The organism is Nonomuraea helvata, from assembly GCF_039535785.1.
GTDB classification, from domain to species: Bacteria; Actinomycetota; Actinomycetes; order Streptosporangiales; family Streptosporangiaceae; genus Nonomuraea; species Nonomuraea helvata.
In genome coordinates this window covers 1,078,147-1,133,000 of the sequence record NZ_BAAAXV010000005.1, presented here as the reverse complement: position 1 = coordinate 1,133,000, position 54,854 = coordinate 1,078,147, and the positions used below count along the sequence as shown (strand labels likewise).

The 54,854-nt window shown below is 69.4% G+C and carries 56 protein-coding genes, 3 tRNA genes and 1 riboswitch (2 of these 60 only partly in view); of the genes, 34 read left to right on the top strand and 25 right to left on the bottom strand.

All coding sequences use genetic code 11. The annotated features are described in order from the left end of the window. Positions 1-29, bottom strand: a riboswitch (cyclic di-AMP (ydaO/yuaA leader) (it extends 115 nt beyond the left edge of the window). Between the two features lie 98 nt (positions 30-127). After that, a complete protein-coding gene (locus ABD830_RS24625) occupies positions 128-1,174 on the top strand; it encodes a 3-isopropylmalate dehydrogenase (protein ID WP_344991603.1) in 1,047 nt (348 codons plus the stop codon). A 214-nt stretch (positions 1,175-1,388) separates the two neighbouring features. Next, positions 1,389-2,486, top strand: a complete 1,098-nt coding sequence (locus ABD830_RS24620; RefSeq protein ID WP_344991600.1) for a branched-chain amino acid aminotransferase — start codon at positions 1,389-1,391, stop codon at positions 2,484-2,486. A 46-nt stretch (positions 2,487-2,532) separates the two neighbouring features. On the opposite strand, the gene ABD830_RS24615 is transcribed toward ABD830_RS24620, so the two are convergent. Further along, complete coding sequence (locus tag ABD830_RS24615; RefSeq protein WP_344991596.1) at positions 2,533-3,177, bottom strand: O-methyltransferase; 645 nt, start codon at positions 3,175-3,177, stop codon at positions 2,533-2,535. 59 nt (positions 3,178-3,236) lie between these two features. Here ABD830_RS24615 and ABD830_RS24610 point away from each other — a divergent pair, with 59 nt between their 5' ends. Both ABD830_RS24610 and cimA read left to right on the top strand, forming a co-directional pair. Then, complete coding sequence (locus ABD830_RS24610) at positions 3,237-3,881, top strand: DsbA family protein (RefSeq protein WP_344991593.1); 645 nt, start codon at positions 3,237-3,239, stop codon at positions 3,879-3,881. 226 nt (positions 3,882-4,107) lie between these two features. Further along, positions 4,108-5,685 carry a citramalate synthase gene (gene cimA / locus ABD830_RS24605; protein ID WP_344991590.1) on the top strand — a complete coding sequence of 526 codons (1,578 nt, stop codon included), beginning with the start codon at positions 4,108-4,110 and terminating at the stop codon, positions 5,683-5,685. A gap of 314 nt (positions 5,686-5,999) precedes the next feature. Here the strand turns inward: cimA and ABD830_RS24600 are convergent, their stop codons facing one another. Continuing rightward, positions 6,000-7,448, bottom strand: coding sequence for an MFS transporter (locus tag ABD830_RS24600; protein WP_344991588.1), 1,449 nt, complete (start codon positions 7,446-7,448; stop codon positions 6,000-6,002). A gap of 94 nt (positions 7,449-7,542) precedes the next feature. On the opposite strand from ABD830_RS24600, the gene ABD830_RS24595 reads away from it, so the two are divergent. After that, the gene (locus tag ABD830_RS24595) at positions 7,543-8,523 is read left to right on the top strand and encodes a helix-turn-helix transcriptional regulator (RefSeq protein ID WP_344991585.1); all 981 of its coding nucleotides are present in this window, start codon (positions 7,543-7,545) and stop codon (positions 8,521-8,523) included. Positions 8,524-8,566: 43 nt separating this feature from the next. On the opposite strand, the gene ABD830_RS24590 is transcribed toward ABD830_RS24595, so the two are convergent. Together ABD830_RS24590 and tnpA are read right to left on the bottom strand one after the other, a co-directional pair. Then, the gene (locus tag ABD830_RS24590; RefSeq protein ID WP_344991582.1) at positions 8,567-8,947 is read right to left on the bottom strand and encodes a nuclear transport factor 2 family protein; all 381 of its coding nucleotides are present in this window, start codon (positions 8,945-8,947) and stop codon (positions 8,567-8,569) included. A 212-nt stretch (positions 8,948-9,159) separates the two neighbouring features. Further along, positions 9,160-9,588 carry an IS200/IS605 family transposase gene (gene tnpA, locus ABD830_RS24585; RefSeq protein ID WP_344991579.1) on the bottom strand — a complete coding sequence of 143 codons (429 nt, stop codon included), beginning with the start codon at positions 9,586-9,588 and terminating at the stop codon, positions 9,160-9,162. 24 nt (positions 9,589-9,612) lie between these two features. Between tnpA and ABD830_RS24580 the strand changes: the two genes are divergently transcribed. The 3 genes from ABD830_RS24580 to ABD830_RS24570 all read left to right on the top strand — a co-directional run bounded on the left by ABD830_RS24580 (position 9,613) and on the right by ABD830_RS24570 (position 12,092). Next, positions 9,613-10,755, top strand: a complete 1,143-nt coding sequence (locus ABD830_RS24580; protein ID WP_344991576.1) for an RNA-guided endonuclease InsQ/TnpB family protein — start codon at positions 9,613-9,615, stop codon at positions 10,753-10,755. Positions 10,756-10,879: 124 nt separating this feature from the next. After that, positions 10,880-11,701 (top strand): helix-turn-helix domain-containing protein, encoded by an 822-nt coding sequence (locus ABD830_RS24575; protein WP_344991573.1) that lies wholly within the window; start codon positions 10,880-10,882, stop codon positions 11,699-11,701. A gap of 25 nt (positions 11,702-11,726) precedes the next feature. Beyond that, positions 11,727-12,092: a hypothetical protein gene (locus tag ABD830_RS24570; RefSeq protein ID WP_344991570.1), complete on the top strand. Its 366-nt coding sequence runs from the start codon at positions 11,727-11,729 to the stop codon at positions 12,090-12,092. Between the two features lie 90 nt (positions 12,093-12,182). Here ABD830_RS24570 and ABD830_RS24565 read toward each other — a convergent pair whose 3' ends face one another. From ABD830_RS24565 to ABD830_RS24550, 4 genes are all read right to left on the bottom strand, one after another. Beyond that, positions 12,183-13,205, bottom strand: coding sequence for an LLM class flavin-dependent oxidoreductase (locus ABD830_RS24565; RefSeq protein ID WP_344991567.1), 1,023 nt, complete (start codon positions 13,203-13,205; stop codon positions 12,183-12,185). Between the two features lie 336 nt (positions 13,206-13,541). Continuing rightward, positions 13,542-14,414 (bottom strand): aldo/keto reductase family oxidoreductase, encoded by an 873-nt coding sequence (locus ABD830_RS24560; RefSeq protein ID WP_344991564.1) that lies wholly within the window; start codon positions 14,412-14,414, stop codon positions 13,542-13,544. Positions 14,415-14,770: 356 nt separating this feature from the next. After that, entirely contained in the window at positions 14,771-16,486 is a 1,716-nt protein-coding gene (locus ABD830_RS24555; RefSeq protein ID WP_344991561.1) for an ATP-binding protein, read from the bottom strand. A gap of 178 nt (positions 16,487-16,664) precedes the next feature. After that, a complete protein-coding gene (locus ABD830_RS24550) occupies positions 16,665-17,903 on the bottom strand; it encodes an MFS transporter (RefSeq protein WP_344991558.1) in 1,239 nt (412 codons plus the stop codon). Positions 17,904-17,989: 86 nt separating this feature from the next. Here ABD830_RS24550 and ABD830_RS24545 point away from each other — a divergent pair, with 86 nt between their 5' ends. Genes ABD830_RS24545 through ABD830_RS24535 form a run of 3 tightly spaced genes read left to right on the top strand, consistent with a single transcriptional unit; the run spans position 17,990 to position 20,628 of the window. Beyond that, complete coding sequence (locus tag ABD830_RS24545; protein ID WP_344991555.1) at positions 17,990-19,129, top strand: helix-turn-helix domain-containing protein; 1,140 nt, start codon at positions 17,990-17,992, stop codon at positions 19,127-19,129. 54 nt (positions 19,130-19,183) lie between these two features. After that, positions 19,184-19,798: a hypothetical protein gene (locus ABD830_RS24540; RefSeq protein WP_344991552.1), complete on the top strand. Its 615-nt coding sequence runs from the start codon at positions 19,184-19,186 to the stop codon at positions 19,796-19,798. After that, positions 19,795-20,628: a class I SAM-dependent methyltransferase gene (locus ABD830_RS24535; RefSeq protein ID WP_344991550.1), complete on the top strand. Its 834-nt coding sequence runs from the start codon at positions 19,795-19,797 to the stop codon at positions 20,626-20,628. The genes ABD830_RS24540 and ABD830_RS24535 overlap by 4 nt, the downstream gene beginning before the upstream one ends. 51 nt (positions 20,629-20,679) lie before the next feature. Here ABD830_RS24535 and ABD830_RS24530 read toward each other — a convergent pair whose 3' ends face one another. Continuing rightward, complete coding sequence (locus ABD830_RS24530) at positions 20,680-22,281, bottom strand: heparinase II/III family protein (protein WP_344991547.1); 1,602 nt, start codon at positions 22,279-22,281, stop codon at positions 20,680-20,682. Positions 22,282-22,481: 200 nt separating this feature from the next. On the opposite strand from ABD830_RS24530, the gene ABD830_RS24525 reads away from it, so the two are divergent. Then, a complete protein-coding gene (locus ABD830_RS24525; RefSeq protein WP_344991544.1) occupies positions 22,482-23,078 on the top strand; it encodes an HD domain-containing protein in 597 nt (198 codons plus the stop codon). Here ABD830_RS24525 and ABD830_RS24520 read toward each other — a convergent pair. From ABD830_RS24520 to ABD830_RS24490, 7 genes are read right to left on the bottom strand one after another with little or no spacing between them, the layout of a single operon-like run. After that, positions 23,075-23,434, bottom strand: a complete 360-nt coding sequence (locus ABD830_RS24520) for an antibiotic biosynthesis monooxygenase family protein (protein WP_344991542.1) — start codon at positions 23,432-23,434, stop codon at positions 23,075-23,077. The genes ABD830_RS24525 and ABD830_RS24520 overlap by 4 nt on opposite strands. 16 nt (positions 23,435-23,450) lie before the next feature. Beyond that, positions 23,451-24,029, bottom strand: coding sequence for an Asp23/Gls24 family envelope stress response protein (locus tag ABD830_RS24515; protein WP_344991539.1), 579 nt, complete (start codon positions 24,027-24,029; stop codon positions 23,451-23,453). Next, entirely contained in the window at positions 24,026-24,640 is a 615-nt protein-coding gene (locus ABD830_RS24510; RefSeq protein ID WP_344991536.1) for a DUF6286 domain-containing protein, read from the bottom strand. Before ABD830_RS24510 ends, ABD830_RS24515 begins: the two co-directional genes overlap by 4 nt. After that, positions 24,637-25,014 (bottom strand): Asp23/Gls24 family envelope stress response protein, encoded by a 378-nt coding sequence (locus tag ABD830_RS24505; RefSeq protein ID WP_344991533.1) that lies wholly within the window; start codon positions 25,012-25,014, stop codon positions 24,637-24,639. The genes ABD830_RS24510 and ABD830_RS24505 overlap by 4 nt, the downstream gene beginning before the upstream one ends. Then, a complete protein-coding gene (locus ABD830_RS24500) occupies positions 25,011-25,190 on the bottom strand; it encodes a DUF2273 domain-containing protein (RefSeq protein ID WP_344991530.1) in 180 nt (59 codons plus the stop codon). The genes ABD830_RS24505 and ABD830_RS24500 overlap by 4 nt, the downstream gene beginning before the upstream one ends. Continuing rightward, the gene (locus tag ABD830_RS24495; protein ID WP_344991528.1) at positions 25,187-25,555 is read right to left on the bottom strand and encodes an Asp23/Gls24 family envelope stress response protein; all 369 of its coding nucleotides are present in this window, start codon (positions 25,553-25,555) and stop codon (positions 25,187-25,189) included. The genes ABD830_RS24500 and ABD830_RS24495 overlap by 4 nt, the downstream gene beginning before the upstream one ends. Continuing rightward, on the bottom strand, positions 25,552-26,088 hold the full coding sequence (locus ABD830_RS24490) for an Asp23/Gls24 family envelope stress response protein (RefSeq protein WP_344993005.1): 537 nt from the start codon (positions 26,086-26,088) through the stop codon (positions 25,552-25,554). Before ABD830_RS24490 ends, ABD830_RS24495 begins: the two co-directional genes overlap by 4 nt. Before the next feature lie 194 nt (positions 26,089-26,282). On the opposite strand from ABD830_RS24490, the gene ABD830_RS24485 reads away from it, so the two are divergent. Together ABD830_RS24485 and gltX are read left to right on the top strand one after the other, a co-directional pair. After that, positions 26,283-27,059 (top strand): fumarylacetoacetate hydrolase family protein, encoded by a 777-nt coding sequence (locus ABD830_RS24485; RefSeq protein ID WP_344991525.1) that lies wholly within the window; start codon positions 26,283-26,285, stop codon positions 27,057-27,059. Beyond that, on the top strand, positions 27,052-28,425 hold the full coding sequence (gene gltX, locus ABD830_RS24480) for a glutamate--tRNA ligase (protein WP_344991522.1): 1,374 nt from the start codon (positions 27,052-27,054) through the stop codon (positions 28,423-28,425). The genes ABD830_RS24485 and gltX overlap by 8 nt, the downstream gene beginning before the upstream one ends. A 234-nt stretch (positions 28,426-28,659) precedes the next feature. On the opposite strand, the gene ABD830_RS24475 is transcribed toward gltX, so the two are convergent. Then, positions 28,660-30,627, bottom strand: coding sequence for a M3 family metallopeptidase (locus ABD830_RS24475; RefSeq protein WP_344991519.1), 1,968 nt, complete (start codon positions 30,625-30,627; stop codon positions 28,660-28,662). A gap of 156 nt (positions 30,628-30,783) precedes the next feature. Between ABD830_RS24475 and ABD830_RS24470 the strand changes: the two genes are divergently transcribed. Continuing rightward, positions 30,784-30,855 (top strand) — tRNA-Gln (locus ABD830_RS24470). A gap of 6 nt (positions 30,856-30,861) precedes the next feature. Here the strand turns inward: ABD830_RS24470 and ABD830_RS24465 are convergent. Further along, complete coding sequence (locus ABD830_RS24465) at positions 30,862-31,821, bottom strand: alpha/beta fold hydrolase (protein ID WP_344991516.1); 960 nt, start codon at positions 31,819-31,821, stop codon at positions 30,862-30,864. A 110-nt stretch (positions 31,822-31,931) separates the two neighbouring features. On the opposite strand from ABD830_RS24465, the gene ABD830_RS24460 reads away from it, so the two are divergent. The 4 genes from ABD830_RS24460 to ABD830_RS24445 all read left to right on the top strand — a co-directional run bounded on the left by ABD830_RS24460 (position 31,932) and on the right by ABD830_RS24445 (position 34,249). Beyond that, entirely contained in the window at positions 31,932-33,293 is a 1,362-nt protein-coding gene (locus ABD830_RS24460; RefSeq protein WP_344991513.1) for a sensor histidine kinase, read from the top strand. 39 nt (positions 33,294-33,332) lie between these two features. Beyond that, positions 33,333-33,947, top strand: a complete 615-nt coding sequence (locus ABD830_RS24455; RefSeq protein WP_344991510.1) for a response regulator — start codon at positions 33,333-33,335, stop codon at positions 33,945-33,947. A gap of 134 nt (positions 33,948-34,081) precedes the next feature. Further along, positions 34,082-34,157, top strand: a tRNA-Glu gene (locus ABD830_RS24450). 19 nt (positions 34,158-34,176) lie between these two features. Continuing rightward, positions 34,177-34,249: transfer RNA gene (locus tag ABD830_RS24445), tRNA-Glu, on the top strand. A 232-nt stretch (positions 34,250-34,481) separates the two neighbouring features. On the opposite strand, the gene ABD830_RS24440 is transcribed toward ABD830_RS24445, so the two are convergent. After that, complete coding sequence (locus ABD830_RS24440; protein WP_344991507.1) at positions 34,482-36,191, bottom strand: hypothetical protein; 1,710 nt, start codon at positions 36,189-36,191, stop codon at positions 34,482-34,484. 58 nt (positions 36,192-36,249) lie between these two features. Next, complete coding sequence (locus ABD830_RS24435; protein ID WP_139632184.1) at positions 36,250-36,966, bottom strand: IclR family transcriptional regulator; 717 nt, start codon at positions 36,964-36,966, stop codon at positions 36,250-36,252. A 147-nt stretch (positions 36,967-37,113) separates the two neighbouring features. Here ABD830_RS24435 and leuC point away from each other — a divergent pair, with 147 nt between their 5' ends. From leuC to ABD830_RS24415, 4 genes are all read left to right on the top strand, one after another. Then, a complete protein-coding gene (leuC, locus tag ABD830_RS24430) occupies positions 37,114-38,499 on the top strand; it encodes a 3-isopropylmalate dehydratase large subunit (RefSeq protein ID WP_344991504.1) in 1,386 nt (461 codons plus the stop codon). A 14-nt stretch (positions 38,500-38,513) separates the two neighbouring features. Then, positions 38,514-39,101 carry a 3-isopropylmalate dehydratase small subunit gene (gene leuD / locus ABD830_RS24425; protein ID WP_344991501.1) on the top strand — a complete coding sequence of 196 codons (588 nt, stop codon included), beginning with the start codon at positions 38,514-38,516 and terminating at the stop codon, positions 39,099-39,101. Next, positions 39,080-39,307 carry an SCO5555 family protein gene (locus ABD830_RS24420; RefSeq protein ID WP_344991498.1) on the top strand — a complete coding sequence of 76 codons (228 nt, stop codon included), beginning with the start codon at positions 39,080-39,082 and terminating at the stop codon, positions 39,305-39,307. The genes leuD and ABD830_RS24420 overlap by 22 nt, the downstream gene beginning before the upstream one ends. Positions 39,308-39,406: 99 nt before the next feature. Further along, positions 39,407-39,706, top strand: coding sequence for an HU family DNA-binding protein (locus tag ABD830_RS24415; RefSeq protein WP_344991495.1), 300 nt, complete (start codon positions 39,407-39,409; stop codon positions 39,704-39,706). Positions 39,707-39,790: 84 nt separating this feature from the next. Here the strand turns inward: ABD830_RS24415 and ABD830_RS24410 are convergent, their stop codons facing one another. After that, positions 39,791-40,030, bottom strand: a complete 240-nt coding sequence (locus ABD830_RS24410) for a hypothetical protein (RefSeq protein WP_344991491.1) — start codon at positions 40,028-40,030, stop codon at positions 39,791-39,793. A 56-nt stretch (positions 40,031-40,086) separates the two neighbouring features. Here ABD830_RS24410 and ABD830_RS24405 point away from each other — a divergent pair, with 56 nt between their 5' ends. Further along, positions 40,087-41,298, top strand: coding sequence for an MFS transporter (locus tag ABD830_RS24405; RefSeq protein WP_344991489.1), 1,212 nt, complete (start codon positions 40,087-40,089; stop codon positions 41,296-41,298). 40 nt (positions 41,299-41,338) lie between these two features. Here the strand turns inward: ABD830_RS24405 and cofC are convergent, their stop codons facing one another. After that, positions 41,339-41,971 (bottom strand): 2-phospho-L-lactate guanylyltransferase, encoded by a 633-nt coding sequence (gene cofC / locus ABD830_RS24400; protein WP_344991486.1) that lies wholly within the window; start codon positions 41,969-41,971, stop codon positions 41,339-41,341. Positions 41,972-42,105: 134 nt separating this feature from the next. On the opposite strand from cofC, the gene ABD830_RS24395 reads away from it, so the two are divergent. The 3 genes from ABD830_RS24395 to ABD830_RS24385 all read left to right on the top strand — a co-directional run bounded on the left by ABD830_RS24395 (position 42,106) and on the right by ABD830_RS24385 (position 44,946). Continuing rightward, positions 42,106-42,762 carry a lysophospholipid acyltransferase family protein gene (locus ABD830_RS24395; RefSeq protein ID WP_344991483.1) on the top strand — a complete coding sequence of 219 codons (657 nt, stop codon included), beginning with the start codon at positions 42,106-42,108 and terminating at the stop codon, positions 42,760-42,762. Positions 42,763-42,766: 4 nt separating this feature from the next. Beyond that, positions 42,767-43,777: an NAD(P)H-dependent glycerol-3-phosphate dehydrogenase gene (locus tag ABD830_RS24390; protein WP_344991481.1), complete on the top strand. Its 1,011-nt coding sequence runs from the start codon at positions 42,767-42,769 to the stop codon at positions 43,775-43,777. 74 nt (positions 43,778-43,851) lie between these two features. Further along, the gene (locus tag ABD830_RS24385) at positions 43,852-44,946 is read left to right on the top strand and encodes a D-alanine--D-alanine ligase family protein (protein ID WP_344991479.1); all 1,095 of its coding nucleotides are present in this window, start codon (positions 43,852-43,854) and stop codon (positions 44,944-44,946) included. A gap of 37 nt (positions 44,947-44,983) precedes the next feature. Here ABD830_RS24385 and ABD830_RS24380 read toward each other — a convergent pair whose 3' ends face one another. Together ABD830_RS24380 and ABD830_RS24375 are read right to left on the bottom strand one after the other, a co-directional pair. Further along, a complete protein-coding gene (locus ABD830_RS24380) occupies positions 44,984-45,415 on the bottom strand; it encodes a DUF3515 family protein (RefSeq protein ID WP_344991477.1) in 432 nt (143 codons plus the stop codon). Positions 45,416-45,428: 13 nt separating this feature from the next. Next, entirely contained in the window at positions 45,429-45,662 is a 234-nt protein-coding gene (locus ABD830_RS24375) for an Lrp/AsnC family transcriptional regulator (protein ID WP_344991475.1), read from the bottom strand. A gap of 53 nt (positions 45,663-45,715) precedes the next feature. Here ABD830_RS24375 and ABD830_RS24370 point away from each other — a divergent pair, with 53 nt between their 5' ends. The 3 genes from ABD830_RS24370 to thiD all read left to right on the top strand — a co-directional run bounded on the left by ABD830_RS24370 (position 45,716) and on the right by thiD (position 49,331). Further along, complete coding sequence (locus tag ABD830_RS24370; protein ID WP_344993002.1) at positions 45,716-46,675, top strand: thiamine-phosphate kinase; 960 nt, start codon at positions 45,716-45,718, stop codon at positions 46,673-46,675. 269 nt (positions 46,676-46,944) lie between these two features. Further along, positions 46,945-48,528, top strand: a complete 1,584-nt coding sequence (locus tag ABD830_RS24365) for a hypothetical protein (RefSeq protein ID WP_344991472.1) — start codon at positions 46,945-46,947, stop codon at positions 48,526-48,528. 17 nt (positions 48,529-48,545) lie between these two features. Further along, positions 48,546-49,331 (top strand): bifunctional hydroxymethylpyrimidine kinase/phosphomethylpyrimidine kinase, encoded by a 786-nt coding sequence (thiD, locus tag ABD830_RS24360; RefSeq protein WP_344991469.1) that lies wholly within the window; start codon positions 48,546-48,548, stop codon positions 49,329-49,331. A gap of 166 nt (positions 49,332-49,497) precedes the next feature. On the opposite strand, the gene rpmB is transcribed toward thiD, so the two are convergent. Beyond that, positions 49,498-49,683, bottom strand: a complete 186-nt coding sequence (gene rpmB, locus ABD830_RS24355) for a 50S ribosomal protein L28 (protein WP_043618345.1) — start codon at positions 49,681-49,683, stop codon at positions 49,498-49,500. A 230-nt stretch (positions 49,684-49,913) separates the two neighbouring features. Here rpmB and ABD830_RS24350 point away from each other — a divergent pair, with 230 nt between their 5' ends. From ABD830_RS24350 to coaD, 4 genes are all read left to right on the top strand, one after another. Next, positions 49,914-51,461, top strand: coding sequence for a DAK2 domain-containing protein (locus ABD830_RS24350; RefSeq protein ID WP_344991466.1), 1,548 nt, complete (start codon positions 49,914-49,916; stop codon positions 51,459-51,461). 102 nt (positions 51,462-51,563) lie between these two features. Continuing rightward, the gene (gene recG, locus ABD830_RS24345) at positions 51,564-53,741 is read left to right on the top strand and encodes an ATP-dependent DNA helicase RecG (RefSeq protein ID WP_344991463.1); all 2,178 of its coding nucleotides are present in this window, start codon (positions 51,564-51,566) and stop codon (positions 53,739-53,741) included. Between the two features lie 261 nt (positions 53,742-54,002). Then, positions 54,003-54,569, top strand: coding sequence for a 16S rRNA (guanine(966)-N(2))-methyltransferase RsmD (gene rsmD / locus ABD830_RS24340; RefSeq protein ID WP_344991460.1), 567 nt, complete (start codon positions 54,003-54,005; stop codon positions 54,567-54,569). Between the two features lie 14 nt (positions 54,570-54,583). Further along, positions 54,584-54,854 carry the 5' portion of a pantetheine-phosphate adenylyltransferase gene (gene coaD, locus ABD830_RS24335; RefSeq protein WP_344991457.1) on the top strand. The gene runs 206 nt beyond the window's last position, so 271 of the gene's 477 nt are visible here — the first part of the coding sequence; the start codon lies at positions 54,584-54,586; its stop codon lies beyond the right edge, outside the window.

Sequence of the window (54,854 nt, the reverse complement as noted above, 5' to 3'; positions counted from 1 at the left end):
CCGCTGCGTGGATTAGGCCCGATGGACTCTAACGAAACGGTCAAAGAACCGCAATACGCACAAAACGGACGTCCGAGAAATGAGATGGAGTGTTCGTCAGTCGAGACGACGCGGTAAGGTACGGCCCATGGAGTCGCGTAACATCCGTCTGGCAGTCATCCCCGGCGATGGCATCGGCACCGAGGTCGTAGCCGAGGGCCTCAAGGTCCTGGAGGCAGTGGGCACGAAGATCGAGCCCACTCACTACGACCTGGGAGCCGCACGCTACCACCGCACCGGCGAGACCCTGCCCGACGCGGTGCTGGAGGAGCTGCGCGGCTACGACGCGATCCTGCTCGGCGCCGTGGGCGACCCCAGCGTCCCGCCGGGCATCCTCGAGCGCGACCTGCTGCTCAAGCTGCGCTTCGAGTTCGACCACTACGTCAACCTGCGCCCGGTCAAGCTGTTCCCCGGCGTGGATACCCCGCTGGCCGACACGCCCGCCGAGGACATCGACATGATCGTCGTCCGCGAGGGCACCGAGGGCCTCTACGCGGGCACCGGCGGCGCCATGCGGCGCGGCACGCCGTACGAGATCGCCACGCAGGAGTCGCTCAACACCGCCTACGGCGTCGAGCGCGTCGTGCGGTACGCGTTCGAGAAGGCCAGGTCGCGCCCCCGCAAGAAGCTCACGCTCGTCCACAAGACCAACGTGCTCACCTACGCCGGCGATCTGTGGCAGCGCACGGTCAACCGCGTGGCGGAGGAGTTCCCCGAGGTCACGACCGACTACTGCCACATCGACGCGGCCTCGATGTTCTTCGTGAGCCAGCCCGAGCGGTTCGACGTGATCGTCACCGACAACCTGTTCGGTGACATCATCACCGACCTCGGCGCGGCCATCGCCGGCGGCATCGGCCTGGCCGCCAGCGGCAACATCAACCCCGAGCGGACCGCGCCCAGCATGTTCGAGCCGGTGCACGGCAGCGCGCCCGACATCGCCGGTCAAGGCAAGGCTGACCCGACCGCGACCATCCTGTCCGTCGCCATGCTCCTCGACCACCTCGGCCGGCACGCCGAGGCGGCCAAGGTCGAGCAGGCGGTGGCCGAGGACATCGTCGAGCGGCTGGCCGGCTGGGCCGGCCGGACCACGCACGAGATCGGTGACGACATCACCGCGCGAGTATCCGGCTAGGACCGCCTAGCCCCGAGAGCGCCTGGTGGTCCGCGAAGGACCGCCGGGCGCTTTTTCGCGTCCAAACGGCCTAACCACCCCATTGGCCGCTTGCCATCCCATATAGCGAGACAATAAGAAGTACGGGGCTGCCCGCGGGCAGCGCCGACCACCGTCGCCTATCCGCAGATTTCTGTAGGTTTGGGCAGATTTCGCAGAGAGAAGGACCTCCGTCATGACCATCGCTCAGAAGCTCAGCTTCGACGTGCAGCTATCCGACCACGCTCGCACCGCGGCCGAGCGAGAGCAGGTACTGGCGAACCCCGGTTTCGGGCAGATCTTCACCGATCACATGATCTCGATCGACTACACCGAGGGGCAGGGCTGGCACGACGCCAGGCTCATGCCGTACGGCCCGCTCTCGCTCGACCCGGCCACCTCGGTCTTCCACTACGCGCAGGAGCTGTTCGAGGGGCTCAAGGCGTACCGCCAGACCAACGGCTCGATCGTGACGTTCCGCCCGTACGCCAACGCCGCCCGCTTCAACCAGTCGGCCCTCCGGATGGCCATGCCGGAGCTGCCCGAGGAGACGTTCGTCGAGTCGCTCGAGCTCCTCGTCGAGACCGACAAGGAGTGGGTGCCCACGACCGAGGGCCACAGCCTCTACCTGCGCCCCTTCATGATCGCCACCCAGGCGGGGCTGGGCGTCAACTACCCGTCGAAGATGTACAAGTACATGGTGATCGCCTCCCCGGCGGCCTCGTACTTCGCGGGTGGCATCAAGCCCGTCTCGGTGTGGCTGTCCACCGAGTACACGCGCGCCGCCCCCGGCGGCACGGGCTTCGCCAAGTGCGGCGGGAACTACGCGGCGGCCTTCGTGGCGCAGCGTCAGGCGGTGGAGAACGGCTGCGACCAGGTGGTGTGGCTGGACGCCCACGAGCACAAGTACGCCGAGGAGATGGGCGGGATGAACCTGTTCTTCGTCTTCGGCGACAAGCTCGTCACCCCCGCGCTGACCGGCACCCTGCTGCCCGGCATCACCAGGGACTCGATCCTGGAGCTCGCCGGCGACCTGGGCCTGGAGACCGAGGAGCGCCTCATCTCGGTCGACGAGTGGCAGGAGGGGTGCGCGTCCGGGGAGCTCACCGAGGTGTTCGCGTGCGGGACGGCGGCCGTCGTGACGCCGGTGGGCTCGGTGAGGGGCGCGGACCGCTCCTGGACGATCGGGGACGGCACGCCCGGTCCCGTGACGATGCGGGTGCGTGAGGACCTCGTGGGCATCCAGTACGGCGCCCGCCCCGACACCCACAACTGGATCCACAAGGTCGCCTAGCGTGAGGTGGCCGGGTCCTCTCGGGGCCCGGCCCGCACGTTCTCGGCTAGTTCTTCCTGATCATCGTCATCCCGTCCGCGACGGGCAGCATGAGCACGGTCACCCGCGGGTCCTCGATCACCAGGTCGTTGAACTGCCTGATCTCCACGGTCGTCGTCTCGTCGTGCGCCGGGTCCGCCACGTGCCCCCTGCGCAGCGTGTTGTCCGCCAGGATCAGCCCGCCGGGCCGCAGGCGCTCCATGACCAGCTCGTAGTAGCCGGGGTAGTTGCCCTTGTCGGCGTCGATGAAGGCCAGGTCGATGGGCTGGTCGAAGGCGGTGAGCGTCTCCAGCGCGGGCCCGAGCGTGAGCGTCACCCGGTCGGCCACGCCCGCCCGCTCCCAGTAGCGGCGGGCGACGGACGTCCACTCCTCGCTCACGTCGAAGCAGTGCAGATGACCACCGGACAGCCCTCTGGCGATGCACACGGACGAATAACCGGTGAACGTACCCACCTCCACGACGACCTGGGGCGCCACGAGCTGGGTAATCATGGTGAGGAAGGTGCCCTGATCGGGGGAGATCTGCATGCCGGCGGCGTCCCCCGTGGATTCGGCCGTCTCCTTGGCGAGTTCCTCCAGCAGGGGGTCGGGCGGGGTGGAGTGGGCGAAGACGTACTGGGCGACGGCGGGGTCAAGGAGATATGCCTTCATGTGGCCATTCTTCCGGTTTCAGGTAGGGGCTGCGCGATCAACGAGGTGAGAGTGGGCAGATGATGAAGCGGTTGCTGGCGGTGGCGCTCGCGTGCGTGGCCCTCGCCGTACTCGGGGCGCTGGCGTTCTCTGAGCCGGGCGAGTCGTCCGAAGGGGTGCGGCTGGCCCGGCAGGTGGACGGCTCGATGGTCCTGGCCGACCGGTCGGGCACCGCTCCCGTGCTCGACCTGTACGAGGACTTCGACTGTCCCATCTGCAAGGAACTTCACACCAGAGTAGACACGACCCTCAGGAAGCTCGCGATGGAGGGCAAGGTCAAGGTCGTCTTCCACCCCGTGACGATCTTCAGGGACGAGCCCATGCGCTCGAACTCCATCCGCGCCGCCGCTGCCGCCCGCTGTGTCCCCGAGGAGAGCTGGCTCGCCTTCAGGGACGAGCTGTACGCCATGCAGCCGGCGCCGCACGGCGAGGCGTCCGGGTTCGCCGTCGAGGACCTGGTCAAGGCGGCCAGGCAGGCGGGGGCCTCGGTGGACGAATGCGTCAGGGCGCAGTCGTACGCGAAGGCCCATCTGGAGGAGACCGCGAAGGTACGGCTGGAGGGCACGCCGACGGTGCTGCTCAACGGGCAGGCGCTGGGCAACGAGGCATTCGACGCGGCGACTCTGGAGCGCGTCATCACCGGTGGCAGCGGCGTCACCGTGTAGCGGACTGTCCCAGAGGGTGAGATCGGTGTGCCAGATGGTGAATCCATGTGGCAGACTGGGTGGCACCATGTTCTACGGTCTGCTCATTATCGGCAGGCGCGCTGGCTGAAAAGGGACACCGCCAGCGCGCAGACCTCTCACGTCCGTGAGGGGTCTTTTTGTTTTCCAGGAACTCTCCAGGGACCTTCCCAGAGAACTTTGCGAACTTTCGAGAGAAGAGAGACTGATGGCCGACGACCGGTTCCACGTCTACGACACGACGCTGCGTGACGGCGCCCAGCAGGAGGGGCTCAGCCTCACCGTCGCCGACAAGCTTGTCGTCGCGCGCCAGCTGGACGGCCTGGGCGTCGGATTCATCGAAGGGGGCTGGCCGGGCGCCAACCCCAAGGACACAGAGTTCTTCAGGCGCGCTCAAACAGAGCTCGACCTGAAGCACGCGCAACTCGCCGCGTTCGGTGCGACCCGCCGGGCCGGTGTGCAGGCAGCCGACGACCCATTGGTGGCCGCGTTGCGCGAATCCGGCGCGCCGGTCGTGACCCTTGTCGCCAAGAGTCACGACCGGCACGTGGAGCTGGCCCTGCGCACGACTCTCCAGGAGAACCTCGCGATGATCCGCGACACGGTCTCCCACCTCCGCGCGGAGGGCCAGCGAGTCTTTCTCGACGCCGAGCACTTCTTCGACGGCTACAGGTCCAACCCGGCGTACGCGCTCGAGGTCATCAGGACCGCCGCCGAGGCCGGGGCCGACGTCATCGCCCTGTGCGACACGAACGGCGGCATGCTCCCCGACGAACTCGCCGAGATCGTCCACGAGGCCGTACAGACCAGCGCCAGGGTCGGCATCCACTGCCACGACGACACCGGCTGCGCGGTCGCCAACACCCTGGCCGCCGTCAAGGCGGGCGCGACGCACGTCCAGGGCTGCGCCAACGGCTACGGTGAGCGCTCCGGCAACGCCAACCTCTTCACGGTCGTGGCGAACCTCCAGCTCAAGCGCGGCTTCGACCTCGTACCCCCGGCCGCCCTGGCCGACATGACCCGCGTCGCCCACGCGATCACCGAGGTCACGAACGTCACGCCCAACTCCCACGCCCCGTACGTCGGCACGTCCGCCTTCGCCCACAAGGCCGGCCTGCACGCCAGCGCCATCAAGGTCGACCCCAACCTCTACCAGCACATCGACCCGGCCGCGGTCGGCAACGACATGCGCATGCTCGTCTCCGACATGGCCGGCCGCGCCTCGGTGGAGCTCAAGGGCCGCGAGCTCGGCTACGAACTGACCCCGGACAACACCAAGACCCTGGTGGCACGGGTCAAGGACCTGGAGTCGCGGGGCTTCACCTTCGAGGCCGCGGACGCCTCGTTCGAGCTGCTGCTGCGCGACACCGTACACGGGGAGCGCAGGCGCCACTTCGAGGTCGAGTCGTGGCGCGTCATCGTGGAGCGCACGAAGGGCGGTGAGCTGGTCAGCGAGGCCACCGTCAAGCTCCACGCCAAGGGCGAGCGCATCGTCGCGACGGGCGAGGGCAACGGCCCCGTCAACGCCCTCGACAAGGCGGTACGCCTGGCGCTCGAGAAGCTCTACCCCGAGCTGGCGAAGCTCGAACTGGTGGACTACAAGGTCCGCATCCTGGAGGGCACCCACGGCACGGGCGCCATCACCCGGGTCCTCATCACGTCCAGCGACGACACAGCCGAGTGGGCGACGGTAGGGGTGGCGGAGAACATCATCGAGGCGTCGTGGCAGGCACTCGAGCAAGCGGTGACGTACGGCCTCCTCCGCGCCGGCCACAAACCCGCCTAGAGGAGGGGTACGGCGGTCCTCGCTGACGCTCGGGCCGCCTCATAGGAGCTCCGCTCCCTGCGAGGGGCCCGCCGGCCCCTCGCGCTCCCCGGTCCCTGGGCAAGAACCAAAGCGGAAACTGCCCACCCGGAGGCCACATCGCCTGGCAGGCCGCGTACGACTTCTGCATAGAGAACGAAACCCACGATTACACCCTGCTGGCATCTCACTACGGCTTCATGTTCGACCTGGCCACGATTCCCCGCCCGCCCGATGGCATGGACGGGCGTGAGATCAGGGTCGGCGGTTCGGGCGTTCGCCCCGGCATGGGTTCTCTACTCGGCGTGCTCGACTGCGGCTTTCGGGAGTGCGAGCATCACGAGTGCCGTGATCAGGTAGAGCGCGGCGGAGACGATCAGGACGATGCTGAGCGCGTGGCTGTAGTCGGGCAGCACCGGTGCTCCGGTGTCTGAACCGGTGACGGCGGTGAAGAAGATCGTGCCGAGCACGGTGATGCCGACGGCGCCGCCGATCTGGTTGACGGTGGAGAGCACCCCGCCTGCGGCGCCTGCGTTGCGTCCGGGGACGCCTGCCAGGACGACGTTGACGAGAATGGGTGCGGCGAGACCGAGCCCGAGGCCACCGATGAAGAGTGCGGGGGCGAGGAGCCAGTATCCGGGATCGTTGCCGTCCTTGACGATGAACCACAGGACGAGCTGAGATGCCGCGATGGTGAGCGAGCCGGTGATCAGGAGCGTTCTGCCCGCCTTGGCGGCGAGAGCGACGCCGAGGCCGGAGGTGATGATCGAGCCGAGCGCGTACGGGAGGATCACCAGGCCGGTCTCCCACGCGGTTCGGCCGGTTCCGTTCTGGAGGTAGATCGAGAGGGTGAGGAAGTACGACCCGATGCCGCCGAAGAAGAGCACCGAAGCGCTCAGGCCGACTGCGAAGGCGCGGACTCTCAGCAGAGCCGGGTCGAAGACAGGTTCGTTTCCGCGTCCGGTGAGGCGGCGCTCGTAGGCGAGGAAGATCGCGAGCACGATGATTCCGGCTGCGAGGAGGGCGTAGCCGGCCCAGGTCCATCCCCATGTCTCCGTCTGGATGATCGGCAGCAGGAGGAGAAGGATGCCCGTGGCCGCGAGGAGCGCGCCTGGGAGGTCCAGTCGCGCGGTCGAGGCGGAGCGGGACTCCGGCAGGACCTTCGCGCCGCTGACGAGCGCCAGGATCGAGACGGGCACGTTGATCCAGAAGATCGTGCGCCAGCCCAGGCCGAACAGGTTGGCGTCGACGAGCAGCCCGCCCAGCAGCGGGCCGGCGACCGAGGCGAGGCCCTGGACCGCTCCGTAGGCGCCGAAGGCCTTGGCACGCTCGCCCGGACCGAATGATGCCCGGATGATCCCGAACACCTGCGGGACCATGATGCCGGCGGTCAGTCCCTGTCCGGCCCGCATGCCGATGAGCATCCCCGGATCGACGGCCAGCGCGCACAGTGCCGAGGTGACCATGAACCCGGCCAGCCCGATGATGAACAGCCGTTTGCGGCCGTACTGATCACCGAGCCGTCCGCCGGTGATCAGGCCCGCCCCCAGGGCGAGGGTGTAGGCGGCGATCGTCCACTGGATCTGAGCGTCGCCGGCACCCAGGTCTTGGGCTATCGCCGGGGCCGCGACGGTGACGATCGTCGCGTCGAGAAGGTCCATGAAGGAACCGAAGAGCACCACCAACAGCGCCGTGGTCGCGCCGGCTCCGGCGACGAGTGCCGGGGAAGCCTCAGTTGTGCGCATGCTCGCTCGAGAGCTCGGTGAATCAGTCATGTCATCACCGTCGCGGGCATAGTTGCCGTCGAGTGACCGCTATCGGGGAGAGAATCGGAGAATCATGGCTGCTACCTCCGCGCGGACGCTCAAGCTGCTGTCGATCTTCGGGATCGGTGCGACCTTGACCGCCGAGGAACTCGCCACCCGGCTTGGAGCGTCGGTGAGAACCGTGCGTCGCGATATTGATACCCTCCGGGAGCTCGGGTACGAGGTCGAGGCCGTCCGCGGAGCAGGTGGGGGATATCGGCTCGGTCGCGCTTCCCGCTTGCCGCCGGTCGTATTCGATGAAGATCAGGCCGTCGCCACGGCCGTCGCGCTTCAGACCGTGCCGACTGTCCTCTCCGGCATCCGTGAGAACGCGGCCCGTGCTCTCGCCACGCTGCACCAGGCGATGCCCGCGCGCAGCCGCCTGCACGCGGAAGCGTTCACCGTCTCTTCGGCCCGCAACTACTGGGAGTTCCCCGCGCCACCGATCGATGCCGAGATCGTCCGCGCCGTTGGCAGCGCGATCAACCGGCAGCACCTCGTTCGCGTGGACTACACCGGTGACGGCGAACCCGTCACACTCACGCTGGAACCGCACGACCTCGTGGTTTGGGCCGCACGCTGGTACCTGGTCGCCTTCGACCTGGATGCGGACCGATGGCGCGCGATGCGCGTGGACCGCGTCAAACCACGCCTGCCCACGCACACCCCCTTCGACCGGCGCGACATCCCGCACGGCGATCCCGTCGCCTTCGTCATGACCGCACACGACCGCGGAGACGCCGCCGCCGAATGGCCATGCCGCGGCTCAGCCATCATCGCTCTGCCCGCCTCCACCGTCGCCCGGTTCGCCCCAGGCGGATCAACAGTCGGGTACGACACCGAAACCACATGCCGGCTCACACTCGGCGCATGGTCATGGCCAGGACTGGCAGGGCTGCTCCTCACCTTCGACGCCGACATCACAGACATCGAACCGGCCGAACTCAGGCAAGCCCTGCACTCCCTCCGCACCCGAATCAGCAAGGGACTCGGACCCGAACGACCTCACCGGTGACCTGTCGGCGATGGCAGCGCGGGCCTTGCGGGCACGTACTCGCTCAGAGCATCCCGTTCGGGATCTCCTCTGGCTCGGGCACCGGCTGCACCACATCCCAGTGCTCGACGATCTGCCCGTCCACCAGCCGCCACACGTCCACGACCGCGAGTCCGCGCTCGTTCCCCGGCGGGATCATGTGATAGTGCAGCACCACGTGGTCGTCCTCGGCGATCACTCGCTTGAGGTCGAGGCGGGACTCGGCGACCGGGGAGTCCGCGATGAACTCGATGAACGCGTCCCGCCCTGAGGGATTTCCCGGGCTGTGCTCGAAGAAGTCCTCCCGGATCAAGGTGCGCAGTATCTCGATGTTGCCTGCCGCGAACTCCGTGAAGCCGCGCAGGACGAGTTCCTTGTTGCGTTCGGTAACGCTGTTCTCCGTCATGCGGATCACCATCGCGGCAACGCGCTCGTGCTGTCGATTACACGGCATGTAATGGACAGACCGAGCCGAGAGGTCTAACGCAAGGCCGGGGCGCCGTGGCATTCAGCAGGATCTGGCGTGGAACCCCGGGCGATTGCGCCCGGGAGGAAACGACAGCGCGGGAGGGCCCCAGGCCCGAGCGGTGCCGTGACGGCTGGCTTCGCGTGAGTGGCTCAGCCTGGTCGCTTCTGATTCTCGATGTACTCCTTGATGATCGACAGGGGTGCGCCTCCGCAGGAGGCGGCGAAGTAGCTGGGCGACCAGAAGTGGCCGCCCCACAGATAGCGGCGGACATGAGCGCTGTACTCCTTGCGCAGCAGCCGGGCCGAGACGCCTTTGAGAGAGTTGACCAAGGTGGAGAGCGCGACCTTGGGCGGGTAGTGAACCAGCAAGTGGACATGGTCATGCTCGCCGTTGAACTCGACCAGTTCGGCGCCGAAGCTGTCGCATACCTCGATCATGATTTCTTCACAGCGGCGCAGAAGTTCGTCGGTGAACACTCCACGCCGATATTTGGGTGTGAAGACCAAATGGGCATGCAGGCTATAGACGACGGTGCGCCCACGCCGGATATCGGGATGGGGTTCCCATCGCGGTGACATAGGCCAAATGTTAGTGTGTTCGATATGAAGCTGGTGGTGCAGGTGCGACTCCTGCCGACGCCCGAGCAGGCGGCGGCGCTGGAGGCGACCCTGCGCGCGGTCAACGCAGCAGCCTGCCAGGTCTCCACGCTGGCCTACGATCATCGGGTCTTCCGCAACTACGACCTGCGCAAGCACGCCTACACGAGCATCAAAGACCACTACGGGCTGGCCGCCCAGGCCGCTCAGCACGTCATCAAAAAGGTCGCCGACGCCTACGCCGTCCTGCACGCCAACCTGCGGGCCGGGAACCTGGGCAAGCCGGGCTCAGCGCGACGCCTCAAAGCCGAATCCAAGCCGATCGTCTTCCGTTCCGAGGCCGCTCAGCCCTTCGATGACCGATGTTTGTCCTGGCAGATCGACGCGCGGACGGTGTCGATCTGGACGGTTGCCGGGAGGCTGAAAGACCTGACGTTCACTGCCTCCGCCGAGCAGCTCAAAACCCTGTCGGCCTACCGGAAGGGCGAGTCCGACCTGGTCTGCCGGGACGGCATGTGGTTCCTGATCGCGACCTGCGACCTTCCCGACCGGCCGGTGAGTCTGCCAGACGGCTTCCTGGGCGTGGACCTGGGCATCGCCAACATCGCCACCACCAGCACCGGCACCCGGCATTGCGGCAAGGCACTGAACGCAGTCCGCCACCGGCGGCGCGAGCTGCGACGCCGGTTGCAGGCCAAAGGCACCAAATCGGCCAAGCGGCTGCTGAAAAAGCGGCGCCGGGCCGAGGCGCGCTTCGCCGCCAACACCAATCATGTCATCGCCAAGCAGATCGTGACCGAGGCAGAACGCACCGGACAAGGGATCGCCCTGGAAGACCTCCAAGGCATCCGCGACCGGGTACGGCTTCGCAAGCCCCAGCGGGTCACGCTGCATGCGTGGAGCTTCCACCAACTCGGGAGCTTCATCTCCTACAAGGCGGCCCGGGCCGGGGTCGCCATCATCCACGTCGACCCGTCCTACACCAGCCAGCAGTGCTCGGCCTGCGGGCACGTGGACAAGAACAACCGGCCCGACCAAGAAACCTTCTCATGTACGTCGTGCGGCTTCGCTGAGCACGCCGACGTCAACGCAGCCCGCAACATCGCCTCACGCGGTGTGGCGGGCTGGGCAGTGAGTCACGCTGCCTGACGTGGACTTCGCCGTCGAAGCCATCGACGGCGAGGAGCTGCAAGCTCGGTCGTTTACGGCCGAGAAGCTGACATAACGGCCCGTCCGGATCATCACCAGTGTGGCGGGTGGATACAACTGGAGGATGCATCGGGATCGCACGGTCGGCGAGCTGCTGCGGGAGTGGCGGCATCGTCGCCGCCTGAGCCAGCTCGACCTGGCCATACAGGCGGACGTCTCCAGCCGGCACATCAGCTTCGTGGAGACGGGGCGTACGATGCCCAGCCGCGCCATGCTCCTGCACCTGGCCCAGCACCTGGACGTCCCGCTGCGGGAGCGCAACCGGCTTCTCGTCGCGGCCGGGTACGCCCCGGCCTATGAGCGTCGTCCGCTGGAGGATCCAGACCTGGCCAAGGCGTACGAGGCCGTGCAAGGAGTGCTCCGCGGGCACGAGCCGTTCCCCGCGGTCGCCGTGGACCGCCACTGGAACGTGCTGCTCGCCAACTCGGCCATGACGATCTTCCTGGACGGTGTCGATCCGGCCTTGCTGGAGCCGCCGGTCAACATGATGCGGTTGGGCCTGGACCCGCGCGGCTTCGCGCCCCGGTTGCGGAATCTGGGGCAGGTGCGGGCGTACCTGCTGCCTCGCCTCGCCCGCCAGGCGGCCCGCACGGGGGACCCCGAACTGAGCGAGTTGTACGAGGAGCTGCGGTCGTACGGCACCGAGGATGACCCGCCCACCGCGGGGCCCACTGACATCGCCATGCCCATCCGGCTCCGGCACGACGGGGTCGAACTCTGCTTCTTCAGCACGATCACGACGTTCGGCGCGGCTTTCGACATCACGCTCGATGAGATCGCCGTCGAGGCCCTCTTTCCCGCTGACGCCGAGACCGCCGATTACCTGCGGCGGTCGGCGGCAGGGCACTGGCTGCCGACGGGTTCAGCTCTTCCGCGAGGGTTGTGATCAAACCCGCGATAACGTGGCGAACATGAGCGTCTGGCTGGCCGAGGCGCCGAACTTCGGCGTCGTAGAGCTCCTCGTCATCCTTGTCGTGCTGGCCGTCGTCGTAGGCGGCGTCGCAGCACTCATCATCGTCATCGTCAAAGCCACCCGACCGAGCAGGCCGATCCACCCCGTGGCGCCACCGCCCAACGGTTTCGCGTCCGGACCGGTGCCGCAGCGGCCCCCGTTCGCCGCACCCCCCGCTGCCCAGCCTGGGCGATCCCAGGAGGATCTCGCCACCCGCGTACGACGTCTCAAGCAGGAGGGGCGCACCGACCAGGCCATCCACCTCGTCATCGGTGAGACCGGCATGGGACACAGCGAAGCGACACAGTTCGTCAACGCTTTATGACGTTCCTGCCGAGCGCCGCTGGCTTGGATGGATGCCGACTGCACGACATCCCAGCGCTCGGCGAGCTGTCCAACCGACGGATCCCGCCGATCAACGCCAGCCGAGCGCGGGAGCGACGTGGTTCAGGACCGATGCGAGGAGATGGGCGTTGTAGTCCACGCCGAGCTGGCTGGGAACCGTCAGCAGCAGCGTGTCGGCCGCCGCGATCGCCTCGTCGGCGGCCAGTTCCTTGACGAGTACGTCGGGCTCGGCGGCGTACGTGCGCCCGAAGATGGCCCTGGTGGTGGCGTCGATGAAGCCGATCTGGTCAGAGCTCGCCCTTTCCTGACCGAAGTACGCGCGGTCCGTGTCGGTGACGATCGGCATGATCGAGCGGCTCACCGAAACCCGTGGCTCGCCCTCGTGACCGGCCTCTTTCCAGGCCTGCCGGTAGGCCGCGATCTGCTCGGCCTGCTGCACATGAAACGGCTTGCCGTTCTCGTCGTCCTTCAGGGTGGAGCTCATCAGGTGCATGCCCAGCCCGGCAGCCCACTTCGCGGTCGCGTTCGAGCTGGAACCCCACCAGATCCGGTCCCGCAGCCCTTCCGAATGCGGCTCGACACGCAGAAGCCCGGGCGGGTTGGGGAACATCGGCCGCGGGTTGGGCTGGGCGAAACCCTCACCGTCGAGCACCTTGAGGAAGACTTCCGCGTGCCTGCGCGCCATGTCCGCCTCGGTTTCACCCTCGGCCGGCTCGTAGCCGAAGTAGCGCCAGCCGTCGATCACCTGCTCCGGTGACCCGCGGCTGATGCCGAGCTGCAGCCGGCCGCCCGCGATGAGGTCGGCCGCACCGGCGTCCTCGGCCATGTAGAGGGGGTTCTCGTACCGCATGTCGATGACGCCTGTGCCGATCTCGATCCGGCTCGTTCTCGCGCCGACGGCCGCCAGCAGCGGGAACGGGCTCCCGAGCTGGTGGGCGAAGTGGTGGACCCGGAAGTAGGCGCCGTCGGCGCCGAGTTCCTCGGCGGCCACGGCCAACTCGATCGCCTGCAGCAGGCTGTCGGACGCGCTGCGCACTTCCGAGTACGGCGAAGACATCCAGTGCCCGAAGCTGAGGAACCCGATCTTTTTCACACGTGCTTCAACCCGCTCCAGGCCAGGGACATTCCGGACGGCCCGCAGGCGCTCCAGCCCGCTCCGCCGGCACGCCATCAACGGGCAGTCTCGTGCCCGCGCTCGCGACAACGACGTCCCGGTCACCCGAACCGGTCCCGACGAACTGTTCGTTCCCTCCAACGCCGCGCTGGGCGTCGCGATCATCTTCCGTCAGGACGGTCGAGGCTCGCCCCCTCGCGCTGTGCACCGACGTCGACAGTTCTTGACGCCGTCGCCATCGCCCGCCCGTCACCCGGTTACCGGGCCTGCTGGATGCTTCGGCCGTGACTTGTGGACCGTTCAGCTCTGGGGCATTCAGCGGCTGATGTCGTCCAGCTCGGTCAAGTCCTCATGAGCGAGGGAGAGTCCCGCGCCGACGATGTTCTCGCGCAGGTGTACCGTCGATGACGTGCCGGGGATGAGCAGGATGTTCGGCGATCGCTGCAGCAGCCAGGCCAGTGCGACGGACATCGGTGTCGCCTCCAGTCGAGCGGCGACCGCCGAGAGCGCCGAGGACTGAAGCGGGGTAAAGCCCCCGAGGGGGAAGAAGGGCACGTACGCGACGCCGTCGGTGGCGAGCCGGTCGATGAGCTCGTCGTCGTGGCGGTGGGCGAGGTTGTACATGTTCTGCACGCACACGATCGGCGCGATGCTCTGTGCCTCGGTGACCTGCTCCGCGGTGGCGTTGCTGACCCCGAGGTGGTGGATCAGGCCCTCCTGCTGGAGTTCGACGAGCGTCTCGAACGCCTCGGAGAGCGAGCCGGGCTGGGGACCTTCGGCGTTGCCGAGTCGGAGATTGACCAGGTCGAGTACGTCGAGCCGAAGGGACTTGAGGTTGTCGTGGACCTGGCGGCGCAGATCTTCGGGTCGCCGGGCCGGAGGCCAGCCACCCTGTTCGTCCCGGGTCGCGCCCACCTTGGTCACGATGTGCAGCGACTCGGGATAAGGGTGGAGTGCCTCGCGGATCAACTCGTTGGTGACGCGCGGCCCGTAGGCGTCGCTGGTGTCGATGTGGGTGATACCAAGGTCGACCACTTCCCGCAGAACGGCTAGGGCGCCGTCGCGATCGGCGGGCGGCCCCATGACCCATGGACCGGCCAGTTGCATGGCGCCGTAACCGAACCGGGTGACGGTCAGGTCACCCAGAGTCCAGGTGCCGCCGGGAAGAGAGAGGGAGGGCGTGCTCATCTGGTTGCCTTTCGTCGTGCACTTGGGGGTGGCGCCTTCTGCCTCCCAGCATCAGCATTGGAGAGAAACTTCCTGTCAGGAAGTAGGCACCTTGAAGTGCGTAACCCACCCATTGGTGTGAGCTGGGAATCGGTGACGACGATGAAGGCGGCCCGGAAGAGGGCTCAGGCCAAGGCGGAGACGCTCCGAAGGCGATCGTCACTCCGAGATCTCCTGTCTTCTGGCGCGGGTCAGCCAGAAGATGCCGACCCAGACGCTACGCTCGCATCACAGTCCCAGGAGCGAACCGTTTTCTCGCTGGTCATGAGCGGAGCCGGAGTTGGCGGGATCAGCTCGAGCCCTCGGGCAGCGCCAAATCATGATCTACTTTTGGGGAACTTCGGTCCCGGGCCGTATTTGACCCCTGTCCCTCCTCGTGCATCGCCTATCTTCTCGATGATCTGTCGCTCTCGCAGGCTGTTGAGGAGGTCGCGAGCGGCGTACACGTGAAGATCGAAGAGCCGGCGTATCGTCTGGTTGGTGACAAAGCCGTACTCTCTCACATGGTCGACGACCTTCTGGTCGGTGTCGTCGATGGAGCGGCGTCGATATGAGACCGATCTCGACATTGCCGCAAGCACATCCGATCTCAGGCGGTATGTGGGGAAGGGCTTCTTTGCCGTTCGTTTGGTGGGCTCGATCAAGTTGTACTCGTCAGCCATGACAAGCAGGACCTCTTGCGCCTCTGCCGGAGCTCTCTGAATTACCCCGGCGAGCTTGGGCGCGTCGATGCCACTGTTGTGGCGCAGTAGCGACATGGCAAGCAGCACATTGAGGTCTCTGCCGGCCTTGGGCGGCAGGTCACTGATGAAGCGTACGAATGCGTCGTTGCCTATGCCGCCGGCGAGGGTGGCCCGCACCAGTGTGCCGCTGTCCTCGAACAGCGGCGGCTCCTTGCCGATCCGCAGCATTTCCCGGTAGGCCCTGTCCACCCCTTGGCCGGTTCTCTCCGCCAACTGGAGGATGGAGACCGTTTCCGTGAGCAGACGGTTCCTGGGCGTTGAAGGATAGGTGAGGATGTTGGAGGGAGTTACTCCTGACACCAGGCCTCCGGGGCTTGTGATCACCAAACGCTCAGGAGAGTGCTCGACATCGACCGTGCCGCCCGTCTCGTACGACCGGTGAATCAGGGCGTTCACTACGAGCTCCCTCACCGCGACGCTGGGATAGTCGGTGAGCTGAAGCTGGATTCCGCCGGCGAGATTGAGCGGATGAATCTCTCTGCGGCTCTCTATGGCATCAGTAAGGACTTGGATCGCCGCGATGATCGGGCGATTTCCCCGCATCCTTCCGGTGGCTTCACTGCCGGATGTAGGGCGGAATTGGTATGAGTATCCGTAGCCCGGCGCGATGTCGGCGATCATTGATTCGTCGGCGAGCAGCAGCACGCCCGCGTTGGTGACGTTCCCAGTGGGAGCGATCAACCGGAGGGCCTCAAGAAGCGCCCGATCCGTCAGCCCGGCCAGGTGATCGCGACCGGCAGCTTCCAGAAGGCGGCGCAGTCGCTCGATCTCGACACCACTCAGGTGGCCGATGCCGATGCTGGAAGCATCTGCCGACCAGTCCACTTGGCCGCGTGCGATCATGACCTCCCGTTGTTGATGGGGAGGAAATGGAAGGCACTCCTTTCCAAGCCGACGCGTCGCGAGCCCGGCCGCGTTGCTGTGCGGCATGACTCCCTGAGGGACGGTGACGAGCACGACGCGTACGCCGTCGACGTCTCTTTCGCCAACGAACGCAGTGATAGGCGGGCTTGTCCGATCGAATATCCCTTTGCGTATGAGGTCGACCGAGTAATTCGCCGGAACCCCGCGCAGCGCGCGCCCGCGCTCGGTCGCCTTGTCGTCGACGCCCAGCACCACGGTGCCGCCGCGTGCGTTGACGAAGCAGACGAGCGCGTCGGCGAGCAGATTGAGCGTTGCCTTCGGGGAGTCGGCGACGAGCTTGAAATCCAGCGTGTCCGTTTCCAGGGAGTCTGCTGTGACCCCGTGCCCGAGCATGGCGAGCGCTACATCCGCTTCAGCGTGATTCACGCTTTGAGGCTAACTGAGAAGTGTAGCTCCTGCAACGATTCTCAGTTAGCCTCAGATGGCATCGCAGTGGAGCAGAACAGACTCCTGTGAAGGCGCGTTGGCGAGGGATGGCGTCGCTCCGTGGCTCCTCCGACAGGCACCCGCAGTCAGCGACGCCTCGACCACACCAGTCGCACCCTTATGCGGCGCCGGCGGGAGTAGTGGCGGCTCTGGTCGCGGCCCTCTGCCGGGCCACGGCCAGAACCAGCGTGAAGAGCGAGACGACGGCGATGGCCGCACCGAACACCTCGAAGGTGTGAGCGGCACCCAGGAGGCGCACGGTGAACCCGGCGGCGATGGCGGGCAGCGAGATGGCGGCGTAGGCGACGATGTAGAGCGCGGCCATCACCTGGGCTCTCCGGTCGGGTGGCGCGGCGGCGCCGACGGTGCGCAGTGCGCCGAACATCCCGAAGCCGACGCCCACCCCGATGATCAGGCTGGCCGTGATGAACCCGGCCGCGGTTTCGGCGGCCAAGGACCACGCCATCAGCACGATGCCTCCGGTGAGCGTGATCGAGCCCCAGACGATCTGAAGGGCCGGGGCCATTCTCTGGGTGAGCAGCGGCGGCACCGCCGACGTGGCGCCCAGTGCCAGGATGGCCAGACCGGACCCGAGGTTGCTCCTGGTGTGCAGGAGCGCGGGGGCCAGGGTTCCGACAAGTCCCAGGTAGATGCCGGTCATCGACCAGGTATAGGTGATCCCGAGGCCCGCGAGCGTGAAGGGGCCGATGATCTGCCGCGGCACACCCGGCGCCGCGATCCTGAATCCGGTGCGCGCGTTGCCCGTCACCGTCTCCGGCACCGTCAACATGCCGAGGAGCAGGAGCACGATCAGTGCGGCGAGCAGGATGAACGGGGTGACCAACGGGCCGGGCGCGTACTGGACGAGCACCGCGCCGGCCAGGCCGCCTATCCCAATGCCCAGGGCGCTGGCGACGACGTTGTAGAGGCTGGCCTTGGCGGGGTCGCCGCCCTCATACAGCTCGAGCAGGGCCGCTCCCGCGGCGCTGATCGCGATGCCGGTGGCCACCCCTTGGACGGCGCGGGCGGCGAACAGCCAGGGCGCACCACCGGCGACCATGAAGACCACCATCGAGGCGAGCAGCCCCAACAGGCCGAGCAGAATGACCGGCCGTCGCCCCCAGGAGTCGGAGACCCGGCCGAAGATCAGTAATGAGGCGAGCACGCCGAAGCAGTAGGTGGCGTAGATGAGCGTCACCGTGGACGTCTGCAGGTGCCAGGTGGCCGCGTAGAGCTTGTACAGCGGAGAGGGCATGGCTGACGCGCCCAGGCTGAGCCCGATGACGGCGGCGGTCAGGGCGAACGCGAGCCCCGGCCGCCGCCTCACGTGCGAAGCGGCAGTGGTTACGTTGTTCACGCGTACCAGGGTGTTGAAGAGTGGCGAACGTTGACGAGGTGCAGGACTGCCAATCTTCATCAAGATCCTGCCGTTACAGTGAAGGCATGGGAAACGCCACGGGGGTGGTGGCGCTCGCCATCACCGCCGGCATGCCGTTGTTCGAGCTCTCCATCGCCTGCGAGATCTTCGGCACCAACTGCAACGAGTTCGCGGATCCCTGGTACGAGCTCCGGATCTGCGCCGTCGACCCGGAGGCGACGCAGGCCCAGAACGGGTTCGTGCTGCACGCCCCGTACGATCTTGACGCGCTCGTCACCGCCGGCACCGTGGTAGTTCCGGCGTTACCCAGCGACAGCGTGCTGTCGGGCGAGAGCGTCGATCCGCGACTGCTGGAGGCGCTGAAGGCCGCCCACGCTCGCGGAGCACGGATCGTCTCGCTGTGCACCGGCGCCTTCGCCCTGGCGGCGGCCGGGCTGCTGGATGGACGGCGGGCCACCACCCACTGGAAGTACGCCGATACCCTCAGCACCCGGCACCCCCGGGTCCGAGTCGATCCCGATGTCCTGTACGTGGACGAGGGCGATGTACTGACCAGCGCGGGCCGGAGCGCCGGCATCGACCTGTGCGTGCACCTCGTCAGGACCGATTTCGGCGCCGAAGTAGCCAACCGGGTCGCGCGGCGCCTGGTCGTGCCGGCCCATCGTCCCGGCGGGCAGGCGCAGTACATAGAGACGCCGGTCCCGCGCACCGGCGACGACGGGCTGGCTCCTGTCCTGCAGTGGGCGATCGAGAACATGGACCTGCGGCTCACGGTGGCGCAGATGGCCGAGCACGCCGGGCTGAGCCCCCGCACGCTCGTTCGCCGCTTCCACGACGCGACCGGCACCACCCCGCTGCGCTGGCTGCAAGCCCAGCGCCTGGCCCGGGTCCGGCACCTGCTGGAGTCGACGGATCTGTCGGTCGAACGGATCAGCCAGTTGTGCGGCATGGGGACGGCAGGAAACCTGCGCCATCACTTCATCAGGTCGGTCGGCGTGACCCCGAGGGAGTATCGGCACACCTTTCCGGGACCGTCGGCGCTTGCCCAACCGGCTGTCCCGGAACCTCGGTCGCGCAATCGTTCCCTCCCCCACGAGCACGGTGACGTACCGGACTTCGCATACTCCCCGCGTCGTAGAGCGCCGGCCCGCTACGACCGGCGTGGTAGCCGGAAGAGTCGTCCCTGGGCCGACGACGGAGAGTAATCCGGCGCGGAAACATTGCCACCGGTCGACCTCTTCGAAAAGGATGAATCGACGATGCTGTTCATTGAGCTACTGGTGCCCAAGGGCGTTTTCGATGAGCAAGAGCGCCGAAGCCTCGCCGCGCGGCTGACGGGGCGGCGCCTGCTGTCGGGCGCGGACGGGGAGTCGGCGGCCGCCGACCCTGGCGTGATCGACCTGCTCGACTCGCTCAGCCACGTGGTGGTACGCGAGGAAGAGGTATGGAACGCCGGTGGGCGGCCGCTCGATGCCTCGCAAGGCCCCTGGTACGTGGCGAACGTGATCGCCGGGATGTGGGGAAAGGAGATGAGCGAGCACCTCATCGCCCGCATCACCGCAGAGCTGGCGCAGGCGGAAGGAAATCCCGAGCCGCGGGCCGTGGTGCACGTGATCAGCCTCCCCGAGGGCGGCTACGGCCTGCACGGGCGGGTCCAGCGCTCCTCCGACCTCCTGCGGCTGATCGAGGAAGCCAAGACCGGCCCCGCGACGCCGGTCCCGGACGACATGATCGTCGATCCCGTCTGCGGCGCCACCGTCGCGCGCCGAGATGCCGTCATCCTGGAGCGCGACGGGAAGACCTACGGCTTCTGCTGCACCCACTGCCGCGGGCACTTCGCCAAACAGCTGAGTGACGCGGAGGCGTCCCGGTGACGCTCGTGGCCAACGTCAGGCAGGAGGAGGCGTGGAACGGCGAGGAAGGCAGGCGCTGGGCCGATCACCATCCACGCCTGGATCGCATGGCCGCACCTGCCAACAAGCACCTGTTCGCCGCCGCGGACATCGGCGAGCGTGACCGGGTTCTGGACATCGGCTGCGGCACGGGCGACACCACCCGCATCGCCGCACGTCACGCGGCCCGCGGGTGTGCCCTGGGGATCGACCTGTCGGCTCCGATGCTCGAGATCGCTCGACGCCTCTCCGCGGAGCAAGCCATCGGCAACATCACCTTCGAGCGTGGTGACGCCCAGGTCCACCCGCTCAAGGACGCGCACTTCGAGGTGGCCATCAGCCGCGCCGGGGTCATGTTCTTCGACGACCCCGTCGCCGCGTTCGCCAACGTCAGACGGTCGCTCCGCCCCAAGGGCCGACTGGCGTTCGTGTGTCACCGCGCCGGCAACAGCCAGACCGGAGCGATCTCCGACACGCTGGCCCAGCATCTTCCCGCCCCGGAGCTCGAGGGACGCCTGCGAGGAGTCGCAGACTTCACGGATCCGACGCACATTCGCGACGTGCTCGACGAGGCGGGCTTCATGGCCGTTGCGACGTCCCCCGTGGAGTACCTCACCGTGCTGGGCAACGATGCTGCCGACGCTGCGGACTTCCTGTTCGACGTTCAGCTGGCCGGCTTCTTCTCCGGTGCTGAAGAGAGCGCCACGGCACGAGCCCGGGCCGCGTTGGCGACGGCGTTGCGCCGTTATGAACGCGGCGGCGCCGTACGGCTACCTGCCTCGGCATGGATCGTCACGGCCCAGACCGAGTGAGGACAGACACCGTTTCCCCAGGAGACGGTTTGCCTGGCCGCCTCCTAGGGGCTAGAACGCGGTGGCGGGGAAGGCGATGCCCTCCACCGTGACCTTCCCGCCCGAGCACGACACCTTGGGCGAGTCCGTTCCCGGCACGATCACCGTCAGCAGGGACTTCGCCGCCGGCGACACCACCACATTGGTCGGGTTCTTCGACAGGTACGTGGGCGAGACCCAGCCGAGCTTCCCGCCCCGCTCCACCTTCTGCCCTCCGACCCGTTCGCACGACGCCCCGAACTGCAGCAGCGTGACCTTGAACTTGCCGTCCCCGAGCACCACCTTGCCCCCGCCGTTGGAGAGCAGCTTGAGCGCCTGGTCGAAGCGCCACAGGTTCTGGATCTTCTTGCCGCCCGACGCCGTGTCCCGCACCGCCATCAGGTCCTCGCCGTGGTTCACCAGCACCGATCTGGTGCGGCTCACCCCGTACGCCTTGTCCGTCAGCTTGAACGACTGCCGGCCCTTGCCGTACTTCGTGCCGACGAGCTTGGAGGAGGTGCGCGGCCGGAAGCGGGCGCCGACCACCGTCGGCACGTTGTGCGCCTCGGGCGAGAGCGTCCAGTAGCGGTAGGAGCTCTTCTCGTACGAGTGGAAGCCACCGTCCACCAGGATGTCGCGGCCCTGCGCGTAGTACGTGACGCCCAGGTGGTCCTCGTGGCCGTGGAACTTCAGCCCCGGCCCGAACCTGATCGAGTAGTACGCCGACTCGGGCTTGCCCCAGGCCGTGCGGCCGAAGACGTAACCGGCGCGGTACGCCTTGACCTCCTGCTTCGGTGTCCCCGTGTCGATCTTGGGCTCGGTCTCGGCGGTGCCGTCGCCGAGGGGCACCATGTAGCCGTTCGGCATGGTCGAGTGGGCGACGAAGTCCTTCAGCGCCTCGGCCCGTTTGGCGATCTCGCCGGGCACCTTCCTGCCGCACGCCTTCATGTTGGTCATCGCGACCTGCAGCCGGTCGTACACGTACACCGCGTAGCGGGGCGCCTGCTCCATGAGCGCGCCCTGCGAGTCGACGTCGAGCTTCACCGTGCCGGTCAGGCGGCGGGAGGCCAGGTCCGCCCAGTCCTTGCGGCCGTAGCGGCAGCCGATGCCCATGAGCGCGATGTCCTGGTCCATGCCGTGGTTGTGGCCCTTCTTGTAGAGCCGCGAGTCCGACAGGAGCTTGGCGTGGTCGGCCAGGCTGTCCTTGAGCCAGCTCTCCTTGACGTGCATGCTCAGGCAGAGCAGCGGCTGCGTGCGCAGCGAGACCGGGTGGTCCTTCCACACGTACGACTTCGTGCCGCGCGCGCCGCGCCGGTTGTTCGCGACCCAGTCCTTGGCGATCTCGGTGGCACGATCCAGGTAGCGCTGCTCACCGCTGTTCTCGTACGCGACGACCAGCGTGCCCATCCAGCGCAGCGACTGGAACACGAACTCCCACGAACGGTTCCCGTACGGGCTCGCAGCCCAGTTGATCTTCTTGCCCAGCTTGAACGGGGGCAGCCCCACCAGCGAGATCTCGCCCTTCATGACGTCGTCGGCCGTCGGCGTGCCGGGCAGCCAGTCGCCCTGGCACTCCGTGGTGCGGGTCACCTTGTCGGCATGCGCGGGGCTGACTGACCCGCCGATTGCCAGCATGAGAGCAAGAGGTATCGCGAGCCGGCGCACGCCAGTTCCTTCCGGGACATAAAAGTAAAGGCGGATCATGCTGTCCGAATTGCGATCAACCGGTCAAGTTGCGTGTCGGATTCGTTAGATGCTCGATGCCCGAGCGAGGTGACGACATGCGGGCGCGTCCTGCATGGCGGAGACCGTACACGTCAGGACATGCTTGTCCCGTGAGATTCGACGACCTCGTGATCCCGGACACGCCCGCCTGCCGCGGCGCGCTCGAAGTGGCCATCCGCTACCACACGCCCTCGCTGCTCAACCACTCGATCCGCGCCTACCTGTGGGCGGCCGCGTACGCGCGCGGCCACGCGATCGCGTTCGACGCCGAGCTGCTGTACGTGTCGGCCATGCTGCACGACATCGGGGTGGTCGCCGAGTTCGACAGCCACACCCTGCCCTACGAGGAGGCCGGCGGGGATGTCGCGTGGGTGTTCTGCGCCGGGGCCGGCTGGTCGCCCGAGCGGAGGATGCGCGCCCGCGAGGTGATCATCCGGCACATGTGGGACGAGGTCCCGGTGGAGGAGGACCCGGAGGGCCACCTGCTGGAGCTCTCGACCGGCATGGACATCTCGGGCCGCCGTACGGACGAGATCCCCGAGGAGGTGCGGCGGGAGGTCCTCGAACGCCACCCGCGGCTGGAGATCGCCAAAGAGTTCAGCGCGTGCATCTCCGAGCAGGGCGCGCGCAAGCCGTCGAGCCTCGCCGGTCAGTTCCTACGCTCCGGCATCGTGGACCGCATCGCGCGCAACCCGCTGGACGCCTAATCCTCGGCAGACTTGGGGCCGGTGCTCTCGGCGACCTCGAACGTCCACAGCTCGGAACCGGTCGCCGCGGGCCCCTGCCCGTGGCCGTGCCCGTGGCCCTGCGCCTGCGCGGCCTGCGCCGCCTGGGCGTGTCCGCGCTGGAACGCCTCACCCTGCTGCCACTTCTGGAAGTCCTCCTCGCTGCGCCAGCGCGTGTAGACGAGGTACCGCTCCGTGCCCTCCACCGGCCGCAGCAGTTCGAACCACTCGAACCCGTCGGCCGACTCCACCATCCCCGCGCGGTTGGAGAAACGGCGTTCGAGCTCCTCGCGCATGTCGGCGGGCACGTTCAGCACGTTGATCTTCACGACGGACAACGGGACACCCCTCTCGTCAGCGCACCGCCCGGTGCCGGGCCGGTGAGGGCTCCAGGCTAACGCGGGCCACCGCCGCCACATGATCCCGGTCCAGCGCGTCGCGCATGTGCGGCAGCGCCACCGTGGACAGGTGCCGGCCGAGCTCGCCGAGGGGCGCGGACTCGTCGGTGACCACGCGTAGCCGCACTTCGGGACGGTTCGGCGGGCCCACCAGGTCCGCGTGGGCGCTCAGCACGACCGGGCTCGACTCGACGTCGGCGGCGACCGCGTGCGCCATTCCCGGTGCCGACACCTCGGTGATGCCGGTCGGCGACCTCTCCAGCTGTACCGCGCCGTGCGCGATCTCCCTGCGTCCCTGTACGAGCAGCCATCGCAGCGACAGCAGCGCCACCGCGATCGACACGAGCGCCACGAGCCACCAGATGCCGGGGCCGTTCCGCGTGAAGAACCCCCGTACGCCGCCGTCCACGATCGGTGCCCGCGCGGCTCCCCAGGCGCCCAGCCCGCGGGCCAGCGCGAGCCCGCCCAGGACGGTCAGCGCCAGCCCCACCAGCGCCAGTCCCCACCGGTTGCCCCGGCTGGTCTTCCTGCTCACTTGCGCTCCCTGACGTTCACGGCCACCCGGTACGGCTCCACGAGGTTCATCGCCGCCAGCCTGGTGAGCACGGCGGCGCGCACCTCCTGAGCGAACCTCTCCTTGTCCCACCCGGACGTGACCGGCGTGACCGCGACCGTGTGGCCGCGGACCGTGGCGCGGGCCGAGTGCACGCCCGGCACCTCCTCGGCCGCGTGCGCCAGGGCCCTGCCCACACTCCTGGGGCGCAGACCGATGATCACGTCGGGGTCCCCGCTGCGTACGGGCGCCATGCTGGGCCGCCCCGGGACCAGGGCGGTGGCCAGCAGCGCCAGCCCGAGCAGCGCCACGACCGCCGAGGCCAGCAGGAACAGCGGGTTCGACCAGAGCGTAGAGGTGGCCCAGCCGAGCATCCGGTCGTACGGCACCCAGCGCAGCGGGCGGCCCACCAGCGCGGAGATGGTCTCGGCGGCGACGAGGACGCTGAGGAGCGTCAGCAGGACGGCCACGACGATGGCCGGAATCCTCCGGTTCGGGCGGAACGCCCGCACCGCCGCGCGGTCGGCGGCCCTGTCGCGCGTCACCGGGAGCGCCGGGGAAGGTCCACCCTCGGTCTCTGGATGCTCGTTCATGGCGGTTCTCCACCGAGGTCGGTCACAGTCACGTCCAGGCGCGTGACGTTCAGGCCGGTCTGCGTGGCGACGCGGTCGATCACGTGCTCCCTGAGCCGCGCCGCCACGGCACGCAGCGGCGACGGGTAGGCGAGGCTCACGGTCAGCCGGACCGCGGCCTGATCGCCACGGACCTCAGCGCTCGACGAACGCGTCCACGGCAGGTTCCCGAGATGCACCTCACGCACCTCGGGAACCTCCGCGGCGGCGCAGCACGCGATCTTGGAGACCACCCGGCCGGCGACCTGGGTGCGCCCGCGCAGCTCCGGCGGCGGCTGGGGTGCGGGACGCTGCGCGGGCACAGCCGCGGTGCCGGTGGCAGTGCCGGTGGTCATCTCCGCCTCTCGGACGTCAGGTTCAGCTGGCCCGTCTCCGCGATCCGGCCGACCAGGAAGCCGACCGCGCCGAGCACGAGCACGAGCAGGAACGCGAAGAGCCCACCGAAGGCTGCGACGAGCCCGAGAACGATGCCGACGGCCATGCCGATCACCGGCATCCACTGGTTGTTCATGATCCCTCCACGACGTCGTCGATGCGCACGTTCACCCGGCGGTCTCCGGCCAGCTCCGACACGGCCCGCCGTACTTCGTCGGCGGTCTCCGGGAGCGGGCGGTCCGTCGTGGCGACGATGGCGATCTCCACCGCGCGGTCGTTCACGGAGACGCCCATGAGCCGCTTGCCCGGCAGGTACGTGGCCACCGTCCCGAACGGGCCGCCGGACAGCCCGGCCACGCCCTGGCACGAACGCGCCCGCTCGGCGATCGCCCGCGCCTCGTCCGCGTCACCGGCCGCGTCACCGGCCGTGCCGCCGCCCGCGGGTCCCGTCCCGGCGCCCATCGTGACGTCGGCCGCCGGGGGCGGGCCGGTTTCCGTCATTGGACCCGCGGCTCCTGCCCGGTGTCCGTCCTCTGCTGCCCGCCGCGGGCCATGCCGCTCTCCCGTTCGCGGGTCATGCCGCTCTCCCGTTCGCGGTCCTGCTCGGGCAGATGGACGTCGTCGATCCTGATGTTGACCTCGGTGACCTCGAGCCCGCACATCCGCTCGACGCCGTTGATGACGTTCTTCCGCACCGCGCCCGACAGCTCGGGGATCGCCGTCCCGTACTCGGCCACGAGGTCGAGGTCGATGGCGGCCTGCCGCTCGCCCACCTCGACCGACACGCCCTGCGAGACGCTCTCCTCGACGCCGACCATGCCACGCATGCTGCCCAGCGCGCGTGCCGTGCCTCCGCCCATGGCGTACACACCGGACACCTCGCGAGCCGCGAGTCCGGCGATCTTGGCCACGACACCATCGGCGATGGTGGTGGTGCCCTTGTCGGTGACCAGCGCGCTCGCCGGGCCGCCCTCGTACGTCCTGGCCTTCGGTACGGTCGCGGCCTGACTGGCCTCCGTGGACCGGTTAGACATTGTGTCCGACACGACCGTCACCCCCCTGTTTGTCCTCCCTAGTAAGGACTGATAACCGCCATGGACAGGGCTGATGCCCAACGAAAAGGACTTTGGGGGCATTTATCGACAATTCCTGACTTGCGGGAGGTTAGGCGTGTCGCGAGGGGGCGCAGGTTGGGCGGAGCCCCCGGCTGCGGCGATAGCCTTGTCGGGTGCGTATAGCGAGGTTCTCCACAGGCGATGGCGTGTCGTTCGGCGTGGTCGAGGGCGGCCCCGGCGAGGAGGTCGTCTCCACGGTCGCCGGTCATCCGTTCAACCAGGTGCAGTTCACCGGCGAGCGATACCCGCTGTCCCAGGTGAAGCTGCTGGCCCCGATGCTGCCGAGCAAGGTGGTCGCCATCGGCAGAAACTACGCCGAGCACGCGGCCGAGCTGGGCAACGAGGTGCCCGAGGAGCCGCTCATCTTCATGAAGCCGTCCACGTCGGTGATCGGCCACGGCGAGAACATCGCATACCCCACGACGCTGTCCGACCGCGTCGACTACGAGGGCGAGCTGGCCGTGGTGATCGGCAGGCTGTGCCGCGAGGTGCCGGTCGAGCGGGTCAAGGACGTCATCTTCGGCTATACCTGCGCCAACGACGTCACCGCGCGCGACCTGCAGAAGAAGGACGTGCAGTTCACCCGGGCCAAGGGGTTCGACACGTTCTGCCCGCTCGGGCCGTGGATCCAGACCGACCTCGACGCGAGCGACCTGGCCCTCACGACCACGGTCAACGGCGAGATCCGGCAGAGCGGGCGTACGAACCAGCTCATCAACGACATCCCCGCGCTGGTGGCCTACGTCAGCGCGGTCATGACCCTGATCCCCGGCGACGTCATCCTGACCGGCACCCCGGCGGGCGTCGGGCCCCTCCAGGTCGGCGACGAGGTCAGCGTCGGCATCGAAGGCATCGGCACACTCACGAACAAGGTGGTCTCCCGTGACTGACGTACGGGTGCGGTTCGCCCCGTCTCCTACCGGCATGTTCCACGTGGGCAGCGCCCGCGCGGCGCTGTTCAACTGGGCCGTGGCCCTGCAGTCCGGAGGGCGGTTCATCCTCCGCATCGAAGACACCGATGCCACGCGCAACCGGCCCGAGTGGACCGAGGGCATCATCTCGGCCCTCGACTGGATCGGCGTCAACGGCGGCAACCCGGCGTTCGAGGGCCCCTACTTCCAGTCGGCCTACGAGCCGCAGCACCGCGAGGCCGTGGCCAAGCTGCTGGCCGACGGCAAGGCCTACTACTGCGACTGCACCCGCGAGCAGGTCCAGGAGCGCACCGGCTCCCAGGACAAGGGCTACGACGGCCACTGCCGCGACCGCGGCCTCAGCGCGGGCGCGGTCCGCTTCCGCACGCCCGACGAGGGCGTCACGGTGGTGGAGGACCTGGTCCGGGGCCGGGTGGAGTTCCCCAACAACGCGCAGGAAGACTTCGTCATCGCGCGCAGCGACGGCTCGCCCCTCTACGTGCTGGCCAACGCCGTCGACGACATCACGCAGGGCATCACGCACGTGGCCCGCGGCGAGGAGCACCTGCCCAACGCGGCCAGGCAGGAGCTGCTGTGGCCCGCGCTGGGTGCCAAGCCGCCGGTCTGGGCGCATCTGCCGGTGATCGTCAACGAGCAGCGCAAGAAGCTGTCCAAGCGCCGCGACAAGGTCGCGCTCGAGGACTACCGCGCGGAGGGTTACCTGCCCGAAGCCATGGTCAACTACCTGATGCTGCTCGGCTGGGGGCCCGGCGAGGACCGCGAGATCATGCCGTGGTCGGAGATGGTGCCCCTGTTCCGCCTGGAGAACGTCAACCCGTCCAACGCGTTCTTCGACGAGAAGAAGCTGCGCGCGTTCAACGGCGAGTACATCCGGGCGCTGCCGCTGGAGATCTTCGAGGAGCGCTGCGCGCCCTACCTCGACCCCTCCTGGGACCGTGAGCTGTTCAGCAAGGTCGCGTCGCTGGCCCAGACCCGCATCTCCGTGCTGTCGGAGATCCGGCAGAACGTCGACTTCCTCTTCCTCGAGGAGCCGGTCTTCGACCAGGCGTCCTGGGACAAGGCGATGAAGAACTCCCCGGTGGAGATCCTCACCGACTACCTGGACCGGCTGGTGACGGTGAGCTGGGACCCCGAGTCGCTCAAGGAGGCGCTGGAGGAGGTCGGCACGGCCCACGGGCTCAAGCTCGGCAAGGCCCAGGCCCCCGTGCGCGTGGCGATCACCGGCCGGACGGTGGGCCTGCCGCTGTTCGAGTCGATCGAGGTGCTCGGCCGCGAGCGGGCCGAGGAGCGACTGCGCGCCGCCCTGGCCCGCCTGCAGGGCTGACAGCGACGCCCTGGCCCGACTGCGGGCTGACCCGGTGGCTCGACGCCCTGGCCGGCCTGTGGGGCGGACCCGGCGGCTCGGCCGGCGGCCCGGCGGTGGGTCGACTGGAGCGCCGCCCTTCTTCCGGCTGCTTGGCACACTTCCCGCGCCCCCGGTCCTTCTTCCGAAGGACCTCCACCGAAGTGCGGTGGATGGAGGGGCGCGGGTAGGACACGAAAGGCCCGATGGGCGGGCTCAGTCGAGGCCGCGGCGGGCGAGCAGCGGCTGGATGCTGGGCTCGCGCCCGCGGAAGTTGCGGAAGGCGGTCAGCGGGTCGAGGCTGCCGCCCCTGGAGAGCAGCTCACGGCGGAAGTGGTCGCCGTTGGCCCTGGTGAGCCCGCCGTTCTCCTTGAACCACTCCACGCTCTCCGCATCGAGCACCTCGCTCCAGATGTAGGAGTAGTAGCCGGCGCTGTAGCCGCCGGAGAAGATGTGCGCGAAGTAGTTGGTCCGGTAGCGCGGCCTGACCTGCGGTACGGCGATCTGGGCGGCTTCCAGGGCCGCCGCCTCGAACGCCTCGGGGTCGTCCACGGTCTCCCCGGGCGCCAGCCTGTGCCAGGCCCAGTCGAGCAGCGTGGCGGCCAGGTATTCGACGGTCTTGAAGCCCTGGTTGAACTTCTCCGCCGCCTGCAGCTTCTCCACCAGCTCGGCCGGCATGGGCTCGCCGGTCTCGTGGTGCTTGGCGTAGTTGGCCAGCACCTCGGGCCAGGTCGTCCACATCTCGTTGACCTGTGACGGGTACTCGACGAAGTCGCGGGGCACGCTGGTGCCGGACACGCGCGGGAACCGTACCTGCGAGAAGAGCCCGTGCAGCGCGTGGCCGAACTCGTGGAAGGCGGTGTTCACCTCGTCGTACGTCAGCAGCGTCGGCCCGGAGGCGGGCTTGGTGACGTTGAGGTTGTTGATCACCACGGGCCGCAGCCCGAACAGGAACGACTGGTCGACCAGGTTGTTCATCCACGCCCCGCCGCGCTTGGTCGCCCTCGCGTACGGGTCGAGCACGAACAGCCCCAGCCGGCTCCCGTCCTCGTTGAACACCTCGAACACCGTCACGTCGGGGTGGTATCCGCCGAGGTCGGGCCGCTCGGTGAAGGTGACGCCGTACAGCTTCTCGGCCGCGAAGAAGATGCCGTCACGGTAGACCCGGTTGAGCTCGAAGTACGGCCGCATGGCGCCCGCGTCGAAGTCATAGCGGGCCTGACGCACCTTCTCGGAGTAGTACGACCAGTCCCACGGCTCGACCTCGAACCCGGCCTGCGCGGTCAGCTCCTCGGCCTCCTTCCGCGCGTTGCGCACGGCGGGGCCGACGAGCTGGCCCAGCATCTCCTCGACCGCCTCGACGGTCTTGGCCGTCTGGTCGGCCACCACGTACGCGGCGTGGTTGGGGAACCCGAGCAGCGCCGCCCGCTCGGCCCGCAGCGCCGCCATCCTGGCCGCCAGCCTGAAGTTGCCCGGCGCCCGCCCCACGCTGAGCTCGTACAGCCTGCGGCGCACCTCGCGGTCGGTGAGCTGGGCCAGGCCCGGCTGGTCGGTGAAGTTGAGCAGCGGCAGGACGTACTTGCCGTCCTTGAGCAGCGACTCGATCTTCGCCTGGTCGAAGCCGTCGAGCTCCTTGGGGTCCTCCACGACCAGCGCCGACTCCGTCGACGCCTTCAGCAGGCTCTGCGCGAACTCCGTCGAGAGCTTCGACAGCTCCTCGTTGAGCTCCCGCAGCCGGTCCTGCTCCGGCTCGGACAGGTCGGCCCCGGCCCTGATGAAGTCGTCCCGGTACTTCTCCAGCAGCCAGGACTCCTCGGGGTCCGCCGACGACACCTGCTTGATCCGCGCCCACAGCGCCCGGTTGAGCCGGATGGCGTCCATGTGGCGGGTCAGCTGCGGAGAGATCTCCTTCTCGATCTCCATGATGCCGTCGGAGGTGTTGGAGGCGGCGACGGTGAAGAAGGCCGTGGCCGTGCGGTCAAGGATCCGCCCCGACCGCTCGAGCGCGGCGATCGTGTTGTCGAAGGTCGGCGGCTCGGAGTTGCCTGCGATCGCGTCGACCTCCGCCAGTTGCTCCGCCATGCCGCGCTCGAACGCGGGCAGGTAGTGCTCCTCGCGGATCTCGGCGAAGGGCGGCAGCTCGTACGGCAGGGAACTAGGGGCGAAGAACGGGTTTCCGGCCAACGGTGGGGCTCCTCCACGTGGTGTTTTGTCCCCTTCAGCTTGGCACGACCGGGCCCCTGCTGTGAGCCGCCGAGTAATCGTTTTGGTCTTAGCCCCGGAGCTGGGCTATTCTTTCGGACGTCGCCAAGAGCGCGCCTCGCAAGGGGCCGCCAGCGGTGGGGTATGGTGTAATTGGCAGCACGACTGATTCTGGTTCAGTTAGTCTAGGTTCGAGTCCTGGTACCCCAGCACTTCTTATTTCGCCAGTCTGTGCAGGATTTCGGTTATCTCCCGGTACGTTCTGGCCGTCGGCGCATGAGACGCCTCCACTGAGAAGACCCTGAAAGTGTTGTCCGGCGTAGCCGCGTCCGCTTCCTTGATCATCCGGTCCTGCAGCGCGAGTGGAATCATCTTGTCCCGCGTGTGCCTGATGTAGACGCGCGGCACTCGTCCCCACGCCTCCTTGCGCCCCCTGGCGTCGGCGCCGCCCACCTGGAGACTCTCATCCGGCAGCAACGTGTTGAGCAGGGCCAGCAGCTCACCCTCGCTCGCCTCGGCCATGAACGTCGCCTTCACCGCGTCCAGAAACTTCCTGTCGTTCGTCCGCCAGTTCATGCGGATCGCGCCGATCACCCTCGGATCGGCGATGATGCCGCCCGCCGCCACGCTCGCCGCGAGGCTCTCCTTACCCTCCGGTGTCGCCAGATAGTCGTTGGGCGAGCGCAGATCCGTGCAGCAGAACGCGGTGTCGTAGACGAGCAGGTCGATCAGCTCGGGCACCGCGTCGGCCGCCTTGGTGATGGTCGCGCCGCCCAGACTGCCGCCCACCAGGATCACCGGGCCGTGCTTCGAGGCCCGGCGCACGGTGTCCACCGTGGCCTCCACATAGTCGTCCAGCGTGACCCCCGCCATGGGCGACGGCAGCGTGGCCAGCTGCGCCAGGTCCTGCGGCGCCTGGTAGGCGCGGTGAAACTGCTGTTCGGGGCCGTGGCCCGGCAGGTTCACGCCCAGGGTCCGGTGGCCGCGCAGCGTCAGCTCGGGGTCGGTGCCGGCCACGCCGTTGGCGCCGGTCACGAAGACGTAGGTGGTCACGTCCTTGCGTGGCCCGGCCGCCGAGGCGCCCGCGGCGCCGGCCCCCGCTACGGCGGCGCCCGCGGCGCCGGCCCCCGCGACGGCGGCGAAGTGGAACATGTCTCTACGGGTCGGAAAGTTCATGACCCGATGGTCGCCCTGGCCGGACCGGCCGCACATCGCCTGCCCGGTTCGTCGGTCGGTGGATGCCCGTCATCCACCGATCGGTCGATGACGTGCCAGGCTATGAACTCATGAGCTGGCTCGACGGCCGTGAGCGCTGGGCTTTCCTGGGGCTCGCGTACGCACTGCTCGCGATCTCCGCGACCGCGGCCGCCCTCGTGGACGCGCCCGCCACCGCGTCCTGGCCGCTTCTTCGCTGGCCGGCGGGGCCGCTGGTGACCTGGCTCTCGCCGACCGCCGGGCCGGGCGCCGGCGCCCTGGCCGCGGGTTCCGTGGCGGGGTGGCCGGTGCCGGCGTCGGTCGCGGCGGTGTGGGTGGCGCCGATCGCGTGGCTGCACCCTCGCCGCGACCGGCACCGCGTGCTCGTCGTGGGCCACTATCTCGTCCTGATCGCCCTCGCGGGCGCGCTGGCCGCCGCGAGCCCCGCTTTCCTCCTGTTCTCGGCGATCGGCTACCCGCTGGCCATCGCCATGCTCCCGGCCCGGCTGGTCATGGCGGGCGTGACGCTCACCGCCCTCGTCAACGTGACCGCCCAGGCGGGCCCGGGCGCCGGAGACACCCTGCTCACCGTGATCGCGGGCGTGGCGCTCCCGCTGGTCATCGCCGGCTGGTACGTCGCGGGCGAGCACGACAAGCGCCGCCGCCTGGTCGAGCGGCTACGTGCCGCCATGGCCGAGAACGCCGACCTGAACGCCAGACTGCTCGACCAGGCCAGGCAGGCGGGCGTGCTCGACGAGCGGCACCGCGTGGCGGGCGAGATCCACGACACGGTGGCGCAGGACCTCGTCGCCCTGATCGGTCAGCTCGACGCCGCCGACCGGGCCTCCCTGGCCCCCGTGCGCCGCCGCCACCTCGATCAGGCCGCCGAGCTGGCCCGCCGGAGCCTGTCCGAGGCCCGCAGATCCGTACGCGCCCTGCGTCCCGAGCCGCTGGAGGACGCGAGACTCCCCGAGGCGATCACCGCCATGGCCGAGTCGTGGTCACGGTCGGCCGGTGTGGACCTCGTGCTCGAGATCACCGGCACGCCGGTCACGCTGGCCGCCGACGTGGAGGCCACGCTGTTCCGCGTCGCCCAGGAGGCGCTGGCCAATGTCGCCAAGCACGCCAGGGCCACCCGGACGGGCCTCACACTGTCGTACACGGACGAAACGGTCCTCCTTGACATTCGCGACGACGGGACCGGATTCGACCCGCAGAAGGCCGCTGACGGCTTCGGCCTCGACGGGATGCGGCAACGCGTCCGCGGCGTCGGCGGCACCCTGGCCGTCGAATCCGAACCGGGCCAGGGCACGGCCGTGGCCGCCGCCGTCCCCGCCATCCCCGCCGAAGACTCTCGCGAGACCGCCGTCCACGGAGGAGCCGGGCGAGGCGCGGTGGAAGGGCAGCCGGGTCTCCCGGACGGCCGATCGACCTCCGGGGAGCGCGATGGATGAGAGGCTGACCAGGGACGATCACCTGGGGGAGGAGGACCGATGCCGGTGAGGCTGCTGATCGCGGACGATCACCCCATCGTGCGCGACGGCCTGCGCGCGGCACTCGGCGGGGAGCCCGACCTCGAGATCGTCGGGGAGGCGGCCGACGGCGAGGAGGCCGTCCGCCTGGCCGCCGAGCTCCAGCCCGACATCGTCCTCATGGACCTGCGCATGCCCGGCATGGACGGCGTCACCGCCATCCGCCGCCTGCGCGGCACGGGTCCGCGGGTGCTGGTGCTCACCACGTTCGACACCGACGTCCTGCCCGCCCTCGAGGCGGGCGCCACCGGTTACCTGCTGAAGGACGCCCCTCCGGAGGAGCTGGTGCGTGCCGTCAGAGCCACCCACAGGGGCGAGACCGTCCTCGCTCCCGCCGCGGCCGGCCGTCTCGCCGACCACCTCCGCAGGCCGTCCAGGGGCAGCCTCAGCAAGCGCGAGCTGGAGGTGCTCCGCCTCGTGGCCGGGGGAGCGACGAACAAGGAGGCGGCGGCCTACCTGTTCATCAGCGAGGCCAGCGTCAAGACGCACCTGCTGCACATCTACGCCAAGCTCGACGTCCGTGACCGCGCCTCCGCTGTCGCCGAGGCCTACCGCCGCGGCCTCCTCACCCACTGACCCGCTCTTTCGAGCTCCGAAGTGGCGCCGGAGGGCCGATCTGATGGGCAGATAAGCGGTTTGGAGTGGTCTCCGGGGTGCGGTAGAGTTACCTGCGTTGCCGGGGAGACCCGGCACCAGCAGCTTGTGGACAGGGTCCCGTCGTCTAGTGGCCCAGGACGCCGCCCTCTCAAGGCGGTAGCGCCGGTTCGAATCCGGTCGGGACTACCACTTGTCACAAGCCCGCGAAGGTCCCGTCGTCTAGTGGCCCAGGACGCCGCCCTCTCAAGGCGGTAGCGCCGGTTCGAATCCGGTCGGGACTACGTCTACTCCACTCGCTCCGGTGCGTACAGCACCGGAGCGTTTCGCTTTTCCGGCCGAAGCACCTAGCCCCGGGCCGGAGGCACCACCCGTATCCCGAAGCCGTACGAGCCGATGGCACCGGCGACGCCCAGGAAGAGCAGGCTGTAATGCTCCTGGCCCCGTGCGCGGTCGCGTCATGCAATGATCAAGGCCCTCGCCTGAAAGACGAGGGCCTTGATCAAAAGCGGCGGGTCACGCCGAGCGGGCCTTGAAGAGGGCGCGGCGGGCCGCCTTGGCGACCTGCTTGTCCGGGTGGACCTGGGAGATCAGGTCCAGGAGCTCCTCGACATGCGCGTGCGGGATCCGCCAGACCACCTCGAGCAGGCTGTTGACCATCTCGGGCCCGATGTCCCGCAGGCTGCTCACGAACTCCGACCGCCCCAGACCGGCGGAGATGGTCCACATGTCCAGGATCAGCCAGTGCGTGTCGTCCTGGGTGGGCTCGGGCGCTCCCTCGATCCCCAGCTGGCTCAGGTGGGTGGCGGCGTAGGGCCGCAGCGAGGGCTGCTTGAGCGCCGCCTGCCAGGCCGGTACGGCGGCCTCGCCCAGTGTGCCGACCACGCTGGCCGCCTGCACCCTGATCAGCGCGTCGCTCTCGTCCTCGGCCGCCGCCTCCAGCAGCTCCTCGGCCGCCTTCTCCGGCTCCCGCAGGCGCATCCACGCCGCGAACTCCGCGTCGGCCTCGTCCTCCGGCAGCTCCGCGCTGAGCGCCAGCAACTCGTGGGCGCTCATGGACTCGATCGCGGGCCGCGCGTCCACCTCGATGTCGGCGTCGTCCACCAGGTGGACGACGCCCTCGGTGCCGAGCGGCGTGAGCCGGACGGTGTCGCCGTCGAGCTCGACCATGCCGTAGCCGATCAGCCAGTCGATCGCGGGCGTCAGCGGGTCGCCCGCCGCCTCCCACGCGTCCGCTCCCAGCTCGTCGAGGTCGGCTGCGGCCTCGGCCAGGTCCTGTCCCAACTCCGCGCGGTCACGGGCGCCGCCCGCCAGCAGCAGGCGTACCAGCAGGCCCCGCGTCAGGCCCGTCAGCGCCATCGTGAGGTCTTCGTCGTCCAGCTCCGGGTCGCCGTAGTCGACCGAGTGGAGACCCAGCATCCAGGCGTCGAGCACGTCCTCGTCGTCGTCGAACGGCCACTCCGACGTGTCGTCCTGCACCGCCACCGTGTTGCCTTCACCGGGCTGGAGGAACTCCAGGTCCACGGCCAGGTTCCAGATGTTCCAGAGCTGCGGGACCGCCTCGGCGATCGGGCCGTCGGTCTCGGGCCTGGGCAGCTCGACGGCCGCCAGCGCCTCCTCCACCTCGGCGTCGGTCAGCAGGGTGTCCTCGCCCACCCGGCGGCCGGACCCCACCCACAGGGCGAGGTCGCGGGCCTTGGCGACCAGCGGCGCCTGCCGCGCCGCCTCGGCCAGCTCCGAGTCGGGCCGCAACCGGATCGTGTCGAGATCGGCGAGCTCGTCCGCGAACGACTCGAAATCGCCAAGATCGCCGACCTCGTCCTCCTCGTCGTCGCCCTCGGCGTCGTCCAGCAGCTCTTCCATGAGGTCGACGAACTCGTCCTCGACGTCGTCCAGCTCCGCCTGCAGATCGGCGAGGGAGTCCGAGCCCTTGGCCAGCCTGCCGGTCTGGGAGAGGAACGTGAGGTACGCGTCCACGGCCGGGAGCATCCCGTCGGCGGCGGCGTCGGGATCCTCCACGACCTTGGGCATGCGATCGAGCAGCAGATTACGCAGGTCGGCGCGCTTCCAGGTGCCGAGGTCCTGCGAGAAGGCGAGACGGTGCCAGAGTGCGGCAGGCCCCACGAGCTCGGGATCGCTTCCGGGCGCGTTCGCACGCGCCCACATGATGAACTCTTCGAGCAGGGGTCGCAGCTCAGTGGCGGCTACCTCGATGCGATCTGTCACCCACTCAGGCTAGTGCGCCCACGAGGCACTCGGCTCCCCAAATTCCTGCTTTCTCCGATCATGACGTGCGACGCATTGCCTCCGTTATACGTTCGGCGGCCGCCATGACGGGCACCGCGTGGAGCCGTCCGGGGGCCCTCGTGAGCCGTTCGATGGGGCCGGAGACCGACACGGCGGCGATCACCTTGCCGCCGCTGCCCCTGATGGGGGCCGACACGCTGGCCACACCCTGCTCACGCTCGCCGACGCTGTGGGCCCAGCCGCGGCGCCGTACGGAGGCGAGGGTGGCGGCGCTGAACTTGGCCCCGCGCAGCCCCCGGTGCAGCCGGTCCGGCTCCTCCCAGGCCAGCAGGATCTGCGCCGCCGAGCCCGCCGTCATGGGCAGCGCGGAGCCCACCGGCACGGTGTCGCGCAGGCCGCTGGCGCGTTCGGCGGCCGCCACGCAGACGCGCTCGTCGCCCTGGCGGCGGTAAAGTTGCGCGCTTTCTCCGGTGAGATCCCTGAGCTGCATCAGCACGGGCGCGGCCACCGCGAGCAGCCGGTCCTCGCCGGCCGCGGTGGACAACTCGGAAAGTCTCGGACCCAGGACGAATCTGCCCTGTGTGTCGCGACTCACAATGCGGTGATGCTCAAGTGCGACGGCCAGCCGATGGGCCGTGGGGCGGGCCAGGCCGGTGGCCTGGACGAGCTGCGCCAGTGAAGCGGGGCCCGCTTCGAGGGCATTGAGTACAAGAACGGCCTTGTCGAGTACTCCGACTCCGCTAGAGTTGTCCATACACCGATACTGCCGTCTCGACATATGAGAAAGCAAGTCGGAGGCAAACTCCCCGGAAGGGGTGTACCAGTCCCCGAAGCGGCGACCAGCGGGGACCGGGCCTCAGAAGTGGTGCGATGGCGCATCGCGAACTATCAGGAGGAGATCATGGGCCGCACACTGGCCGAAAAGGTCTGGGAGCAACACGTAGTCCGGCGCGCCGAGGGCGAACCGGACCTGCTCTACATCGACCTGCACCTCATCCACGAGGTGACCAGCCCGCAGGCGTTCGACGGGCTCCGTCTCGCCGGTCGGAAGGTGCGGCGGCCCGATCTCACGATCGCCACCGAGGACCACAACGTGCCGACCGTGCTCGGCCCGATCGCCGACCCGGTGTCCAAGACGCAGGTCGAGACGCTGCGCAAGAACGCCGCCGAGTTCGGCATCAGGCTCCATCCGATGGGCGACGCCGGTCAGGGCGTGGTGCACATCATCGGCCCGCAGTTCGGGCTGACGCAGCCGGGCATGACGATCGTGTGCGGCGACTCCCACACGTCGACGCACGGCGCGTTCGGCGGCATCGCGTTCGGCATCGGCACCTCCGAGGTCGAGCACGTGCTGGCCACGCAGACGCTGCCCGCGTACCGGCCCAAGACGATGGCCATCGAGGTCTCCGGCGAGCTGCCCACGGGCGTCACGGCCAAGGACCTGATCCTGGCCATCATCGCCAAGATCGGCACCGGTGGCGGCCAGGGCTACATCGTGGAGTACCGCGGCGAGGCCGTCCGCAAGCTCTCCATGGAGGGCCGGATGACGGTCTGCAACATGTCGATCGAGGCGGGCGCCCGCGCCGGCATGATCGCGCCGGACGAGACCACGTTCGAGTACCTCAAAGGCCGCCCGCACGCGCCCGAGGGCGAGGCGTGGGACCAGGCCGTCGAATACTGGAAGTCGCTGCGCACCGACGACGACGCCGTGTTCGACAAGGTCGTGGAGATCGACGCCTCGACGCTGACCCCGTACGTCACGTGGGGCACCAACCCCGGGCAGGGCCTGCCGCTGGGCGAGTCCGTCCCGTCCCCGGAGAGCTTCTCCGACCCCGTCGAGCGCTCGGCCGCCGAGCGGGCCCTGCAGTACATGGGCCTGACCGCCGGCACGCCGCTGCGCGAGATCGAGGTCGACACGGTGTTCGTCGGCTCGTGCACCAACGGCCGCATCGAGGACCTGCGCTCGGCCGCCGAGATCCTGCGCGGCCGCCAGGTGAAGACCCGCACGCTGATCGTGCCCGGCTCCATGCTGGTCAAGCTGCAGGCCGAGCAGGAGGGCCTGCACGAGGTGTTCAAGGCCGCCGGCGCCGAGTGGCGCGAGGCGGGCTGCTCGATGTGCCTGGGCATGAACCCCGACACGCTCCAGCCCGGTGAGCGCAGCGCCTCCACCTCCAACCGCAACTTCGAGGGCCGCCAGGGCAAGGGTGGCCGCACCCACCTGGTGTCGCCGCAGGTCGCCGCCGCGACCGCCGTGACCGGCCGCCTCACCGCGCCCGCCGACCTCTAAAGGAGCCACTTCCCATGGACGCTTTCACCACCCACACCGGTACGGCGGTGCCGCTGCGCCGCAGCAACGTGGACACCGACCAGATCATCCCGGCCGTCTGGCTCAAGCAGGTCAGCCGCACCGGATTCGAGAAGGGCCTGTTCGCGGCCTGGCGCGAGGACCCCACGTTCGTGCTGAACGACCCGTCCTACGAGGGCGGCTCGATCCTCGTCTCCGGTCCCGACTTCGGCACCGGCTCCTCGCGCGAGCACGCGGTCTGGGCGCTGCAGCAGTACGGGTTCCGCGTCGTGATCGCCGCCCGCTTCGGTGACATCTTCAGGAACAACTCCACGAAGATGGGCCTGCTGCCGGTCGTCCTGCCGGGCGACAAGGTCGAGGCTCTGCAGACGGCCGTCGAGGCGGACCCGAAGCTGGAGGTCACCGTCGACCTGGCCGAACGCCAGGTCCGCTGGGCCGGCGAGGTCGTGCCGTTCGAGATCGACGACTACACCCGCTGGCGGCTCATGGAAGGCCTTGACGACATCGGGCTGACCCTGCGTCACGCCGACGAAGTGGCGGCGTACGAGAATGGTCGGCAGCCATGGCTGCCGACGACCGTCTAGAAGACGACGAACTGGCGCGGCGGTTGCGCGAGGCGCACCGCCGCGTCCGCATGCTTCCGGCGGCCGAGAAGGCCAGGCTGGCCCGTCGTTACCTCGCGATCTGCGATCTGGCGAAGCGGGATCCGGAAAGAGCCGCCGCCCGCCTTGACGCCTTTCTGGCCTCGCTCGACACGCCACGTAGTGAGGAAAACACGTTCGGTGATTGAGTTCCTCCGTGATCCAGCCTACTTTCGAGCGCGTAAGGGGTTTCTACGTCGAACTCGTGAGCTGGAACCCCGAGCCGTAACTGGGGGAGCAGGACTTTCATGAACAAGCGAGAACTCGTCGAGGCCATCGCGGATCGGGTGGGCGACAGGAAGACGGCCACCGAGGCCGTCAACGCGGTCATCGACGCCATCCAGAAGGCCGTGGCCAGCGGCGACAAGGTCTCGATCACGGGCTTCGGCGCGTTCGAGATGGTGAACAAGCCCGCCCGCACGGCCAGGAACCCGTCCACCGGCGCGGAAATCAACGTTCCCGAGAGCTGGGGGCCGAAGTTCCGCCCGGGATCCGACTTCAAGGAGCTGGTCAACCAGGGCGGCAAGAAAGTCGGAAAGAAGAAGTAGTCACAGCGCAGCTGCACGCCCGGGCCCTGGGCCCGGGCGTTCGCTTTTGGCCGGGCAATCCGCCCGGAGCGTCTCGGCCCTCGATTAGTCGGCGTCGTTCGCGGGGCGCGGTTGCGCGAATGCGGCCGGGACCGGGAAGGTCGAGAGCGTGATGTAGGTGATCTCCCCGCCGGCCACCGCGAGGTTGACCCGCTGGCCCGTGCGCAGCAGCCGCAGCGGCCCCGCGTCGAAGGCGGGCGTGCCGAACTCCAGCACGGTCCCGTCGTCCAGGAACACCGTGCCCGATCGCGTGGCCTCGTCGAAGCTGCGTACCGTCCCCTGCACGCAGATCAGCGTAATTGGTTTGCCCCTGCCCTGCGAGGCAAGAAAGATCTCTTGTCATGGTGCGTGCGGGCGACTTCTGGCGATTCGTGTGGGCGAACGGTGTCACGCAGATGGGCACCCAGGTCACGGTCGTCGCCCTGCCGCTGACGGCGCTTCTCGTCCTGGACGCCGGAGCCTTCGAGCTCGGCCTGCTGTCGGCGGCCGAGATGCTCGCCTTCCTGCTGATCGGCCTGCCCGCGGGCGTGTGGGTGGACCGGGCGCGCCGCCGCCCGATCCTCATCTGGTCCGACGTCGCGCGCGGCGTGGCGCTGCTGTCGATCCCGGTGGCGGCCTGGCTCGGCGTGCTGACGCTGCCCCAGCTCTACGCCGTCGCCCTGGTGCTGGGAGTGGGCACGGTCTTCTTCGACGTCGCCCACATGAGCTTCCTGCCCGCCATCGTGACCAAGGACCGCCTCGAACGCGGCAACGGCGTCCTGGAGGTCACCAGGACCGCCTCGCTGCTCGCGGGGCCGGGCGTCGGAGGCTGGATGGTGGCGGCGTTCACCGCGCCGATCGCGCTGCTCGCCGACGCCGTCAGCTACCTCGTCTCGGCACTCCTGCTGTCGGGCGTGCGGGCTCAGGAGAGCCCGCGGCGCGGCGAGCGCAGGTTACTGCGGCACGAGGTGGCCGAGGGCATCACGTTCGTCGCCAAGGAGCGGGTCCTGCGCAGGATCGCGGTCGTCGGCGCGCTGACCATGATGGCCAACAGCATCTGCGCGGTCGGCCTGCCGCTCTACCTGTTCAAGGAGCTCGGCCTCGGCTCGGGCCTGTACGGGCTGCTGCTGTCGGCCGCCGCCGTCGGCTCCCTCGTGGGCGCCGCGCTGGTGGCCCGCGTCACGGCCCGCTTCGGCACCGGCCGCACCCTGTACGGCTCCGCCGTCCTGGCGACCCTGCTCTACCTGCCCGCCCTGGCGACCGGCCCCGGCTGGCGGCTGCTGATCTATCCGGTGGCCGCGTCGCTGTTCGGGATGGCCAGCTCGATCTTCGGGATCGCCCAGCTCAGCTACCGTCAGCGCATCACCCCCGAGCACCTGCTCGGCCGGGTCAACGCCAGCATGCGCTTCCTGATGTGGGGCGCCTTCCCGCTGGGCGGCCTGGTCGGCGGCGCGCTGGGGGAGTGGTTCGGCGGCTACGCGGTCTTCGCCGCGGGCGTGGCCCTGACGGGCCTGTCACATCTGGCGGTGGTGACCTCGCCCGCCATCATGAAGGCGCCCGTGCCCCTCTCATGAGAGCCACAGCTCGGTTCTCATGAGAGCCACAGCTCGGTTCTCATGAGGGCCACAGCTCGGCGACCACCGCGGCCGTGTGCCGGCCGAGGCCCAGCGCGATGGCCGCGCGCAGGTCGTCGGGGGTGTCCACGTCACGCCGTACGGAGTCGATCCCCGGCAGGCACAGCTCCTTGGCCCCGCCCGCCAGATGCCTGGCCCGCGACTCCCCGCCGAACCTCGGCGTGAACGGCATGCCGGGCCGTACCCCGTAGAAGGTCGTCCCGACGTCGAGCGCGTCCGGCACGAACGCCTGGTCCAGCTCGGCCGCCGCCGACAGCGCCACCCCCAGCTCCGACGAGCGCAGGGCAGGAAGGTCCGCCTGGAGCGCCCCGACCGCGTCGCCGGGCGCGACGCGTACGGCGTGGGCGGCCCCCGTCCGCAAGGCGGTGTTCAGCCCGCGGTCCGGGTCGCGCACCACCTCGGCCCCCAGCGCGCCCAGCGGCCCCGCGGCGGCGGGATCGGCCGTCACCACGATCACCCGGGCGACGTGCGCGCACGCGAGCGCCGCCGCCACGGTGTCGCTGGCCACTGCCACTGCCAGCCGGATGCGATGCGGGCCCGTCGCCGCGGCCAGCCTCGTCTTCGCCGCGACCAGCGTCTTCACCGGGATCACCAGAGACCAGCGGATGCTCATAGTCTTAAGGATCCCGCCTCGACATCCCGCGCGGCCACCCGGGAGACTTGGGGCGCACCCCGTAAGTGTTGGAGGAGTCCATGAGCCGCCCCACGCGCCCGTCGCGTTTCTGGGAAACTTTGGCAGTAGTTATCGTGAAACCACTGTCCCGGCTCCTGGTCAAGAGGGACTGGCGCCGAGGGGAGCGCATCCCGCGCACCGGCGGCGTGATCATCGCGACCAACCATCTCTCCTGGACCGACCCCGTCCTGCTCTCCCACTTCCTCTACAACAACGGCCGCTGGCCGGTGATCCTGGCCAAGGCCGCGCTGTTCAAGGTGCCGTTCCTGGGCAGGGCCGTGACGGGGCTGCTCGCCATCCCCGTCTACCGCGACAGCGCAGAGGCGGCCAATTCGCTGCACGTCTCCGCTCAGCGGCTCAAGGACGGCTGCGCGATCCTGTTCTACCCCGAGGGCACCTGCACCCGCGACCCTGGCCTGTGGCCCATGGTGGGCAAGACGGGCGCGGCCCGGCTGGCGCTGGAGAGCGGCGCGCCTGTCATCCCGGTGGCGCACTGGGGCGCGCATGAGCTGCTGCCCTATGGGGAGAAGAAGCCCAGACTGTTCCCGCGCAAGACCTTCCACGTGACGGTGGGGCCCCCGGTGGACCTGTCGAAGTACGAGGGCAGGCCGATGCACGCGAGCGTGTTGCGCGAGGCGACGGCCGACATCATGGCGGCCATCACCGAGCAGCTCGCCGAGCTGCGCGGCGAGAAGGGTCCCGAGACTCCCTACGATCCGTCCAGGCGGTGATGGCATGACGAAGGTGGCCGTTTTCGGCACGGGTTCGTGGGGCACCACGTTCGCGATGATCCTCGCGGAGGCCGGCAACGAGGTCACGCTGTGGGGGCGCAGGCGTGAGCTGGTCGAGGCGATCGACCGCGACCACATGAACCCCGACTATCTGCCGGGCGTCTCGCTCCCCGAGAAGCTGCGCGCCACGACCGACCCGGCGCGGGCGCTCGACGGGGCCGAGTTCGTGGTGCTGGTCGTGCCGTCGCAGCAACTGCGGCCCAACCTCGCCGCCTGGCGCGAGCACATCCCGCCGAACGCGGTCCTGGTGAGCCTGATGAAGGGCATCGAGCTGGGCACGACCAAGCGGATGAGCGAGGTCATCCGCGAGGTCGCCGAGGTCCCCGAGGAGCGCGTCGCGGTCGTCTCGGGTCCCAACCTGGCCAAGGAGATCGCCGGGCGCCAGCCCGCCGCCACGGTCGTCGCCTGCGCCGACAAGTCGGTCGCCGCCCGTCTCCAGGCGATCTGCCACCTGCCGCCGTGGTTCCGCCCGTACACCAATCCCGACGTGGTCGGCGTCGAGCTCGGCGGCGCCGTGAAGAACGTGATCGCGCTGGCCGTGGGCGTCTCCGCGGGCATGGGCATGGGCGACAACGTCAGCGCCATGCTCATCACCAGGGGGCTGGCCGAGATCTCCCGCCTGGGGGCTGCGCTCGGGGCCGACCAGCACACGTTCGCGGGGCTCGCCGGGATGGGAGACCTCGTGGCGACCTGCACCTCGCCGCTGTCGCGCAACCGCACCTTCGGCGAGAACCTCGGCAGGGGCATGACCCTCGAGGAGGTCGTGGCCGCCACCAAGCAGACCGCGGAGGGCGTGAAGTCCTGCGAGTCCGTCCTGGAGCTGGCCAGGAAGCATGACGTCGAGATGCCGATCACCGAGGTCGTCGTCGGGGTGGTGCACGACGGCATGTCTCCCGCCGAGGCGGGCATGCTGCTGATGTCCCGCTCACCGAAACCCGAGCGTTACGGCATCTAACACACCGGGAGAAAGACCTGATTACGGCGTGCTCGGCTCGCTGTGACCGGGACACCCCGGTAGATTCGGACACCATGAGCAAGCCACGCGTCGCCGTCGTTTTCGGAGGCCGCAATTCTGAGCACGCCGTGTCCCTGATGGGCGCGGGCAGTGTGCTGGATGCGATCGACAGGAGCAAGTACGAGGTGATCCCCATCGGGATCGCCCAGGACGGCAGGTGGGTGCTGGCCGCTTCCGACCAGCGGTTCGCCATCGAGTCGGGCGAGCTGCCCGTCGTCGACACCTCGGGCGCGGCGCTGGCGCTGCCGTCCGGGGGGAGTGCGCTGGTGGCGTACGACTCCGGCAGCATCCCCGTGGAGCTCGGCTCCGTGGACGTGGTCTTCCCCGTCATGCACGGGCCGTTCGCCGAGGACGGCACGATCCAGGGGCTGCTGGAGATGGCGGGGGTGCGCTATGTGGGCTCCGGCGTGCTGGCCAGCGCCGTGGGCATGGACAAGGCGTACATGAAGACCGTGATGGCCGCCGCGGGCCTGCCGACCGGTCCCTATGTCGTCGTACGCGACCGCGACTGGCGGCTCGACCGTGGCCGCGTGCTCAAGGAGGCGGAGTCGCTCGGCTGGCCGGTGTTCGTCAAACCCGCCAGGGCCGGCTCGTCGCAGGGCATCTCCAAGGCCTCGGACCTGGCGGAGCTGGAGGCGGCCGTGGAGTTCGCCAGGCAGCACGACCCCAAGGTGCTCATCGAGGCGGCGATCGCGGGCCGGGAGATCGAGTGCGCGGTGCTGGAGTCGCTCGGCGACGAGCCCGCGGTGGCGTCGGCGCCCGGCGAGGTGAAGGTCGAGGGCGGCCAGGAGTTCTTCGACTTCGAGGCGAAGTACTACCCCGACCAGATGTCGCTCACCGTGCCCGCCGACATCCCCGAGGAGACGGCCGAGGAGCTGCGGGCGATGGCGGTGCGCGCGTTCGAGGCGCTCGACTGCGAGGGGCTCGCGCGGGTCGACTTCTTCTACACGCCCGACGGCGAGCTGGTCCTCAACGAGATCAACACCATGCCCGGCTTCACGTCGCTGTCGGTGGCGCCGCAGCTCTGGGCCGCCTCGGGCCTGGACTACCCGGCGCTGGTCGACCGGCTCATCCAGCTCGCGCTGTCACGGCCGACAGGGCTGCGTTGACATCTCATCCAGTGGCTTGTGCTGCCCCGGCCGACGCTCAGCGGGGCGGCGTCGAGACCTGGGAGATCGGCTTCGACAGGTCCGCGAGCACCTCGGCGGCCACGTGGTCGCCGCCGACCGTGACCTCCACGTAGGCCGTGTCCGTCACCGCGGTGAACAGGGTGGGCTTGTCCGGATCGGCGAACCAGCCCACCCCGCCGACCTCCTGGAGCTGGTCGGTGGGCGCCATCCTGGCCGGCCTCGGCACGCCGCAGCGCAGCGCGATGGCGGCATCGCCCCAGACGGCCACGTACGGCGACTCCGGTGTGGAGGTGCCACGTCCGGCGCCGTCGAGCGTCTGGGGCAGCAGCTTCGCCAGCTTGTCGCAGGCCGCCACCGCGTCGCCCTGGGGCTTGGGCGGATCGACCTGCACGGTGCCGCCGCAACCGGCGAGTGCCAGGAGAACGAGCAGGACGGCGGCGGCACGCATGCGACGACTACCTTCAGATGTGAACGATCGGACAGGTAAGAGTACGCGTGATGCCCTCCACTGCCTGAATCTGAGCCACCACGAGCTTGCCCAGCTCGTCGACGTTGTTGGCCTCCGCGCGCACGATGACGTCGTAGGGACCCGTCACGTCTTCTGCCTGGGTGACGCCGGGAATCCCGGAAATCTCCTGAGCCACCGCGGCAGCCTTGCCGACCTCGGTCTGAATAAGGATGTAGGCCTGCACCATCACGTCCTCCCAGGCGATTGGATCACGCCGAAGGGCCACCGTACCCTGTGTGCATCAGGAGGTGCGTCATCACAGTCGGAGATCTCGGCGAATTCGGAGTGATAAATCGTATTACCGGACGTCTGCCCCAGGGCGCGGCAGTGATGCTAGGCCCGGGTGACGACGCCGCTGTCATCGGCGCGTCCGACGGCCGTGTGGTGGTCTCGACGGATCTGCTGATCGAGGGCAGGCACTTCCGGCGCGATTGGTCCAGCGGCTATGACGTGGGCCGCAAGGCCGCGGCCCAGAACCTCGCCGACGTGGCGGCCATGGGCGCCGAGCCGACGTCCATCGTGGTCGGGCTGGGGATGCCCGCCGACCTCCCGTTGAAGTGGCTGGACGACCTCACGGACGGGTTCCGCGACGAGTGCGCCGTGGTCGGGGCGAGCGTGGCCGGGGGCGACATCACGAGATGCGACCTGGTGGTCATCGGCGTGACCGCGCTGGGCGACCTGGGCGGACGGGCGCCCGTGACGCGCTCCGGGGCCAGGCCCGGGCAGGTGGTGGCGGTGACCGGCCGGCTGGGGTACGCCGCCGCCGGGTGGGCGCTGCTGGAGGCGGGCGTGCCGCTGAACGCCGTTCTCGAGGAGGCCGTGGTGGCGCATCGGCGGCCCTGCCCTCCGTACGCGATGGGGCCGCAGGCGGCGGCGCTGGGCGCGAGCGCGATGCTGGACGTCAGCGACGGGCTGCTGCAGGATCTCGGCCACGTCGCCGAGGCCAGCGGCGTGCGTATCGAGCTGGATCCGGGGGCGTTCGCGGTGGGGGAGCCCGTGGCCGTCGCGGCGAAGGAGCTGGGGTCCGACCCACTGGAGTGGGTGCTCACGGGCGGTGAGGACCACGCGCTCGCCGCGGTTTTCCCCTCAGAGGTACGACTGCCGCCATCGTGGCAGGTCGTGGGCCGGGTGATCGAGGGTGAGGGCGTTCTGGTGCGCGGGCGCGAGATCGGCCGGCGCGGGTGGGATCACTTTCGGTAACACCTTGTCCCGATTTACGTGACATTTTCCCGATTTGAGGTGGGACTACGGGGATTGTTGTGACAACGGTGTAGCGAAGGTGTTATGAAGATTGGCGGCCACTGTAACCGCGAGAAAGGGCAGCCATGGGCCGCCACGGCACAGGTGGATCCGACGACGGGGAAGAACGGGGGAGCGACAGCGCATTCTGGGGTCCTGACGAGCAGGCCGAGCCGCCGGGCTGGCCCTCGTTGCCGGACGCACCCGAGGTGACGGGCCAGTGGGCTCCCATGCCGCGGCGCACGGACGGACCGCAGCCGCGCGGGCCGCAGCCCGAGCCGTTCGAGACCACCGGGGCCTTCGCGCTGCCCAACGACCTCGCCGGCGGCGTCTCCCCGGCCAACGACCCCGCGCGTGCCTTCCCGCCGCCGAGCTCAGGGGAGGAGGCCGGGCCGTTCGAGACGACGGGCGCTTTCGTCCGTCCGTCGGAGTGGGGCCCTCCCGCTGACCACCCCGGCCCTGGTGCCGAACGAGGCCCTTTCGACCCGCCTGGTCCCTTCGACGGGCCCATGGAGCGCACGAGCTTCTTCGGCGGCCCGGACGCGCCCGGTCCCTCTGAGCGCACGGCTTTCTTCGGCGGCCCGGACGCGCCCGGTCCCTCTGAGCGCACGGCTTTCTTCGGCGGCCCGGACGCGCCCGGTCCTTCGGAGCGCACGGCCTTTTTCGGCGGCCCGGACGCGCCCGGTCCCTCTGAGCGCACGGCCTTCCTCAACGGCCCCGATGTGCAGGGCGACGCTTTCGCCGGGCCTCATGGCGACCGTACCGGACGGTTCGACGTCCCCATGTCGGCCGGCCCGCCCGAGCCAGGCGACGTCAAGGTGGCCGGGGAGCCGACGGCCGTGCAGACGCCTGCCTGGGCGAACGCCGAGACCGGCTTCCTCGGCCCCGACTGGTCGCAGGACGGCGGCCACGGCGGCTTCGACGAGCCGGACGAGCCCAAGGGCCGCCGTGGGCGCCGTAACGGCGGACGCGGTGGTGGCGGCGACGACGTGCTCGCCGCGCCCTCCTCGGGCGGTGGCAAGGGCCGGGTCGCGCTGCTCTCGGTCGCCGCCGTGGCCGTCGTGCTGGGTGGCACCGTGGCGGGCGTCAAGTTCATGAGCTCGCCGAGCGATCCCGGCAAGTGCGCGGGTAAGACCTGCGCCGCCGTACAGGCGACCAGTAACCAGCCCGGCCCCGACGTCTCCCAGCCGAGCGAGGAGGAGACCGAACCTTCGGAGGAGCCGACGGAGGAGCCGTCCGAGAAGGACACCAAGCCCTCCACGACCCCTTCGCCGACGGCCTCCTACAGCGCCCGCACGCCGCGGCGCACCTCGTCCGCCACGCCGACGCCGACCAAGACCAAGGTGAAGAAGTCCAAGCAGCCGACGGAGGACCCGACACCGCCGCCGGTCGAGGAGAGCGTCTCCGAGACCCCGACCGAGGAGCCGTCGACGCTGGACGACTCCGACACCGGTGGCGCACCCACCAGCGGCGCCACGCCCGTCCCCAGCAATACGGGCACCTTCGGCTCCGGGGCCGGCTCGATGAACGTCCGGCAGGTCATCAAGCAGGGCGTGCTCACCTACAAGGCCGACATGACGCTCAAGAACACGTCCCAGCAGACGATCGAGAACCCCACCCTGTCCGTCCCCGTCGAGGGCAAGGTCATGAGCGTGTCCGGCGCCCAGTGGACCCAGGACGGCGACCTGCTCATCCTCGACCTGTCGGCGTCGCTGGCATCGGGCGACTCGCTCGCCGTCTCGTTCACCGCCACGGGCAAGGGTGAGAAGGCCGCGAACTGCGGGCTGGTCAGCGGGGCCTGCGCCGTCAGCTGAGTGGTTGGATGGGGGATATGACTCCTCCCCGCGTGCTGACCGTCGCCGGCTCCGACTCAGGGGGCGGCGCGGGCATCCAGGCCGACCTGAAGACCATGATGGCCATGGGCGTCCACGGCATGAGCGTCATCGCCGCGGTGACGGCGCAGAACTCGCTGGGCGTCCAGGGCTACTGGGAGCTGCCGCCCGAGGCCGTGCGGGCGCAACTCGACTCGGTGCTCGGCGACATCGGCGCGCAGGCGGTGAAGACCGGCATGCTGGCCTCTCCCGTCCTGGTCGAAACGGTGGCCGGTGTGCTCGGCTCGTACGCCGCCCCGGTGGTCGTGGACCCTGTCGGGGTGTCGAAGCACGGCGACGCGCTGCTCGCGCCCGAGGCCGTCGAGACGGTCCGGACACGGCTGCTGCCCGTGGCCACCGTGGTGACGCCGAACCTGTGGGAGGTGGAGCAGCTCACCTCCGTCAAGGTCGAGGACGAGGACGGGCTGCGTCGGGCCGCGGACGCCATGCTGGAGCTGGGGCCGACCTGGGCGCTGATCAAGGGCGGCCACCTGCCCGGGGCGCCGGTGGACCTGCTCACGGACGGCACCAGCGAATACCGCTTCACCGCCGAACGCCTCGACAACCGCCACACCCACGGCACGGGCTGCACACTGGCCTCCGCCATCGCCTCCCGGCTCGCGCTGGGTGACGACGTGCCGGAGGCGGTGGGCAAGGCGAAGGAGTACGTGACGGGGGCCATCGCCCGAGGCTTCCCCTTGGGCGCCGGCATCGGACCGGTGGACCACGCCTGGCGCTGGCGCTGACCGCCGATCCCTGAGCCCCTTCTACGGGCCGCCTGCCGCCGCAGCGCCTGCCATCGCAGCACAGTGCCCGGTGCCGCCAGGACGCCTGTGGTCGCGCCCGAGGCACGAAAACGCGCAAGCCCGCGGCTCCGCAAGGAGCGACGGGCTTGCGCGAGAAAGTGTGGACTTAGCGGGTGACCTTGCCCGCCTTGATGCACGAGGTGCACACGTTCAGCTTCTTCGGCGTGCCGCCGACGACCGCGCGGACCGTCTGAATGTTGGGGTTCCAACGACGACGGGTACGGCGGTGGGAGTGGGACACGTTGTTGCCGAAGGTCGGGCCCTTGCGGCAGACATCGCAGACGGAAGCCACGGTTCGCTCCTTAAAACAGTCGATGTAGCCCTGTCCGCGGATGCTTTCCGGGCGGAGGGCATGCCGGGACAACCGGCCAGCCAGACGAGAATATCCGATCCACACCGATGGGCGCGAACTGGAACGCTGGACCGCAGGCCCGGCGGCGATATTCTCCATCGACAACGGTAGCGCATGAGGGCCGGGAGGTCGGTCGGGGTTGGTCGGTTGGGAATAGGCGGAGGGCGCAGATGAAGATCCTCGACCCGCCCGCGGTGCGCCGCTGGGCCCGCCTGGCCGCCGAGGCGCTGGGCCGGGCCAGAGCGGAGATCGACGCGCTCAACGTGTTCCCGGTGGCCGACGGCGACACCGGCACCAACCTCCACCTGACCATGCTGTCCGCGGCCGAGGCCGTCGAGTCGCTGCCCGACGACGTGGACCCGGCCGTGATGTGGCAGACGCTCTCGTACGGCGCCCTGGTCGGGGCCCGCGGCAACTCCGGGGTGATCGTCAGCCAGGCGTTACGCGGTCTCGCCGAGGTGCTGAAGGACGGCCCCGACCTGCGGGCCGGGCTGCACCGGGCCGCCGTGCTGGCCAGGGAGGCGGTGGCCAGGCCGGTGGAGGGCACGGTGCTGAGCGTGCTGGAGTCCGCCGCGCTGGCCGTACAGGACATGGACGGGGACGATCTGGCCGAGGTGGCGCGGGAGGCGGCGGTTGAGGCCCGCGCCGCGCTGCGCCGCACGCCCGGCCAACTGGAGGTGCTGGCCCGCAGCGGCGTGGTCGACGCGGGCGGCGCGGGCGCGGCGATCGTGCTGGAGACGCTGGCCGCCGTGATCACCGACTCCTACACCGACCACTACGACGTGCCGGCGCCGACCGCCAAGGTCTCGCCGATGACCGAGGTGGGCGCGGGGTACGAGGTGATGTACCTGCTGGAGGCCGACGACGCCGCGGTGGCCGCGCTGCGCGAGGAGCTCGACGCCATGGGCGACTCGCTCGTCGTGGTCGGCGGCGGGGGCCTGTGGAACGTGCACGTCCACGTGGCCGAGGCGGGTCCCGCCGTGGAGGCGGGCGTGCGGGCCGGCCGCCCGCACCGGATCCGGATCACGTACCTGGCCGAGCGCACCCACCGCGGCAGCGCGGGCAGGGGCGTGGTGGCGGTGGCCGCGGGGGACGGGATCGCGGCGCTCTTCGAGGAGTGCGGCGCCGTCGTCGTACGGCGCGCGCCCGGCACGCGGCCCACGCTCTCCGCCATGCTGGCCGCGATCAGGCAGGCCGGCAGCGAGGTCGCGGTGCTGCCGAACGACGAGGGCGTCAGGTCGATCGCCGCCGCGGCAGCGGAGATCGCCCGCGAGGACGGGGTCACGGTCAGCGTGCTGCCCACGGAGGCGACCGTGCAGGGGCTCGCGGCCCTGGCCGTGCACGATCCGCTGCGCCGCTTCGACGACGACGTGGTGGCGATGACCGACGCCGCGGGCCACACACGGTACGGGCACGTGACGGTGGCGGACCGTGAGGCGGTCACGAGCGCGGGCGTGTGCCGCCCAGGGGACGTGCTCGGCATGATCGACGGGGACGTCGCGGTGATCGGCGGCTCGCTCGACCGGGTGGCGACCATGGTCGTGGACCGGATGGTGGCGGGCGGTGGCGAGCTGGTGACCGTGGTGACGGGTTCGGAGGCGCCGCACGGGCTGGCCGAGCGGCTGGAGGAGCACCTGGGACGTACGCGGCCGGACGTCGACCTGGTCGTGTACGACGGCGAGCAGGGCGGCTACCCGCTCCTGATCGGCGTGGAGTGACGTGACAGCGTGGAGTGGCGCCGGCCTGATCGGCGTGGAGTGATGTGACGCCGGGCCGATGAACGGGATTCCTGTCGGGCCGAGGCGGTAGAACTTAATGCCGTGAGCCGTTTCGACGAGCCTCTGACGAAGGCGCTCGACCCGAAGACCGCCAAGCTCCTGCACAGCGTGCTCGAGTTGGAGACGGTCGGCGACCTGCTGCGCCACTACCCGCGCCGCTACGCCGAGCGCGGCGAGCTGACCTCGCTCGACGCGCTGGAGGTCGACGAGCACGTCACCGTGGTCGGCGAGGTGACCAGGCTCATGCGCAAGCCCATGCGCAACCGCGGCGGCACCTGGCTGGAGGTCGAGGTCGTCGACGGGAACGGCAGCAAGATCTACCTGTCGTTCTTCGGCAAGGGCTCCCATGTGGCGGAGTCGCGGCTCAAGCCGGGGCGGCGGGGCATGTTCGCCGGCAAGGTGGGGCTGTTCGGGTCGCGTACGAGCCCGCGCTGGCAGCTCACGCACCCGGAGTTCGAGCTGTTCGAGGAGAGCGAGGCGAGCGCGGAGGAGTTCGCGTCGGCGCCGGTGCCGATCTATCCGGCGGGCAAGGACCTCACGCCGTGGGCGATCAGGCGCGCGGTCGGCGTCGTGCTCGACACGCTGGGCCCGCTCGAGGACCCGCTGCCCGCCGCGCTCCGGGCCCGCCACGGCCTGCAGGATCTGGGCGAGGCGCTGGTGGCCATCCACCGGCCGAAGGACTTCGCCGAGGTGGGGCGGGCGCGCAAGAGGCTGAAGTTCGACGAGGCGTTCGTGCTGCAGTCCGTGCTGCTGCAGCGGCGCCAGGCCGCCGGCGCGCTGCCCGCCAAGGCGAGGCCGGGGCGTGCCGACGGCATGCTGGCCGACTTCGACGCGCGGCTGCCGTTCGCGCTGACGGAGGGGCAGGCGCAGGTCGGTGAGGAGATCGCCGCCGACCTGGCGGGCGAGCACCCGATGCACCGGCTGCTGCAGGGCGAGGTCGGCGCGGGCAAGACGGTGGTGGCGCTGCGGGCGATGCTCCAGGTGGTCGACGCGGGCGGCCAGGCGGTGCTGCTGGCCCCCACGGAGGTGCTGGCCCAGCAGCACCACCGCTCGATCACCAACATGCTGGGCGATCTGGCGCAGGGGGGCATGTTCGGGGGCACGGCGGTCACACTGCTGACCGGCTCGATGGGCGCCGCCGCGCGCCGCGCGGCCCTGCTCGACGCCGCCTCGGGCACGGCGGGGATCGTCGTGGGCACGCACGCGCTGCTCCAGGAGCACGTGCAGTTCGCCGACCTGGGGCTGGTCGTGGTGGACGAGCAGCACCGGTTCGGCGTCGAGCAGCGTGACGCGCTGCGCGAGAAGGCGGGCGGCGGGCGGCCGCACGTCCTGGTCATGACGGCCACCCCGATCCCGCGCACGGTCGCCATGACGGTCTTCGGCGACCTGGAGGTCTCGACGCTGTCCCAGCTCCCGGCCGGTCGCGCCCCCATCTCCACCCACGTCGTCCCGGCGGCCGAGAAGCCGCACTATCTCGAACGCACGTGGCAGCGAGTCCGGGAGGAGGTGGCCCTGGGGCGCCAGGCGTACATCGTGTGCCCGCGCATCGGCGACCTGGAGGGCGACGAGGGCGACCTGGCGGCGGCCGGCGGCGACGACGAGCGCCGCCCGCCGCTCGCGGTCCTCGACGTGGCCGAGCTCCTCAAGAGCGGCCCCTTCCACGACCTGCGCGTCGGCACGCTCCACGGCAAGCTCCCGCCGGAGGAGAAAGACGCGATCATGCGTTCGTTCACGCGGGGCGAGCTGGACGTCCTGGTGGCCACCACGGTCATCGAGGTGGGTGTGGACGTGCCCAACTCCTCCGTAATGATCATTATGGACGCCGACCGCTTCGGCGTCTCCCAGCTCCACCAGCTCCGCGGCCGCGTCGGCCGCGGTGGCCTCCCGGGCCTGTGCCTCCTGGTCTCCGACTTCCCCGAGGGCACCCCGGCCCGCGCCCGCCTGGACGCGGTGGCCGCCACCCTGGACGGCTTCGAGCTGTCGCGCGTGGACCTGGAGCAGCGGCGGGAGGGCGACGTGCTGGGCGCGGCGCAGTCGGGCAAGCGATCGTCGCTGAAGCTGCTGCAGCTGCTGCGGGACGAGGACGTGATAGCCACCGCCCGCGACGAGGCGGCCGCCCTGCTCGCCGAGGACCCGGACCTGAGCACCCACGAGGGCCTGAGGGCCGAGATCGGCCGCTTGCTGGCCGACGAGCGGGCCGAATACCTGGAGAAGACCTGACGCGCCATGTAAAAGGCCCAGCCGCGGGGACGGCCTCCCCCCGAATGCCGTCCCCGGCTGGGCCCACCCTCGGGTCAGGTGCCGAGGGAACCGGCGTGCGGAAGGGCTCACGATCACGCCGGTCGGCCTCCATGTGGGTCACCTTGAAGGCCGCAGAACTCATCATGCGGAACGACCAGGGCGATGTGAATCACCCTTGCGCACTCGAGGGAGACACTTGTCCACTCTTGACCTGCATGAACATGCGGAACAATAGGTCACATGACGCGGATCATCGCAGGCAGCGCGGGTGGCAGGAGGCTGGCGGTCCCGCCGGGGCGTGGCACGAGGCCGACCAGCGACAGGGCGAGAGAAGGGATCTTCTTGACGCTCGACTCGCTGTACGGGCTCGACGGCGTCCGCCTGATCGACCTGTACGCCGGATCCGGGGCGATCGGCCTGGAGGCTCTGTCGAGGGGGGCGAAGGAGGCCGTGCTGGTCGAGTCCGACCCCAGGGCCGTGCGGACCATCAAGGCGAACGTCCAGGCGCTCGGCCTCGAAGGCGCCAAGGTGATCGCGGACAAGGTCGAGCGGCTGCTCGGGAAGGCTCCTGACGAGCCGTACAACATCGTTTTCGCCGATCCGCCCTATGCCACGTCCGACGCCGAAGTGCAGCGCGTCCTGGAGCTGCTGCGGGACAACGGGTGGCTCTCGGATGAGGCGTTGGTGGCATTCGAGCGGGAAAGCAGGGGAAAGGCCTTGATGTGGCCAGAAGGCTACGTTGAGGAGAGGGTCCGTCGTTATGGCGAAGCATCCGTTTGGTACGGTCGCGCCGCCGGGAACCCGTAGACCTGGGAGGCGTCTTGCGCCGCGTAGTCTGCCCGGGGTCGTTCGACCCCATCACCAATGGCCACCTCGACATCATCGGCCGCTCCGCCCGCCTGTATGACGAGGTGACCGTGGCAGTCCTCATCAACGTCGAGAAAAGCAGTCTGTTCACGGTGGACGAGCGAATCGACGTCCTGCAGGCCGTGACCAAGGACTATCCGAACGTCAAGGTGCGGAAATTCCATGGACTGCTGGTCGATTTCTGCAAGCAGAACGACATCCCCGCCATCGTCAAGGGCATCAGGG

Excerpts from the sequence above, each read along its gene's own strand:
- ABD830_RS24505 (WP_344991533.1), bottom strand. The coding sequence starts at position 25,014 with ATGACCACCGGCACTGCCACCGGCACCGCGGCTGTGCCCGCGCAGCGT.
- ABD830_RS24350 (WP_344991466.1), top strand. The coding sequence starts at position 49,914 with ATGAAGATCCTCGACCCGCCCGCGGTGCGCCGCTGGGCCCGCCTGGCC.
- ABD830_RS24460 (WP_344991513.1), top strand. The coding sequence starts at position 31,932 with ATGAGCTGGCTCGACGGCCGTGAGCGCTGGGCTTTCCTGGGGCTCGCG.
- ABD830_RS24510 (WP_344991536.1), bottom strand. The coding sequence starts at position 24,640 with ATGAACGAGCATCCAGAGACCGAGGGTGGACCTTCCCCGGCGCTCCCG.
- ABD830_RS24570 (WP_344991570.1), top strand. The coding sequence starts at position 11,727 with ATGAGCGTCTGGCTGGCCGAGGCGCCGAACTTCGGCGTCGTAGAGCTC.
- leuC (WP_344991504.1), top strand. The coding sequence starts at position 37,114 with ATGGGCCGCACACTGGCCGAAAAGGTCTGGGAGCAACACGTAGTCCGG.
- ABD830_RS24600 (WP_344991588.1), bottom strand. The coding sequence starts at position 7,448 with ATGCGCACAACTGAGGCTTCCCCGGCACTCGTCGCCGGAGCCGGCGCG.
- ABD830_RS24435 (WP_139632184.1), bottom strand. The coding sequence starts at position 36,966 with ATGGACAACTCTAGCGGAGTCGGAGTACTCGACAAGGCCGTTCTTGTA.
- cofC (WP_344991486.1), bottom strand. The coding sequence starts at position 41,971 with ATGAGCATCCGCTGGTCTCTGGTGATCCCGGTGAAGACGCTGGTCGCG.
- ABD830_RS24365 (WP_344991472.1), top strand. The coding sequence starts at position 46,945 with ATGCCGCGGCGCACGGACGGACCGCAGCCGCGCGGGCCGCAGCCCGAG.
- ABD830_RS24420 (WP_344991498.1), top strand. The coding sequence starts at position 39,080 with ATGGCTGCCGACGACCGTCTAGAAGACGACGAACTGGCGCGGCGGTTG.
- ABD830_RS24560 (WP_344991564.1), bottom strand. The coding sequence starts at position 14,414 with ATGAGCACGCCCTCCCTCTCTCTTCCCGGCGGCACCTGGACTCTGGGT.
- ABD830_RS24620 (WP_344991600.1), top strand. The coding sequence starts at position 1,389 with ATGACCATCGCTCAGAAGCTCAGCTTCGACGTGCAGCTATCCGACCAC.
- ABD830_RS24595 (WP_344991585.1), top strand. The coding sequence starts at position 7,543 with ATGGCTGCTACCTCCGCGCGGACGCTCAAGCTGCTGTCGATCTTCGGG.
- ABD830_RS24495 (WP_344991528.1), bottom strand. The coding sequence starts at position 25,555 with ATGACGGAAACCGGCCCGCCCCCGGCGGCCGACGTCACGATGGGCGCC.
- ABD830_RS24625 (WP_344991603.1), top strand. The coding sequence starts at position 128 with ATGGAGTCGCGTAACATCCGTCTGGCAGTCATCCCCGGCGATGGCATC.
- ABD830_RS24405 (WP_344991489.1), top strand. The coding sequence starts at position 40,087 with ATGGTGCGTGCGGGCGACTTCTGGCGATTCGTGTGGGCGAACGGTGTC.
- ABD830_RS24380 (WP_344991477.1), bottom strand. The coding sequence starts at position 45,415 with ATGCGTGCCGCCGCCGTCCTGCTCGTTCTCCTGGCACTCGCCGGTTGC.
- ABD830_RS24530 (WP_344991547.1), bottom strand. The coding sequence starts at position 22,281 with ATGCTGGCAATCGGCGGGTCAGTCAGCCCCGCGCATGCCGACAAGGTG.
- ABD830_RS24455 (WP_344991510.1), top strand. The coding sequence starts at position 33,333 with ATGCCGGTGAGGCTGCTGATCGCGGACGATCACCCCATCGTGCGCGAC.
- ABD830_RS24575 (WP_344991573.1), top strand. The coding sequence starts at position 10,880 with ATGCATCGGGATCGCACGGTCGGCGAGCTGCTGCGGGAGTGGCGGCAT.
- tnpA (WP_344991579.1), bottom strand. The coding sequence starts at position 9,588 with ATGTCACCGCGATGGGAACCCCATCCCGATATCCGGCGTGGGCGCACC.
- ABD830_RS24490 (WP_344993005.1), bottom strand. The coding sequence starts at position 26,088 with ATGTCTAACCGGTCCACGGAGGCCAGTCAGGCCGCGACCGTACCGAAG.
- rsmD (WP_344991460.1), top strand. The coding sequence starts at position 54,003 with ATGACGCGGATCATCGCAGGCAGCGCGGGTGGCAGGAGGCTGGCGGTC.
- ABD830_RS24415 (WP_344991495.1), top strand. The coding sequence starts at position 39,407 with ATGAACAAGCGAGAACTCGTCGAGGCCATCGCGGATCGGGTGGGCGAC.
- ABD830_RS24385 (WP_344991479.1), top strand. The coding sequence starts at position 43,852 with ATGAGCAAGCCACGCGTCGCCGTCGTTTTCGGAGGCCGCAATTCTGAG.
- ABD830_RS24545 (WP_344991555.1), top strand. The coding sequence starts at position 17,990 with ATGGGAAACGCCACGGGGGTGGTGGCGCTCGCCATCACCGCCGGCATG.
- ABD830_RS24375 (WP_344991475.1), bottom strand. The coding sequence starts at position 45,662 with ATGGTGCAGGCCTACATCCTTATTCAGACCGAGGTCGGCAAGGCTGCC.
- thiD (WP_344991469.1), top strand. The coding sequence starts at position 48,546 with ATGACTCCTCCCCGCGTGCTGACCGTCGCCGGCTCCGACTCAGGGGGC.
- ABD830_RS24615 (WP_344991596.1), bottom strand. The coding sequence starts at position 3,177 with ATGAAGGCATATCTCCTTGACCCCGCCGTCGCCCAGTACGTCTTCGCC.
- ABD830_RS24465 (WP_344991516.1), bottom strand. The coding sequence starts at position 31,821 with ATGAACTTTCCGACCCGTAGAGACATGTTCCACTTCGCCGCCGTCGCG.
- cimA (WP_344991590.1), top strand. The coding sequence starts at position 4,108 with ATGGCCGACGACCGGTTCCACGTCTACGACACGACGCTGCGTGACGGC.
- ABD830_RS24580 (WP_344991576.1), top strand. The coding sequence starts at position 9,613 with ATGAAGCTGGTGGTGCAGGTGCGACTCCTGCCGACGCCCGAGCAGGCG.
- ABD830_RS24540 (WP_344991552.1), top strand. The coding sequence starts at position 19,184 with ATGCTGTTCATTGAGCTACTGGTGCCCAAGGGCGTTTTCGATGAGCAA.
- ABD830_RS24390 (WP_344991481.1), top strand. The coding sequence starts at position 42,767 with ATGACGAAGGTGGCCGTTTTCGGCACGGGTTCGTGGGGCACCACGTTC.
- ABD830_RS24610 (WP_344991593.1), top strand. The coding sequence starts at position 3,237 with ATGATGAAGCGGTTGCTGGCGGTGGCGCTCGCGTGCGTGGCCCTCGCC.
- ABD830_RS24590 (WP_344991582.1), bottom strand. The coding sequence starts at position 8,947 with ATGACGGAGAACAGCGTTACCGAACGCAACAAGGAACTCGTCCTGCGC.
- ABD830_RS24500 (WP_344991530.1), bottom strand. The coding sequence starts at position 25,190 with ATGAACAACCAGTGGATGCCGGTGATCGGCATGGCCGTCGGCATCGTT.
- leuD (WP_344991501.1), top strand. The coding sequence starts at position 38,514 with ATGGACGCTTTCACCACCCACACCGGTACGGCGGTGCCGCTGCGCCGC.